Here is a 57,671-nt window from a genome sequence, read left to right on the forward strand (position 1 = left end):
TACCTTCAAATCCATCATTACATTCCTGCACCACAGTAATTCCGGATTGTTGCAGCAAATATTCTTTTACAACCATGCGTGCCAGTGGCTCATCATCTACAATAATAGCTTTTTTCATCTAAGTATGTGTTTTAAATGGGCTGTGGAATTTTTATTACAGTGGTAAACTGGTTTTCGGTGTGTTGGGTGTTCAGGAGATCGTGCCGGGCAAACATCAAATACAAACGGCGTTGTACTGAGCTCAATCCAAATCCCGTTCCCTGTTTAGGTGATGAGGTTTCGGGGTCGAAAGGATTTTGGATGGAAACAACCAGGTAATTGTTTTCCTGAACAACGGTAATGCTTATGGTCACTTCTTCAGTTGTATCGTATAAACCAAATTTGATGGCATTCTCTACCAGGGGCTGTAACAACATGCTGGGCAATTGCAGTTTGCCGGCTGCTTCAGAACTGTTGACTGCCGTGTTCAGGCGATGGCCAAAACGCACTTTTTCTATATCAAGGTATAATTGTAAATGTTGTAATTCATCGTCCAGACTGATCCACAGGTTCTCTTCTTTTTTTAATGTGCCGCGCAGGAAATCACTCAACTGCTGGATCATTTTGCGCGCCTGCGCCGGTTGTATGGTGATCAATGCGCTGATCGAATTCAGGCTGTTGAACAAAAAATGCGGTTGTAATTGCTGACGTAATTTATACAGTTCGGCTTCACGTGCCAGTTTCTCGGCATCTGTTTTCCGGAGGTCGCTGTCTTTCTGTTCTTCGAGTGTAAAATACAGTTCGCAGATAAGGGCCATGCAACAGGTTATCAACAGGGCTATATCAAATCGGATGGGCATGAACTTGTTGAGGAACTGCAGGTATACGGTTTCTCCGGGAAAAATGTTACCCATGGCATACTTTACCAGCGCGCTCCAGATACCACATTTAACCGCGCAAATGATAATGATATAGATGTATTTTCCTTTTTTAGGAATATAATACCGGAGACTATTGGCAATGATTATAGTTATAGCTGCCAGCAATGCATTACTCACGAGACTGTCAATGACTGCAACTTTTGCAGAAAATCCCCAATCCTGCAATATCTTCACCTGCATCAGCGACCAGGTAAGCCAGGCTGCCGCAAATATTGATTTGTTCTTTAATGTACCAAGTGGTGATGATGCCACATTTAAAAATTTAATGAACGCCGGATTAAAATAACTGCAAATATTTATGCGTGTTGTTTGCTTTTATATGGGCGGCTTTTTTATGCACCAGTTCCATATACAATCCTGCATTATCGGTTTCCTGTATCCGCGAATATAATTCTGCGCCGTCGATAAGGGCCGATATTTTATACAGCTCACACACATTCACAAACTGCCAGGTAACTAATTTTTGTTGCTGGTTCAGAAACATTTCCTGCTCCTGTTCACCAATGGCCTTTGCTTTATCAAATGCCTCGTTTTCGTCAGCGGCCTGTATCAGTCGCAATTGCTCATCAAACTGGGCTGTATGGTCACCTTCGCCACAAACGATCCTGTATACTATTTTTGCCAGAAACCAGTTCATACAATAGGTAATTTTAATGGTTGGGAGAAAAGTTTTATTAAAAGCTTTTTATTTCAATGCCGCCGAAGAAAGTGGTTCCGTTCAATATAACTACTTTGTCTTCGTCATAACTGTTTTGCGGAGCGCGTTTGTCTTCAATGCCACCGAACACGGCAACCATTTCAGAACGTATTTGCCAGTGGGGCGGAATGATCAGTTTGGCACCGCCGAATATTTGTACCAGTTCAATGACTATATTTCCTTTGAAATCGGCCTGCGTTAAATTGATCTCGGCGCCGCCGAATATGGTTACAATGTCGCCGCCTTTGAAGTTTTTTGAATACACCAGTTTTTTTACATTGCCGAAGATCGTTACCGTTTCGAGCCAGTTATCACTGTTCCTTCTATCGTCTTCTCTTTGGGGGGGTATTACAGTTGGCTGGGGTTCAGTTAGGTTTTCACCGGTTGACGTTTGTACTGTATGTGGCCATTTTTCCCAGTCCTGGTTATCATATCTTTCCCTGAACCTGTCCCATTTTTCATGCCATTTGCGGTGCCGGCGTGGGGCCAACATGATGATCAGGCCTAATGCAATGATCACCACCGGCCAAATGAAATGATGTATAGGAATGGCAGGCCATATTTTGTCGAGCAGGAAAACCGCACCTACTCCTGTGATGATAATCCAACCCGGATCGCGGAAGGCATTGCCGGCGCCGGCCAGCAAGCCAAACGCAACTAATATCATGGGCCAGGTGAAAAGCCAGTCTGGAAATGGGAAACCAAATTCTTTTAACAGTAAAATGCCGCCAATGCACAGTAACAACAAACCTGCCAGTACACTGCCGCTTTTTCTCCGCCTCTTCATGAATTCTTTACTTTGGGCTTTTATAAAGGCTTTCCGCCGCTGTTCTTTTAAACTCTTGTCGCGCATCGATTAATAATTTTACACAAAGCTATCCCTGCCAGCGTCATAAGACAAGCGCCGGCCGCCAGGCAGAACCTATAAGTCGGTAAAACCGGTTGTTTTACCGGTAAAAGCTCCCTGGCCCCCTAAAGGGGGGAATAATCCCGACTAAAATCGGGACAGGTTGTGTTAGTGTGATAACCAGACGGTCCTGAGTGGAGTCGAAGGACTGTCTCCGGCACGTACCTCGCCTATGGCGGGAAGCCCGGGGATTCCAATTCCAACAGCTATTGACCATTGTTCATTGACCATTGTCCATCCCCCCGTCCGAACGGTTCATCCGGGCGGGTATCCACCTCATTGATGGTCTTTGATAGCTTGCTTCTGATGCGGCTAAGCGTTTCGAGGGTCATACCCAGGTAAGAAGCAATGAATCTAAGCGGAACCCGGTTCAGCAGATTGCTTTTGGTGGCAATAAAATGTTTGTATTTGGAAGTGGCTTCCATGAGACGGGCAATGAAAGCTCTTTCTTCTGCATCGCGGTAATATTTTTCCAATACCTTTCTTCCCACAATATTTGCTTCGGGGAAATTATCGTACAGGTATTGCAGGTCTTCCAGGTTCAGGGCCGTGAGCTCGCAATCTTCCAGCGCCTGGATGTTTTCGCGTGCCGGTTGCTGTAAGCCAAAGCTGGTAATACAGGTAACCAGTTCCTGTTCACTCGATATCCAGGTAGTGATCTCTTTTGACCCTTCTTTTATATAGCTGCGCAAAATACCTTTCCTTATGAGGTAGATGCTGTTGCACATGCCGCCTGCATTTACAAGGTATTCGCCTTTATGCAAATGACCCGAATACGTTTTTTGGTTCATGAACTCCTGAACAGTTGCACTAATAGGATATATATTCTTTACAAAAAGTGTAAAAGCTGATTCGGGAATGGACGTTTTTATTTGCCTTTGCTCCACTGCCTGCGCATTGTTTACGGTTGATGTCGACATCTTCTAAGGTTTTTTGGTTCCTGAATGGGATTTGGTTTAAACCTTTTGGGATTCAGAGGAAAGGCGGAGTTAATAGTAGTAGCAGGTGCTATTACTAAAGATAAAAAGAAAATTTCAGTTTAGTGGTAATTATAATATGATATTGGTAACCTTAACTGGGTATTTCGATCATTATTTTACTGTAAAATTGATGCTGATTATTAAAGTGTTTTCTGAACCAGTTTAAACGCATCACCATCAAAAAGACCGAGGTCGCTTAATTTCAAATGCGGAATAACCAGCAATGCCATAAAGGAAAGGGTCATAAAGGGTGCCGCCAGGGTGCTACCCTGTGATTTGGCCATGGCATCAATGGCTGTATAGGAATTGGCTACTTCGTAACCGTCTTCAGCACTCATTAACCCGGCAACGGGTAAGGGCAATACCAGGGATGCCTGTTCACTTACACAACTTACACCGCCCCGTTCTGCTATAACCAGGTTAACTGCCTTACACAGACTTTCATCGTCAACACCCACCGCCACAATATTATGGCTGTCATGTGCAACGGAAGATGCAATGGCGCCCTGCTTCAATCCCGTATTCTTAATAAACGCCAATGCCACTACCGCATTGGTATAGCGGTTCACCACGGCTATTTTCAGGATATCCCTTTCCGTATCACTCACCATATAGCCATCGCTGGTTGCAGGTGGCAATAACAGTTTATTGGTGATCAGTTGTCCATCGAGCGCCTCAATGACTGGTATAGTGGTTTGGCCATTCCAGGGCAGCAGGAAGTCGGCCACTTTTTTAGGACTGCAATTGAAATTATTGATGAGTCCCGAAGTTTGAGAGGCTATGCGCGAATGACCGTCTTCGGCCACCAGTTCACCGTTGATATAGGTTTGCAGCACGTTGAACTGTTGCAGGTCGCTGGTGACAATAAAATCGGCGTCATCGCCGGTGCGCAGCAGCCCAACCGGTAGTTTGTAATGTAACACCGGGTTCACGCATGCGGCCTGTAATACGCTGAACACATCTATACCTTTGGCCACCGCCCGGGCGCAAAGCTGGTTAATATGACCGGCTACCAGGCTATCGGGGTGTTTATCATCACTGCCAAACATGATCTGTTGCGGATAGTCGTTCAGCAAATCGATCAGGGCTTCAAAATTGCGGGCAGCGCTTCCTTCGCGGATAATGATCTTCATGCCATACTGCAGTTTATCCAGGGCTTCCTCGCGGGTAAAACATTCGTGATCGGTGCTGATGGTCACTTTTCCCGGTTCACCGGCTTCAATGTACTTCCGGGCCTCATCACCCCGCAAGCCCGGGGCATGCCCATCAATGGGTTTGCCTGCCTGCCGGGCTGCCTGTATCTTTTGCATTACCGCCGGGTCTTTGTACAGCACCCCGGGGAAATTCATCATTTCGCTTAAGTAAGGTATTTCTTCTTTTTGTAACAGGGTGGCTACTTCTTCTGCATCGAGGGTGGCGCCTGCGGTCTCATAAACGGTAGCTGGTACACAACTGGGCGCTCCAAAGAAGAATTTGAATGGAACGGTGCGCCCGTTTTCAATCATGTATTCAACCCCCTTCATACCGCAAACATTGGCAATTTCATGCGGATCGCTGATGGTGGCAACGGTGCCATGTACTACTGCCAGCCGGGCAAACTGGCGGGGCACCAGCATGGAGCTCTCAATATGTACGTGACTGTCAATAAAACCGGGGAGAATAAAGCGCTTCGGTTCCAACCCTTCTTCTTCTAAAGGCGTTATGGATGCTATTTTCCCGTTCACAACGGTCACTTCAGCCGGATATATTTTTTTCTGCCATGTGTCTACGAGATTGCCTTTTATAGAATAGTTCATGCATTTTCGTTTGAAGTGGACCTATATCTGATTCCGACAAGCTGAAGTTAGAAGTACGAGGTAATTGCTGATTTTGAGATTTGGCGATTTGGGGATTTGCTTTGGTTTTGACATTTTCCATAAATCTTAAAATCTCTAAATTCCGAAATCTAAAAATCCTGACTTACTTCGGTTTTTCCAGGCACAATATTAATTTAAAAAGATATTGGCTCTTTGTAATATTTTAACAGGACAACCCACTAATTTTATAAATTCTCCCAACCGGGAAGCCGCCCGCCTGCCCGAATACGTTCATTCAGGCGGAAATGACCATTCGGATGGGTTAACTAAAAGGCCGATTTATAAAACCATTTTACCAATCAAAAAAGTTCAAAAAATGAGATCCCTGCGAGTAGTTTTGATGGCAGCCAGTATGCTGTCAGTAGTTTCATTACATGCACAAACCGCCGACGAAATCATCAATAAGCATATTGAGGCATTGGGTGGCAAAGAGAAACTGGCGTCTATTAAAACCGTTTATACAGAATATGAAATGGAAATTCCGGGTATGGGAGCTGCTCCCGGTAAAACCTGGCTGGTAAATGGGAAGGCCTATAAAAATGAAGTAGAATTGGCCGGTCAGAAAATAATTCAGTGTTTTACTGATAAAAGCGCCTGGGGGCTAAATCCGATGATGGGACAGGCTACTCCGACAGAGATGCCCGCTGAGCAGGCAAAAGTTGGGATGGGACAACTTGATCCCGGCGGCCCCCTGTTCAATTACGCTGCCAAAGGCACTACCGTTGACCTGGTGGGAAAGGAAGCGCTTAATGGCAAAGATGCCTTCAAGCTGAAATTAAAAACCAAGGAAGGAGTGGAAAGCCTGATATGGATTGACCCTACCACGTATTACATTCTGCAAAGCTCAGTTAAAGTAAGTGGAGGTGGTATGGATGTGGAAACAAACCTGACCTTTTCTGACTACAAGAAAACAGATTATGGTAATGTAATACCTTCCAAAACCGAAATAAACATGCAGGGTGTTGCTTTAAACCTTACCAACAAGAAAACGGAGATCAATAAAGAAATTGATATGAAGTTGTTCGAAATGCCGAAGCAATAAGTTTTAACATTTCCTGAACACATTCTTTTTGCAGCCACGGATACCATCGTTGCGCCCGCAGCACCGGTATCCGTGGTTTTTTTATGTCAACCCGTGTCGATGCAGCCTGCAAATAAGTTTGCCGGTAACGGTTGTTTTTTTAATTTGATGCCTTAATCAGGCAATATGGCAATCATCCAAAGAAGTATTTGCAGCATAATTTTATTGGTTGTTTTCGCAACGGTGCATGCCCAGCAGGCGATCATCAATACGGTAGGAAAAGATCCCTTCGTTGGCAAAACCACCGAAGTGGTGTTTAAGGCCAAAGAAGGCATCTGGACCTTTCATGGGTTTAACAATGCCGTTATTAAAACCACGTACAAACCGTATGATTACAGCAAAACCGAACAGGTATCTGATGCCGTTATTGCCAAACCGCCGGTGGTGAATACAAAGATCACAAACGCGATTTCGCAAACCGTGGAATGGGAAAACCTTACCAGCGTGGTGGTGCAACGCGATAAACTGTATTATAAAACCGGGAAAGAAGTAAAAGTAAAATCAGCCACTTATTTTACGCAGGGCGATACCCGGGGTTTCCGGTTTCAGTTGTTCGACAATGAACAGATCTTTGGCGGCGGCGAACGGGCATTGCCCATGAACCGGCGTGGTTACCGCCTCAATTTATATAACAGTTCATCTTATGGGTATGGACTGGGCGCTGAGAACCTTAATTTTTCCGTGCCGGTATTTATTTCTTCAGCCGGTTATGCATTGTTTTTTGATAATCCTTCCAAAGGATATGTTGATATTGGCCTAACCGATAAGAATATCCTTGAAGCCGGTTTTACCAGTGGCGAGCTCACTTACTATGTTGTATTCGGAAAAAACCTTGATGAGATCCTGAACAATTATACCGCCATCACAGGCCGCCAGCCATTGCCGCCCCGTTGGGTGTTCGGCAATTTTGTATCGCGTTTTGGCTATCAAAGCGAGGAACAGGTAAAGCAGGTTGTTGGTAAAATGAAACAGGACCGTTTTCCTATGGATGCGCTGGTGTTCGACCTCTTCTGGTTTGGCGATAATATCAAAGGCACCCTGGGAAATCTCGATTGGGTGAATACCCAAAAATGGCCCAATGCCAAACAAATGCTCACTGATCTCAAAACAAACAACAATTTGAAATCGGTACTCATCACCGAGCCTTATATTTTACAGAATACAAAAACATATACCGAGGCTACCCCTTTTATGGCAACCGGCGCCGATGGCAGTCCAATGATGATACCGGACCTTTATTTTGGGACCGGCGGACTGATTGATATTTTCCGCAAACAATCGCAGGACTGGATCTGGAAGTATTATAAAAAGCAGATCGTTACCAATGGGGTAAACGGCTGGTGGCTCGATTTGGCAGAACCGGAAAAACATCCTGCCGGTATGATGCATAACCTGAAAGATTATGGCGTTAACCGTCCCATGGCCGCCGATGAAGTGCATAATGTGTACGCACATTACTTCAGTAAAATGTTCTTTGAAAAATATTTGTATGAACAGGGCGATCAGCGGTTGGTGCTGTTGAACCGGTCGGGATTTGCCGGCAGCCAACGGTACGCGATTCTTCCCTGGACAGGCGATGTGGCCCGCAGCTGGAGCGGTTTGAAATCACAGCCATTGGTTTTACTGGGTATGAGCCTGAGTGGATTGCCTTACATTCATTCTGATGCCGGTGGCTTTGCTGCGGCAGAACAGGCCGACCCCGAGCTGTATACGCGCTGGTTGCAGTTTGCTGCATTCACGCCCGTGTTTCGCCCGCATGGCACTGCCCTGGAAGATTATGATAAAAGTGTAAAAAGCATTCCTTCAGAACCCTGCTTTGTTGAGGAACCTTATAAAAGCATCGTACGCAAGTATATCAATCTTCGTTACCAGTTGTTGCCTTATAATTATTCATTGGTGTACGATCAGGCAGTGTTGGGGAAACCATTGATGCGACCCCTGTATTATTACAATTTTGCAGACAGCGTTGCTTTAAAGGCCGATGAGGAATTTATGTGGGGCGATGGTTTGCTGGTAGCGCCGGTAATCAGCCAGGGTGCAACAGCCCGCATGATGTACCTGCCTGCAGGCAAATGGTACAGCCTGACTAACAATTCGGTTACAGATGGCGGTAAATTCATTAACCAGCCGGCTGATATAAAACAAATACCGGTATTTGTAAAAGAAGGCAGCTTTGTTCCTATGTGGATCACAAAGGATACCATTAAATCAACTGAAACATACAATTCAAAAGACGTTACCATCAGGTATTACCCGTCGGCCAATGCCACTACCTATGTTTGGTACGATGATGATGGCACCACGCCGCGTACTTTGGAAAAAGCCGATTATGAACTGGTGACATTCAAAGGGGTTACTGCGGGTAATAAAGTAGCCATCGATATCACTACCAATAATCCCAATCAATACGGCAAGAAATTCAAACGCAAATTCAATATTGAATTGCCGGTTGGTATTGCTGCCGGTCAGGCACTGGTTAATGGTAAACCTGTAGATGCTGCCAATGGAGGAAAACAAACCGACCCGTTTCAACAACTTTCCAATGATTTTATAACAGTGGAGTTTACTGGTAAACCCTTAAACGTAGTGATCACTACCGGTAAATAAAAAACGGGATAAGAAGAATAAGAAATGAGAAAGAGGCGGTGTGCAAAAAATTAATATTCCTAAAATAATTGATAGTCAGCATCAGAAGCAAACGGGTTAATTACGGTGCGTAAATCTCCTATATAAATAAATTCACTTTGGCACACGGCGTGCTTTTATATAGGCGTAAATCCACCCTTATGAAAAAGACGATCGTCCTTACACTCGTTATGCAGTTGGTAATTTACCTGCTTATTTTTTTGATAGCATAGTTTACTATCCTGTTACTTACAGCGGTTTGGTCTTTTGGCCGGACCGCTTTTTTTTGTCCTTCCCCTAACCCTTCCGACACGTGGGGAGGTTCAGGGAAATTTTGTTTGCGTAGCGATTAATGTTTATCTAATAAATCAGGTCTTCTTTCTTTGGTGCGTTGCAAGGATTGTTCATAGCGCCAATCCTCCACTTTTTTAGGATCGCCGCTCAGCAAAATATCAGGCACCTTCCAGCCCCTGAAATCGGCCGGCCGGGTATAAACGGGTGGCGCCAGCAAATTATCCTGGAAAGAATCGGTGAGGGCCGAGGTTTCATCATTTAATACGCCCGGTAATAAACGGCCCACGGCATCCACTACGATGGCGGCAGCCAGTTCGCCACCACTTAATACAAAATCACCTATTGAAATTTCCCGGGTAACAAAATGTTGCCTGATGCGGTCGTCGATTCCCTTATAATGACCGCAAATGATGATCAAATTTTCTTTCAGCGATAGCTGATTGGCTATCGACTGGTTGAACCGCTCTCCATCGGGGGTCATAAAAATAATTTCATCATATTTCCGTTCTTTCGACAACGTTTCAATGGCATTGGCCAGCGGTTCGCACATCATGACCATGCCGGCGCCGCCACCGTATTGATAGTCATCAACCTGTCCGTATTCGTTCACAGCCCATTGCCGCAAATGGTGCACCTGCACCTGCAGCAGGCCTTTGTCGCGGGCTCTTTTCATAATGGAATGAGAAAGCGGGCTTTCGAGCAATTCGGGTAAAACGGTGATAATGTCAATACGCATGGCACAAAGATAATATGGAACAGAAGAATATCGCCTGTTGAATTTTTCGGGCGTTTGCAGGGCTAAATGCAACATTATCTGTAATTTGTTACCGATTTTGTAAGCATATGTTTAAAGAGAAACCTTTTAATGTTTTGTTGTTTTGTTCGGTGGTCACTTTGAGTACTGCCGTATTGCAATACCTGTATCCCCAGTTCAGTTTTCTGGATGGCGGCCTTATTACCGCAATTCTGCTTACTATTTTTTTACAAAAGGATCTATATACTAAAATATTCGGGTTTGTTTCCCTTGCGCTCATTGTTGTTTCTGCATTTTACCCGCATGAAGGCATGGGCCGGCAACAGGTGATCATGCAGCATTTATTCAGCGGCATTATTGCCCTGCTCACCATGATCTCGGTGCTGTACGTAAAAAAACTGTACGGCTCCAGCGAATCGGATAAACAACAGGTGACGGCTTTGTTTGAACATGCTACCGAGGGCATTATCCTTACCAATCAACGCGGGGAAATTGTTCTCATTAACCCGGCCGCACTCAATATGTTCCAATACAAAAAAGATGAGTTGCTGGGCAAGTCAATTGAGGTGTTGATACCAGGGCGCTTTACCAATCATATAAAGTACCGGGAAGGGTTTTACAAGGCGCCGTCGAACCGGTCGATGGGGCATGGCCGCGACCTGTTTGCCCGCCAGAAAGATGGGGGCGAACTGCCGGTTGAAGTGAGTTTAAGTTTTTACAAACAGAAAGACCAATTCTATGTGATCGCTTTTGTAGTTGATATAACGCAGCGTAAGGAAAGTGAACGCCGGCTTATTGAGCAAAAAGAACAATTGGAAAAAGTATCGGCCGATATCCGCAAGCTGAATGCCGAGCTCGAGAACAAGGTAGAAGAGCGTACGCTGATCCTGAAAGAGGCGTTGCAGGAACTGGAGAAGTCACAGCAGGACCTGAACGAAGCCCTGAATAAAGAAAAGGAGTTGAACGAGATCAAATCGCGGTTTGTGTCAACGGCTTCCCACGAATTCCGTACACCGCTCAGCACGGTATTGTCATCAGCCGCTTTGTTATCGAAGTATGTAAAAACAGAAGAGCAGGATAAACGGGAACGGCACATCAGGCGCATAAAAGATTCGGTAAAACACCTCAACGATCTGTTGGAAGATTTTCTGTCATTAGGGAAACTGGAAGAAGGAAAAGTTCAGGTAAAACCCGAATCGATCGATGTAAAAGATTTCCTCGATGAGGTGGCTGAAGAAATGAAGGCCATTGCCAAAGCGGGCCAGCAAATACAGGTTGAACTGAATGGCGACGGGCAGTTCAATACCGATAAAAAATTATTAAAGAACATTCTCATTAACTTACTCAGTAACGCCGTTAAATTCTCTCCCGATGACGGCTGTATTAATTTAAAGGCCCTCAATGCCAATAACCAGATGGTGATCTCGGTAAAAGACCAGGGCATCGGTATTTCAGAAGAAGATCAGGAGCATTTGTTCAGCAGCTTCTTCAGGGGTAAGAATGCTATAAATATCCAGGGAACCGGTTTGGGATTGCATATTGTTAAAGGCTATGTGGAGCTGTTGCAGGGGCAGGTGAGGCTGCAAAGCGCCCTGGGTGAAGGAACAACCATTACCATTGAATTGCCTGCTATGACAGGTATTGAACCGTAACCATCCGGGAAAATTGGCGTAACTTAAGAGTACAATCTTTTGTTTATGTTACGAAGTCCCGTCTTTGCTACAACCTTTGTTACACTTTATCTGGTAATTTATACAGTATTGTTTCGTACAGGTGCTTCTGCAGCCGTTCTTACGATTATGTTTGCTGCTTCTCCGTTTTTGGTAATATGGATGGCGATAACAATCATGAAATATGGGAAATATCCGGGTCGCGAATTGGGTGATAATGAAGAATGGGGATATCAGGATGTGAATAGCAATGAGCTTTAGTAGCCTTTTCAATGACAGCTAATAACCGGTTGGGGCGCATCGGCCAGTACCGGGCTCACAAATGGAATGCCCAGGTTCAATCCTCTTAAGATAAGTAATACGGCCATTCCGGCAATTATAAATGGCACTGCTTTCCGCATTTGTTGCCGCAGTGATAATTTAATGTGAACGCCAAAGAAAGATAAGATGAGCATGGCCGGCAGGGTGCCGGTTCCAAATGAAGCCATAAACAGGATACTTTCTCCAATACCGGTCGTAGTTAGGGAACCAGCAATGGCCAGGTAAACCAGCCCGCAGGGTAGCAGTCCGTTGGCCATACCTAATAACAAATAATGATGCACCTGTTTTGATTGCAATAACCGCCCCATCAGGTGTTGGATGCTGCCATTAAATTTTCGTAACCAGGCGGGGCTGAACGGGCGGTTCAAAATATAATACCCGAAAGCAAATAACAAGATCACACTACCCATTACAATAGAAAACCATTGCTGAAAACCGGCGATATATATTCCCCTTCCCAACCAGCCAAATAAACCACCTAATAAGGAATAGGTGATCACCCGGCCCAGGTTATACAACAATACGGCAAACCCCTGTTGCATTTTTTGTAAATGATGAACCGGTAAGGCCAGCGCCAACGGGCCGCACATGCCTACGCAGTGAAAACTGCTTACCAGTCCTAATAATATTCCTGCTATTGATGCCTGCCACATGGAGCCGTGAATAATAGTTTTTAATGAATGGTTACCGGCACTTCAGTATAATATTGTACGCCACTGCTTTCCCAACCGATCTTGGCGGTATACCTGCCGGAGATGAATGAGCGGCTGTCAATGGTTTGCGCACCGTTGCCATCTATTTGCAACGGTATTTTTTTATCTTTTTGCGAATTGTCAATGCTGTAGAATAATATATTGCCGGTAATTGTTTTTTGCTGCATCTCATTGGGCAGCTGCACAGTGAGCTTATCATTTTTTTGCGTTATGGTGGTATGGCTGCTGAGCTGGTTAGCCCGGCTGGTACCATCTATCACCTGCTGGTATTGCAGTTCTTCCTTGTAGTATTCTTTCGATACCAGGTCGTAGCGGGTATTCATACTTTGAACAACCAGGTAAACGATCATTGAGGCAAAAGCTACAAAGCCGATGGTTAATTTATGTCCCCAGTTTAATGTCATGATTGTTTGTTTTAATAGTGAACTTACTCTGCTACCGGTCCCAGAAAATTGGTGCTGATCACATCAACCCGTTCATTTCCGTTATACAGGCCAATTTTGATCGGTAATTTTCTTTCATGAATGATATTCGCCGGTAATACCACAAAGAAAGTACCGGCGCCCTGTCCTTCTTCTTTAACGGTAATATAATTATGTTCGCCAATGATCTGTATCTGGCCACTAACGCCTTCCAGCTTCAGTTTTAACGGAATGCTACTGATCGTTTTATTGGCCACTTTAATATTGTACAGGTTGCTTACACTATCTGTTCCTCTTTGCTGATACAACATACCCGGCGTACGCATGATGGTGGCATCAACATCCTTACGGGTAAATAGCAATAAGCCCAGCAGAATAACCAGAATACTTAACAACACCGTATACAATTTCATACGGCCGGTATATTTCAGCGGTTCCCGGTTCTCGATGCCATTTTCAGAAGCATACCTGATCAATCCCAGCGGTTTATTGATCCTTTCCATGATGGTATCACAGGCATCTATACAGGCGGTGCAACCAACACATTCCATTTGCGTGCCATTGCGAATATCAATACCGGTTGGACAAACCTTTACGCATTGCATGCAATCGATGCAATCGCCATGATCTTCCGTTACCTTTTTTGTGTACTTGCCCCGCGGCTCACCGCGTTTATAGTCATAGGCAACGATCATGGAGTTGCGATCTAACAGCACGCCCTGCAGGCGGCCGTAAGGACATACAACCGTACAGGCCTGTTCCCTGAAAAAGGCATACACAGCATAAAATATTCCTGAAAAGATCAGAATAGAAAACAAACCGCCTACATGCTCATGTACCGGTTCGGTAATTATTTTACCCAGTGCTTTTACGCCTATGATATAGGCCAGGAAGGTATTGGCGATGATGAACGAGAACAGATAGAATACCACATGTTTGGTAGTCTTTTTGAATAGTTTTTTCCCGGTCCAGGGGGCTTTTGCCAGTAAACGTTGTTCGGCCGCATTGCCTTCAATGAAGTATTCTATTTTTCGAAAGAACATTTCCATGAAGATGGTTTGCGGACAAACCCAGCCACAGAACAGCCGGCCAAATGCGGCGGTGAACAAAACAATGAATACAATAAAAGTGATCATGGCCAGGCCAAAGATGAAGAAATCCTGCGGCCAGAACACTTTACCAAAGATGATAAAATGAGCTTCAGTTACATCGAACAGGAACAAAGGCCGGCCGTGCACATAAATAAATGGTAAGGAAAAGAAAAGGATAAAGAAGAACCAGCTTATATAGGTTCTTGCAGCATACCATTTCCCCTTTGGTTTTTGCGCAAAGATCCATTTCCGTTTGCCCGATTCATCAACCGTAGCGATGCGGTCGCGGAACGATTCGTTCTTTTCTATTGACACGGGGGCGCTATTTGTTCCTGTTTCCAATGATTGATCTATTTATTCGTGACTACAGCCGCTTTACTGGCAGCCGAATCAGTTTTATTATTGCTATTATCTTCTTTATACAACTCACCCTGCTGTGCTTTGGCATTGGGCGGGTTACTGCCATGTATTGATTTAATATAGCTGGCAACATGGGCTATTTGTACGGGCGACAGATCGTCTTTCCAGCTGCGCATACCTTTTTCGGGCCAGCCATATTTAATGGTTTTGAAAACATCTTTAATACCCCCGCCATGTAACCAGTAATCATCAGTTAAGTTGGGACCTACAATTCCTTCACCGGCTTTGCCATGACAGGCAGCGCAGTTTTGGGTAAATACTTTTTGACCATCGGTAATATCTGCGGCATCGGTTAACAGCTTTACGGTATTTTCATCTACGTTATTGGCACTTTTTTTCAGGTATTCGGCCTTTTGTTCTTCAGCCTGTGTCATGGCTATCTGCAGTTCTTCCCCGCTCAACGGCGCTGAATGTGAAACGTGGTAGCGCCACAGATAGATCACTGCAAAAAGGATAGATGCATAAAACCCATACAACCACCAGGGTGGCAAGCGGTTATCCAGCTCCCTGATGCCATCGTATTCATGCCCCAGGTCCATTTCTGCTTCCTGTTCAACCGGTTTGAATTTGTTTAATTTGGCCCAGATGGTAACACGTGGTTTTTGTACAGTGGCTGCGTTTGAGGCTAATTGTTGTTTAAGTTTTTCTTTTGCCAGGAAAGTGCGCAACTGATACAGGAGGGCAAGCAACACAAGGAGTTCAATGCCAATAACGCCTACTATAGCATAAAAAGCAGTAGCCGATAAACTGCCAAACGAAGTGGCGGTTTGTACTGCTGTGGTAGCTGGTGCATCGGCATTCTGTGCAAAAACAGGCGCCGCAAACAACAACAATGCAATGGTCGTTACTATTACAGTAGTGGAAGCGCCGGCCTTTTGCTGCTCGCGTTCTTTTTCCCTTTGATAATAAAAACTGGCAGCGCCTAACACCACATGGGCCAGTAACCCAATGGCCAGTAACAGAATGAGCATAATGATGACCATGAGTATTACAAACGGATCGTCAATCGATGATGGTTTGCCTGGCTGCCCGTCACCCGCTGCAAAAGCAGCAGGTGTTGCGCATATCAGGGCAGCCCCTATCATCATTGCTTTCCACAATTGATTGCTGATTTTTCTATACCAAAAAATACCGGGCATATAGTAATGTTTTTAGGTTCTTGTTTAGTCTAATGGAATACGGCTGATTTCATGGATCCTGTTCTTATCGGTTTTTATCACCCAGATCAACATGACCAAAAAGAACAAACCGAAAATGGTGAAGGAGATCAACGGATAAATGCTTACACCGGTTATCTTTTCTAAATAATGTATAAACTTCATGGTGTTTATTGTTTAGCGGTTGCTTTAATATCTTTTCCCAGCCGTTGCAGGTACGAGATCAGTGCTACGATCTCTGCATCTTTGGGCGTTTCTATTTTATCCATCTTCAGGCTCAGCCTGATACCATTGGCCTGAGTTAACAGGTCTTTGTTTGCCACCTGGTCGTAACCAGCGGGGTAGGGCACCCCCAGTTTTTGCATAGCCCTTATCTTGGCTGGTGTGGAGGCGGTATCGATCTTGTTATCGAGCAGCCAGCTGTACGATGGCATAATAGAACCGGGCGACATAATGCGGGGGTCCATCATATGGTTATAATGCCAGCTGTCGGGATATTTACCACCTTCACGCGCCAGATCGGGTCCGGTTCTTTTTGAACCCCACTGAAATGGGTGATCGTATACGAATTCACCGGCTTTGGAATATTCGCCATAGCGCGCTACTTCATCGCGGAAGGGGCGTATCATTTGGGAGTGACAGGTATAACAACCTTCGCGCACATAAATATCACGGCCCTGCAGTTCAAGTGGGGTATAAGGTTGTACACTGGCAATGGTGGGTATATTGCTTTTTACCAGGAAAGTGGGAACCATTTCAACAGCACCGCCAATAGCTACTACGATCAGGCTGAACACCAACAGGGTCATAGGCTTTTTCTCTATCCAGCGATGCCAGTGTTCTTTTACAGGAGCAGCATGTTTTTCCAGCGGTGCGGCTTCTGCTGCTTCGTTGGCAATGAATTTACCTTTCTTAATGGTTTTATAAAGATTGAATACCATCAGGAAGGCGCCTATCAGGTATAAGCTACCGCCAATGCTGCGGGTAATGTACATGGGAATAATGTGCGTAACGGTTTCAAGGAACTGGAATTTCAATTGCCCTTCTTCCGTAAACGTCTTCCACATTTGAGCCTGGGTAAATCCGGCCCAGTATAACGGTACTGCATATATTACGATGCCAATGGTGCCCAGCCAGAAGTGATTGGTGGCAAGTTTTTTTGAATGCAATGAAGTGCCCCACATACGTGGTATGAGCCAGTACAGCATACCAAAGGCCATAAAGCCGTTCCAGCCCAGCCCGCCAATGTGTACGTGAGCGATCGTCCAGTCGGTGAAGTGTGAAATGGCATTTACGTTTTTCAGCGACATCATGGGGCCTTCGAACGTAGCCATGCCATAACAGGTAACCGCCACTACAAAGAATTTCAGCACAGGTTCTTCGCGCACTTTATCCCAGGCGCCGCGCAAGGTGAACAACCCGTTCAGCATACCTCCCCAACTGGGTAACAACAGCATGATGCTGAAAACGGTGCCGAGCGATTGCGCCCAATCGGGCAAGGCTGTATATAACAGGTGGTGCGGACCAGCCCAGATATAAATAAAGATCAGCGCCCAGAAGTGAATGATAGAAAGCCTGTACGAATATACCGGTCTGTTAGCCGCTTTGGGCAGAAAATAATACATGAGACCCAGAATAGGTGTGGTAAGGAAAAATGCCACGGCATTGTGGCCATACCACCATTGCACCAGGGCATCCTGCACTCCGGCGTACCAGCTATAACTTTTGAATAATGAAACAGGTATTTCAAATGAGTTTACAATATGCAACAGGGCTACGGTTACCCAGGTAGCTATGTAGAACCAGATGGCTACATACAGGTGGCGTTCCCTTCTTTTTATAATGGTTCCAAACAAATTGATACCAAAAACGACCCATACCAGCGTAATGGCAATATCGATAGGCCATTCCAGTTCGGCATATTCCTTTCCGGTGGTGTAACCCAGTAACAGGGTGATGGCCGCGGCCACAATAATGCTCTGCCAGCCCCAGAAGTGGATCTTGCTTAATTTGTCGCTGAACATGCGTGCTTTACACAGACGTTGCAGCGAGTAATAAACACCGGTGAAAATACAGTTGCCTACAAATGCAAAGATCACTGCATTGGTATGTACGGGACGTAACCGGCCAAAGGTGGTAGGGGCAAAGTTTAGCGCAGCGCCCGGTGCGTAAAATTGGATAGCCACCCATAAACCGGCCACCATACCCACAATACCCCAAAGCGCCGTGGCATAGGCGAATTGTTTTACGATCTTGTTGTCATAATGAAACTGCTCTACTTGCATATTGGTATATTCTGATTTGAAAATATTGATAGGGTGATTGTTTATTGATCGGTGTTGGTTGGCTTTGCCGGAGGATTGTCGAACAGGATACGCTGTGGCGGCGAAAATTCATCATCAAATTGCCCATTGCGTACACTCCAGATAAAAGCGGCCAGAAAAATGGCTGCTACTGATATACTTGCGATCAACAAAATGACTATTGCGCTCATAAAGACGGTTGTTTGATACCTGTACAAAAATATTTGCGTGGGGATAGTAGTTTAATGACATGCCTCAGCGTGAAGACTGATTCTAATCATAAAGCCATCCCGAAAATTATTGGAATGGCTTATGATTATGAAAAAAGCAATATTCTAAGTATGAGGTGGGGCCTTTTTTGAAAAGGCTCACCTTGATTTTAACAGCGCAGCAGCTTCGCGGCTATATTGCTGGAACCGAAGGTCACCAGCAGAATGCTGAGCGAACTGGCAGGCATCAGGATGGCTGCGATCAGGGGCGACAGCACGCCCTGTACGGCAAAGCTGAGCCCAACGATATTATACACGATGGAAAGAACAAAACTGGCAATTACGATCTGTTTATTGGCTTTACAAAGGCGAATGAAGCGGTTCAGGCTACTCAATTCCCGGGCATCCATAATGGCATCGCTGGCGGGGGTGAAGTTGTTGCAATCATCGGTAATGGCAATACCCACATTGCTTTGTTTCAATGCGCCGGCATCATTGAGGCCATCGCCGATCATCATTACCCGTTCACCTCTTTGCTGCAGCTTTTGGATGTATTGCAATTTGTCGGCGGGTTGCTGGTTGAACAGCAGTGCAGCTTCTGGCCCCATTATGCGTTGCAGGGTGCTGTGTTCGGTAGCATGATCGCCCGAAAGCACAGATAATTTATAATGTGCAGCCAGCGACTGCACCAATGGCGCCACCGATTCGCGGTAATGATTTTGCAGGGAGAAATGACCGTATATTTTATCATCGATGGCAATAAATACTTTTGAACCGTTATCGCCTGTACCGGAAATACCTGAAATAAAGCGTTGTGAACCGAGTGAGATCCAGTCTTTCCCCACCATACCTTCAATGCCTTTGCCGGGTATTTCGCGGAATTCTTCAATGGGCAGGCGTTTCAGTTTGCCGAAATGGGCTGTAATGGCGCGGCTGAGCGGGTGATTCGATGCAGCGGCCAGGCTGGCAATGGCCTGTTGCTGCTGTTTGCTCAATTCAACACCTTCGTATACGATCTCTTTTTGATTGGTGGCTGTTAATGTACCTGTTTTATCAAAAACAATATGGGTAATGCCGGCCATGTCTTCAATGGTTTGCGCGCTGCGCAAATAAAATTTATTGCGGCCCAGAATGCGCAGGATATTACCATTGGTAAATGTATTGGAAAGCAGCAAGGCGCATGGACAGGCCACTATGAGCACGGCTGTGATCACATTCCATACTTTGTGGCTGTCGGTAAATGCCCAGTAGGTGGCTGCTATGGCGGCAATGGTAAATAATATCCAGGTGAAGTACCGGCTCAGCAGGTGCACAAAAGAAACGCTTTTGGTTTCATTGTTCTTTTTAAAGGTATCGGCCGACCATAACCGCGTTAAATAGCTTTGCGCCACTTCTTTTATAACCAGTATTTCCATGGCGCCGCCGGTTTGTTTGCCACCGGCGTAAACCATTTCGCCCATTTCTTTATTTACAGGTATTGATTCGCCGGTAACAAAGCTGTAATCGATACAGGCTTTTCCGCGGGTGCAAATGCCATCGGCAGGTATCAGCTCATTGCTGTGAATGAGCAGGGTGTCGCCTGCTTTTATTTCAGGCAATGATATGGGCGTTTCTATTCCATCTTTCACCAGCGTTGCCGCCACGGGAAAATAGGAGGTGAAATCGCGTTCAAAGGATAATTGCTGATAGGTTTTATCCTGCAGTACGCGGCCAATAAGCATAAAGAAAACAATACCGGTCATGGAATCAAAATAACCGGCTCCGGTTCCGCTCAATACTTCATACAGGCTGCGCGAAAAGGTTACGATGATGGCCAGTGCAATGGGCGCATCGATATTCAGGAATTTATGCCGCAGGCCTTTCCAGCCGCTTTCATAAAAAGGGAAGGCGCTGTAAAAGAAAACGGGCAATGCCAGCAAAACATTCAACCAGCGGAAAATGCCCTGCAATTGTATGTCGGCAGCTTCCAGTCCGAAGTATTCGGGGAAGCTCAGCAGCATAATATTGGCAAAACAAAAACCGGCTACGCCCAGCTGGTAGATGAGGCTTTTTTTAGCCCCGGGTTTATGGTGTTGCAGACTTTGTAAACTAATATAGGGTTCGTACCCGATGCTGGTCAGCAGTTCGGCCAGTTTTTGCAGGGAATGGGTATGGTGGTCGAAAACGATGCTCACTTCTTTACGGGTGAAATTCACCGTGGCGCTAATAACGGCCGGCTGCAGGTGGTGCAGGTTCTCGAGCAGGTACAGGCATGAGCTGCAATGGATCTGCGGCAGGTAAAACGTAATGTGGGTTTGTTGTTCGTTGCTGAAAGAGATCAGTTGCCGCTGAATTACGGCATCTTCCAGGAAGGCGAACTTGTCTTTACGAACGGGTATCCGCTGGGTAAGGCCGGGGTTTTCGTTGAGGTCGTAATAATTGCATAACCCGCTTTTATTCAATAATTGATATACCAGTTTGCAGCCTTCGCAGCAAAAATGTTTATCTTCAGCCGTAATGTTGGTGGTTGAGCAAACCTCGCCGCAATGAAAGCATACCAGTTGATTGTGTACTGTGGCTGAAGACATAGGTAAAATTTTTAAGCAACGAAAGTAAAATGGCATTGGGCGGGGGTAAATGATGATCATCAGCGGGGGGTATGATCTTTATCAAGAATTAAAAAATATACCTTTGTATTAATATTGAATCTTAACAATTTGTATAATATGAGCAGGATACTTGTTATAGACGATAATACTGACATCAGGGAAAATACGGCTGAAATTTTGTCGCTGGCCGGGTACGATACCCATACGGCAGAAAATGGCAAAAAAGGGGTGGAAGCGGCTATTAAAGAAAAGCCCGACCTGATCGTTTGCGATATCATGATGCCCGAGCTCGACGGGTACGGCGTGTTGCACATGCTGAAAAAGAATCCTGAAACCGAACATATTCCTTTTATATTCCTTACTGCCAAGGCCGAGCGCAGCGATTTTCGCAAGGGAATGGAAATGGGTGCCGATGATTATATCACCAAACCCTTTGATGATCTTGAATTACTGAAGGCGGTGGAGATCAGGTTGCAGAAACTGAATATTCTGCAAGCCCAGTACGAAGCAGGGGAGAAGGGCGCCGGCAAATTAATGAAGGACCTCAGCGGCAGCGGGTTAATATTTCCCGATCCTGAAAAATATGGCAGCGAAACCTATATGAAAAAACAGGTGCTGTACAGCGAGGGCAAACATGCCCGTTTCCTGTATTTTCTGAAAAGTGGTAAGATCAAAACCTTCAAGATACACGAAGACGGCAAGGAATATATTACCAATTTGTACGGAGCCGATGAATACATTGGTCATGTGGCACTGCTCGAAAACCAGCCTTATTCCGATACGGCGGAAGTGCTCGAAAATGCGGAAGTGATCGCCATTCCCAAAGACACGTTTACACAGGCTGTGTATAACGATATCTCGATCGCCTCCAAGTTCATCAAGCTTATTACCAATGATGTAAAGGAGAAGGAAGAACGCTTGTTGCGGCTGGCTTATGATTCGCTGCGCAAACGGGTTGCCAAAGCCCTCATAGATGTGCACCAGAAGTTCAATAAAGAGAAAAAAGATCCTGCGCTGATCGAGATCTCGCGGGAAGATTTTGCCCAATATATCGGCACCGCTACCGAGTCGGTGATCCGCACCCTGAGCGATTTCAAATCAGAAAAACTGATCGAGATCAAAGAAGGAAAAATAAAGATCTTAAACCTTGAAAAGTTGAATAACCTCCTGTTTTAAGTTCAGGAACCTATGGCCGGTTTACGGATTCGGGTCCCTGTTCAATTCATAATCAGGGTTATTATTGTTCTCTGTGTGGTGCCTGCCAACGGTTATTTCGCGGCCGTGTTCGTTCTGTTGTTTCAGCGTCCAGTAATCGGTAATGGTGGTTTCGAGCCACAGGTTGCCTGAACGGCGGAATACCTGGGCGGCCAAACCAAAATGCTCCATCAGGGCAGTCTCAAATTCTGTGACCGTCATAGCATCGTTAAAGTCCAGCTGGCCATTGTCTTTTTTCGAGTACCAGGCATTTTTTACCGGTTGTGTGGCGGGTATCAGTTTATTTAATGGATACCTGTCACGGCGAACCTGCCCGTTTTTGAAAAACTCTATTTTTAAAAAGGGATAAACAGCGCAAAAGTCCTTCTGTATATCGCTAATCAATCGGTCTCCGTTTATTTCCAAATACATACAGAATAGTTTTAAATGTAAAGAATCTCTGACACAAAACTATACTGTACGGGAGCGAAAGAAAATGATCAAAAGGCCCCGGGGTGCTGATTTTGGTCAGGTGGGAGCGGGGCCGGTTACCGGTTTCAGGTTACCGGTTATTAAATTGAGTCTTTACTGGTTTTAAGTATCCGTTGCAGGTTTCAGGATTCAGGTTGCAGGGCCGAATGCGTTGTATTCCCCTGTAACCCCGCCGTGCGGGGCAAGCTCTGCAACTTGTAACATGTAACTGGTACCTTACATCCGGTAAGCAATTACTAATCCATAAATTCATCTAAATCACGCCGTTCTTTCTTCGTGGGCCGGCCAACTTTGCTCAGGCGTTTACCGGTATGGAAGCTCGAGGCCTGACGCTGCAGTTGAAGGCGTTCCAGCTCTTCTGCAGGGGTAATATCAACATAAAATTTGATGGCTTCGCTATAAGCTACGCGGCTGTGCAAAAGACCGGTAACTTTTATGCGCCAGAGGCGGCCTTCCGTTCTCACATCATATTCATCGCCCACATGCACCTGTTTGGCTGCTTTTATCTGGCTGCCCTCCTGTTTAACTTTTCCGCTATCGCACGCTGCTGCAGCCAGTGAGCGTGTTTTAAATAAACGAATTGACCACAGGTATTTATCCAGTCGAAGTTTTTCTGATTTTTCAGTATTGCTGCTCATTGTTCCTCGTTTTTCTATTGTTTCAAAGTTAAAAAAATCCCGGCTGTTTTTGCAGCCGGGATCCCACATAAAACTTATATGATAACGGCTACGAGGCAAAATATTTATGGAAGTATGGAATGGTCTCGATGCCTTTATAGAAATTCACCAGGTCGAATTTTTCATTGGGCGAATGCAGGTTATCGCTATCGAGCCCAAAACCCATAAACACTATTTTTACACCCAGTTCTTTTTCGAGAATAGAACAAATGGGAATACTGCCGCCACCACGTACAGGGATAGGTTTTTTGTTAAAGGTGGTTTCTATAGCCTTTGCCGCCGACTGATAGGCTTTTGAATCAATAGGTGTCATGTAGGGCTCGCCACCATGCAGGTTATACGCATTTACTTCAACACCGGCTGGGGCTATTTTCCTGAAATATTGCAACAGCATTTCGGTGATCTTTTCAGATGACTGGTTGGGCACCAACCGGGCCGAGATCTTTGCATAGGCCTTTGATGGCAATACGGTTTTGGCGCCTTCGCCGGTATAACCGCCCCAAATGCCGTTTATTTCGAGGGTAGGCCGTATACCGGTGCGTTCATTGGTGGTATATCCTTTTTCGCCCCACAGTTCTTTTACGCCGAGGTCGTTTTTGTATTCGGTTTCACTATATGGCGCTTCGGCCATTAATTTTCTTTCTTCGGCTGTTGATTCTACCACATCATCATAAAAATTGGGAATGGTGATGTGATTATTGGCATCGTGACAGCTGGCGATCATTTGGGCAAGTATGGTAATGGGGTTGGCCACTGCACCGCCATATACCCCGCTGTGCAGGTCGCGGTTGGCGCCTGTTACTTCAACCTGTATATAAGCCAGTCCGCGCACGCCAATATCGATGGAGGGTGTATCCATGCTGATCATAGAACTGTCGCTGATGAGGATCACATCGCATTTCAGCAGGTCTTTATGAGCGGCTACGAAATTGGCCAGGTTGGGCGAACCCACTTCTTCTTCGCCTTCGATCAGGAACTTGATATTGTTCTGCAGCGAATTGGTCTTTGATAATATTTCAAGGGCTTTTACATGCATATAGAATTGCCCTTTGTCATCGGCGGAACCGCGGGCGTAAATTCGGCCGTCTTTGATCACCGGCTCAAACGGACCGCTGTGCCAGAGGTTCAATGGGTCGGGCGGCTGCACATCATAATGCCCATATACCAGTACGGTTGGTTTGGAGGGATCAACGATCTTTTCGGCATACACTGCAGGGTGACCGGCAGTGTCATATACTTTGGCTGTATCGGCGCCGGCTTCCAGCAAACGTTGTTGTACTTTTTCAGCACATTTTCTCATATCATTCTTGTGGTCGCTGTTGGCGCTCACAGAAGGGATGCGTAACAATTCCAGTAATTCATCCAGGAAGCGATCTTTGTTCTTCTCCTGGTATTCTTTCCAGGCTTGCATAATCATGAGTTTATTTGTTAATAAGAGGGAGTAAGATTTAGCGAATATATGTTTTTATTGATTGCAGGGTTCGCTACAAACTGTGTTTCTTGTCTTTCAACACATTCTCCAAAGTCCACTCAACCCGTTTTTCAAAGGGGCGTTTGCGAACGGTGCAATCGGTCTTATTGCAAATACTACACGAAAAATCGAGACAGGGATCGGTATGTACGAACATTTCGAATGCGGTTCCGAATTCATTTTTGATGAGCTTGCCCAGTTCTTCCACTTCTTTATGCGCTTCCACAACATTCAGGTACCAGGGCACGGTGAGGTGGCAGTCAATATGGAACTGGCCGCCATACTTTATTACGCGCAGGTTGTGCAGATCGATCCAGTTGGTGCGGCGGTTGGCATTGAGCACGGCCAGCATTTTCAGCAGCAGTTCTTTATCGGCTTCATCCATTATGCCGGCCAGGGAGTGGCGCAGAATATGGTAACCGGTATACATGATGATAAACGCAAAAATGATGGCGGTAACACTATCGAGCCAGGCGAGGTTGGTAAATTTTATCAGTGCCAGGCCCAGTATAATACCGAGCGTGCTGTAGGTGTCTGACTGCAGGTGTTTGCCGCTGGCCACCAGGGCAAGGGAATTGTTCTTCTTTCCCTTTTGAATGCTGATAAACCCTACAGCAAAATTGATCACGGCTGTAATGGCTACCAGTATAATACCTTTGTCGAGCTGTTGCAGAGGTTGCGGGTAAATAAAATGCAGAACAGATTGATAAACGATTACGAGCCCCGCTACAATGATGAGGGTGCCTTCAACGGCGGCCGATAAAAATTCAGCTTTACCATGACCGTAAGGGTGGTTTTCATCACGGGGTTTGGCAGCTACATACAAACTGTACAAACCAATAAAACCAGCGATCACGTTTACGGTACTTTCGAGCGCATCGGTTAAGATGGCCACTGAGCGGGTTACCCAGAATGCCGCTATTTTGATGATGAACAGCAGTACGGCTACTGTTACCACCAACTTCTGTATTCGAAGATTTTCCCTGCCTGAGTTCAATGCCAGTTATTTGGGGCGAAGGTAGGTTTTCAACCCGCAATGAGCAAAGCCAATGCGTATTAAAGCATGATTAAGATTGCCGGGAAATTTTAACCCGCCCTAACTCGCTGGCGCCGCCTGCTTTTCGGGCGCTTTATTCTTCCCCATCATCTTGCGCACAGCCCTGAATATGCGATAGTAAAATTCTTTATTAAATAGTTGTGAATCGTGTAAGGCTTTGTAGATAAGGAAAAGACCTATGGGAAACAGCACGGCTGTGGCCAGCCACATACCGGCTACCGGTTGTAGTACATCTTCCTTCACGAACTTCTTACCAAAATTGTTCAGCAAAAAGAAGATCACAAAGAACACCACGGCAAAAACCACCGGGGTACCAATACCCCCTTTACGTACAATGGAACCCAATGGCGCGCCTATCAGGAACAATACCAGCACGGCGATCGACATCGTGATTTTTTCGTGGTAGGTCATCAGGGTTACGCGATATTCTTTTCTTTTGCCGTCATAATCCCAGGAGGGGCCTTCGATGGTTGCTTTTATGGAATTGGCATAAGAAATACTTTGATCGATCACTTGTGTTCGTACAGCAGCAGGTATTTTATCTGTCTTCAAAATTTTCAAACTGTCGGGCAGCAGGTCAAGAAACTTAGCGCCTTTTTTTACTGGTGCAACTTTTACATCTATCCAACCGGTATCGAGGTATTTTGAAAACAGCAGATACCCCTGTAATTCGCGCTGGTCGCGTTCTTTGAATTTACCAAGGCTTTTTGCCAGCGAATCGGCGTTTTTGCTAAGCTGCCAGTTGTTTAACATTTCAGAACGGTCGCGGTAGGTACTATCGGCTGTTGGGTCAAGGATCAGCGTGCTGAGGTCGAGCACTTTTTTGTATTCTTTAAAACCCAGTCGGATGAAATCGGTGTTGCCGCCATAACGGTTACCGCGTTCTTCATAACGCCAGCCGTTGTACAGGGTGAACTCAAGGGCCCGTTTATCGGACGAAAGGCGCATGATGCCTTTTTCGGCGGCTACAATATTGTCCTGCGGGCCGCCGGGGTTGTTTTCATAAATGATCACATTATGTAAAATGGAATCCTTTTCTTTTTTCGACACCTTAATGGCATATTCGGGAATAGTGGTATAGAATACGCCTTCCTTGAGATCGAAAGCCGGTTTTTTATTTACCAGATCGTAGTGCAGGGTTTTCATTTTCAGGTTGGCTACCGGAATTACATAGTTGTTGAACAGGAAAGCCAGGCCTGAGAGAAATATGGCCACTACGGTGAGCGGAAGCATGAAGCGTAATAACCCAATACCGGCCGATTTAATGGCCACCAGTTCAAAGGTTTCGCCCAGGTTACCAAAGGTCATGATGGAAGATAACAGAATGGCCAGCGGAAGGGCCAGCGGCACCAGGGTAGCGCTGAGGTATACGATCAGGCGCAGCATGGTAAATGTATCGATACCCTTACCAACAAAATCATCGATCCACAGCCAGAAGAACTGTAATATCAATACGAACAGGGTAAGGAAAAAGGTTGCGATGAACGGGCCGATGAACGATCGCAAAACCAGTATGTCGAGTTTCTTTATCACGGATTTAAGTTATTTAGTTCGTCAATGGTCCGCAATCCATAATTTAACAACAAGCTTCTACTGTATCTTTATTCTATGGACGTCGCAAAAATACAGCTTTCAGCAGAGGAATTATCGCTGGTACAAAATGCCGGCTGGCTTTTAACAAAGAATACAATTATAGAAAAAGTTTTTGCTTTGTTTGGCGATATTGCCCATGAAATGCGCGCCGGTTTTACGGCCAGGCAATCGCTTCCGGAGGAAGTGCTGGTGCCATCGCCAAAGATCTCGAAAGGGGAGAATTACCGGGGATTGCCCTGGGTAATGCTCGATTACCCCCGATTGTTTAACCGGCAGGATACTTTTGCCATCCGCACACTATTCTGGTGGGGAAATTTTTTCAGTGTGACGCTGCATTTGAAAGGCCAGTATAAACAACAATACCAGCAAACCCTGCTTAACAACTTACCATTACTGGCAAAGCATACCTTTTACCTGTGTGTAAGTGGAGATGAATGGCGTCATGAATTTAATGAAGACAATTATACGCCGCTTACCCAGTTGAATGCTTCCGATGTAGAAAGAATTCTGCTGGCTAATGATTTTTGTAAGCTATCCGCCAAAATTTCACTTCCTCAATGGAATCACTCAAAGGAATTATTGATTGATCTGTACGAAACAATTATAACCGCTACAGGTCATTAATTACCGAGCCGGTGAAACAGGTCTTTTACCTGATATGCCCACAACTGACTCTGGTCTTTAACTTCTCCTTTTTCTGCAAAGTCTTTGATCACAAGGATGGTCTGATTCGTAACTTCTGATTTCTCAATTCTGAATTCGAAATATTCATCCTTGGGTGCATGCAACCAATGAAACCTAATAAATTTTTCTTCTTCACTCTCCATTACCTCTGCCTTGTCTGTAGTTCCGTTCCAGGAAAAACTAAAAACGCTGTCCCTTTCGTCTACTTTATCGGCAAACCACTCCTGCAAACCTGCAGGCGTACTTAAGAATTCGTATAAAATGGAAGGAGAACATCTTACCGGATACTCTAACGTAAATATGTGTTTCTTACTCATCTAACCCTTGTATTGATCTTTTTTGAAAATACCAATGGTGCAATTATAGAAAAATAATGCTACCCTCAAAATTTTTTTTTGGCTAAATCGCGTAAAAAGAGCTAAAAATGAATAAATAAGCAAAAAAAATTCATATATCTGACTGTCAGTAGATTACGAATATTTTTGAGGAAAATAGGATAATTGGCTATATTAGGTGGATAAAGTTTTTACGGTTTTTTAAGAACAAAATGCTTGTTCATATAACAAATAGGACAGGTATTTCGTTTTTTCTAAACCATTGACCGTTAAAAACCTAAAAAACCCTTTAAAATGACCTACCTATGAGTATGCGGCAACTCAAGATCACGAAATCAATTACGAATCGTGAGTCTCAGAGCCTTGAAAAATACTTGCAGGAGATCGGAAAAGTTGAATTGATCAGTCCCGAAGAAGAAGTGAAACTCGCGGGTTTGATCAAGCAAGGAAACCAGGCAGCCCTTGACAAACTAACGAAAGCGAATTTAAGGTTCGTCGTATCCGTAGCCAAGCAGTATCAGAATCAAGGCCTCTCTTTACCAGACCTCATCAATGAGGGTAATTTGGGTCTCATTAAAGCAGCGCAGCGTTTTGATGAAACCCGTGGTTTTAAGTTCATTTCTTACGCCGTATGGTGGATCCGCCAAAGCATTCTTCAGGCATTAGCCGAACAATCGCGTATTGTAAGGCTCCCATTGAACAAAGTAGGGTTAACAAACAAGATCCAGAAAGCATTTTCGCAACTGGAACAGGAGTTTGAACGGGAACCCTCGCCCGAAGAACTGGCCGAATTGCTGGAGCTGGAGACCGATGAGGTATCAGCTACCCTGGGCATTGCAGCCCGGCATGTAAGCATGGATACGCCACTGTCTGAAGGGGAAGACAATACCCTGATAGACGTGTTGGAAAATCACAATGCCGAGCGGGCAGAAACCAACATTGAGCACAAAGAGTCGCTCAAACAGGAGATCGAGCGCTCGATGAAAATGCTTACCGAACGTCAAAAAGAAGTGATCTGCTATTTCTTTGGTCTTGGAGTCGATCATCCCATGAGTCTGGAAGATATCGGCGAGAAATTCAATCTCACCCGCGAGCGGGTTCGCCAGATCAAGGACAAAGCAATTACGAAACTGCGCACCAATTCACGTTCCAAGGCCCTGCGGGGATTTTTGGGCGTTTAACCTTAAAAAATTATAGCCGGCAAAAGAAACTTTACACAACAAAATTTACTTACTGTAAATTTGCAGTCCTTAAGTGAATATAACTTACCTTATATTCACTTTTTTGTTTTTGTATGAGGTAGGCGTGCCACGGTTTATTCCCCTGGCGGGGGTAACCGTGGCACGCCTGTCAACAGACTTTGAACTGCGAAAAAACAGGAAATTATGTTTGAAAATCTTACCGACCGGTTGGAGTCGGCCTTTAAACAGATAAAAGGTGAAGGCCGAATTACCGACCTCAATATTGCTGCTACCGTAAAAGACATCCGCCGCGCCCTGGTGGATGCCGACGTAAACTATAAAATTGCCAAGGAATTTACCGACCGGGTAAAAGATAAGGCTATGGGTGAGAAGGTGTTAACTGCTGTTAGCCCCGGCCAGTTGATGGTGAAGATCGTGAAAGACGAACTGGTTGACCTTATGGGCGGCAGCGAAAGCGAATTCAACGCCAAAGGCAATCCCGCCGTTATTCTCATCGCCGGTTTACAGGGTTCGGGTAAAACCACCTTCAGCGCCAAACTGGCCAACTTCCTCAAAACCAGGAGCCGGCTTTCGCCTATGCTCGTAGCGGCCGATATTTATCGCCCTGCGGCCATTGACCAGTTAAAAGTGCTGGGCGAACAAATTCAGGTTGACGTTTACAGCGAACCCGAGAATAAAAATGCGGTGCAGATAGCTACCAATGCCATCAAGGAAGCCCGCAGTAAAAATAAGAACGTGGTCATCATCGATACCGCCGGCCGTTTGGCCATCGATGAGGCCATGATGACTGAAGTGGCCAATGTAAAATCGGCTGTAAATCCGCAGGAGATCCTGTTTGTGGTTGACTCCATGACCGGTCAGGATGCGGTGAATACGGCAAAGGCGTTTAACGACAGGCTTAACTTCACCGGTGTGGTGCTCACCAAGCTCGATGGTGATACCCGTGGTGGTGCGGCGCTTTCAATCAAATACACAGTAGAAAAGCCCATCAAGTTTGTAAGCAGTGGCGAAAAGCTCGATACGCTCGATGTGTTCTACCCCGAACGTATGGCCCAGCGTATTTTGGGTATGGGTGATATCACTACCCTGGTTGAAAAGGCGCAACAGCAATTTGATGAAGAGCAGGCCCGCAAGCTGGAGAAAAAGATCCGCAAGAACCAGTTCAACTTCGAAGACTTCAAGCAACAGCTGGAACAGATAAAAAAGATGGGTAATATCAAAGACCTGCTGGGCATGATACCCGGTGTGGGCAAAGCCATCAAGGATATTGATATCAGCGACGATGCGTTCAAGGGAATTGAGGCCATGATCAATTCAATGACCAGGCAGGAGCGCGAAGACCCCGATTTGATCAATATGAGCCGTAAGCAACGCATTGCCAAAGGTTCAGGCAAGGATCTCAACGAGGTGAATGCATTTTTGAAGCAGTTCGAGCAAATGAAACAGATGATGAAAATGATGAATAAAATGCCAATGGGAAGAATGGGAATGAAGCGATAATTTAATCCCGAAACATGGGTAATTAACGGAAATTATCCACATGAATTATTAAATTTGGAAAAATCATCCCGATTGCTATTTTTGCAATCGTTATAAATGGAAAGTAACCCTATTTGTTCACGCATTTAAATTTCTATTTAAGATGCCAGTTAAAATCAGACTGCAACGCCATGGGTCTAAAAAGAGACCTTTTTATTTCATCGTAGTGGCCGATGCACGCTCTCCGCGTGATGGTAAGTTTATCCAGAAGTTAGGTACTTACAACCCTCTTACAGTTCCTGCAACAATTCAGTTAGATCGCCAGAAAGCCCTCGATTGGCTGCACAAAGGCGCTCAACCTACTGATACTGTGCGCAGAATTCTGTCGTACAAAGGTGTACTGTACCTGAAACATTTGTTGCGTGGTGTGAAACTGGGTCTATTCGACGAAGCTACCGCTATGGAGAAATTCCAGAAGTGGCATGCTGAGCACGAGGTCCAGGTTAAAAAGCGCCAGGAAATAAATGCAAAGGATAGAAGACCCCGCAGACCTGCAGGTGGACCACCAGTGAGACCGCGTAGAGGAGAATAATCCTATGCAGTATAGCTAGCTGTCAACTTGTTAAATCCCGTTTTGCTTTTGCAGCGGGATTTTTTCGTTTTAAGGGTTTGTTAAAGTCGCCAGGGCGGCCATTCTTCACGGGATGGCCGCCTTTTTAGTGCATGGTTGGTGCAAGGTTGAGGTGTATTTTAAAAAAGAGATATAAAAGACTTAAATAAGACCAGATAAAGACCTAATAAAGGAAATATCCTTATCAAGTCTTTGTTTGGTCTTTGTCAGGTCTTTGGTTGGTCTTTGTTTGAGTACCTGGCAACCTTGCGCAAAAGCAACCCCTGGATAGGTAAGATTCAGGGACTGGGGTTGGAACGGGCAGAGATAAGTTGGGGATGAAAGTCAATAGTTTGCTGTAGATGAAGCGGCAAACTTCGGGTCATAGAGGCCTGATTGTCAAAAAACAGCCTTAAAAAATGAGTAGATTTGAGCCTATTCTTTCATTCATGAAAAACTTCTAATGACGCAAGAACTTAAAGAAAATCAAACCTGCGAAGCGGTTTTAACGGTTCAAACCAATGATTTGGCGAGCGCATTGTCATTAACTGGTGAAGACGCTTTTCCTGAAGTGTTTGCTACGTCGCGGATGATCGCTTTAATGGAACTGGCAGCAGCCCGGATGATGAAACAACTTTTACAGCAAGGGGAATTATCAGTTGGCGTAGGGGTTAATATTGTACATACCGCCGCAACACCTATTGGCGTGGATGTAAAAGCCATTGCTACGTTTATTAAACAGGAAGGTAAATTATACCATTTCAAAGTAGAAGTATTTGATGGGGGTGGTTTGGTTGGAAAAGGGGAACATACAAGGGCCGTTGTGAGCACCGAAAGGCTGGTAAACAGTGCTAAAAAAAGGCTGGGCAGGGGGCTTTAAAAAATTAGAAGCATTCCCTTGTATTTCGCCTCTTTAAGCTGTGGAGTATTGCTTTTTTATTTCTCCCCTTTAGAGCCCGGGGGTATCTTTGCCGCGCATATGACGAATTATCACAGCATTGGAAAAATAGTGGCCACTTTCGGGGTGAAGGGGGAAGTAGTGTTGCAGCATCAGCTGGGAAAGAAAACGACACTGCAAGGCCTGGAAACCATTTTCATTGAAGAAAAGAAAGAGGAAATGCTGCCCTATTTCCTGGAAGGCACCCGCGCAAAGAACGAGGAAGAGGTGTTCCTGAAATTCGAAGGCATCAATTCAAAAGAAGCGGCCCACCGCCTCATGCAAAAACGCGTTTGGCTGCCGCAGGAAGAATTTGAGAAATATGTTTCCAAATCGGCCCCCATTATGATGCTGGGGTATCACATCATCAACGAAGGCGTCGACCTCGGCGAAATATTAGAGATCATTGAACAGCCGCATCAACTCCTTTGCCGTATCGATCTCAAGGGCAAGGAGGCCCTGATCCCCGTTCACGAAGATTTCCTCATCAAGATCGACAAAAAGAAAAAACAGGTGCATGTAGAGTTGCCAGAAGGGTTGTTAGATATCTATTCCTAAGGTGATAATGGCTCACCACCTGAATTAACTTCACACCTCCTCCTTACAGCTCAACCTAACAAGGATGGTCATATTATTATCATCAATTAGCCAATTATATTTTCTATCTGCACAAAATGCCGTTGATGATGGGCAATGATAAAGCTGAACACATCACCCATTTTTAATTTTATAAAGGGCGCAATGGAGATAGGAATGCGGATGCGGTTGATATTAACTTCCCCGGCTTTATCGAGCAATTGCAGCAATAATATTTCCTGCTGTTCAAACTCGTGCAGGGCCTTACCGGCATCAATATCCGGTGCGGGGTTATGACCCTTTAATGTTTTCATTTTGTTGCCAATAGTTCCATCGGGTTTGGGCATCATACTGTTGGTAAAATAACCGCCCAGCCAGCCGGGCACAAACCATTCTGTAGGGGTGTGGCCGGCGTTGTTTATGGCCGCCTGTAGTTTGGGTAAATAATACCGGCCATAGGTGTTCAGGTGCTCTATAACCTGGGCAACACTCCAGCGGCCGGGGCCGGGTTGTTGTACCAGGCGGTTGGCGGGCAATTGCTGCAGCCGGGCCAGTTTAAGCAATAGGTGGCGGGTGTCGGTTTGTAATGTTTCAAGAAGCGATGATGCCTGTACTTTTTTCATTGAATTACTTTTAACGTGCACCACAAAGCTACCGGCGGCATTTTTTAAAAATCTTGGTGTGCACCAACATTTAATTGCAGTTACCAGTTACCGGGGTTAACGGCAGTACCTGTTATGAGTTGCGAATTGGGATTCCGGAAACCGGCGCCTGGGAACCGGTAACTTAAATACGCACCGTTGCCATCAGTTTGCTGAAAGTAGTGGCATCCATGCCCAGGTACGAGGCCAGGTATTTATGGGGTATCAGCTGCAATACATGCGGACTGCGTTTGAGCAGCGTCCTGAATTTTTCTTCGGCGCTGAAGGTTAATAATTCAACCTGCCTTTCCAGCACGCCCATAAGGGCAAAGGAAGTAAACGTACTGATCAGCTTTTCAATATTCCGGTATTTATCCATCAGTTGCTGTATCTGCGTATGCGTGGTGCGCAACAGGGTGCTGCTGGTGAGGGTTTCCAGAAAATAACGCGAAGGCAATTGGGTAAGAAAGGAATCGGCAATGCCCGAAAAAGAATACGGGTACGTGAATACCAGTGTGGCTTCATGATGGGCATCAATATAAAAAATGCGTTGCACGCCGTTGAGTACAAAATATACATGGCGCTCGGTTTCGCCGGCGGCGGTGAGAATGGTCTTTCTTTTATAATGATGCAATTGCCAAATGCCCGCCATTTCGTTCCATTCTTCCTCAGCAAGCGGGCGCATGGCGAACAGGTGTTTTTTGAGTTGGTTGAGTCCTTCTTCCATTAAAGTAAAATTAAAATATTATTAATCATGCAGGAAGGATTTGCTCTCCCATCGCAAGCTGATAATATTGTAAATTCGCAAACAAGCCATCATTCCCGCCGAATGATCTTCCAATGAGCAATTCCCAACGCATCATAGCACACTTTGACCTGGATGCATTCTTCGTTTCGGTTGAATGCCTGAACGATCCTTCGTTGAAGGGAAAGCCATTGATCGTGGGTGGGCGCGAGCGGGGTGTGGTGGCTGCTTGCAGTTATGAAGCCCGCAAATACGGTATTCATTCTGCCATGCCCATGAAAACGGCCCTGCGATTATGTCCGCATGTAACTGTTGTCAAGGGCAGTCGGGGCGAGTACAGCCGCTATTCCCGCTGGGTCACCGAAATAATTGCCGCCAAAGCACCGCTGTTCGAAAAAGCTTCCATTGATGAATTCTACCTCGACCTCACCGGTATGGAAAAATATTTCAATCCTTATCAATGGACCATCGATCTGCGGCAGGAGATCATTGATAAAACCGGTTTGCCTATTTCATTTGGATTGGCCGGTAATAAAATGGTGGCCAAGATCGCTACCGACGAGGCCAAACCGAATGGTTATTTATACATTGCTTTCGGACGCGAAAAAGATTTTCTGGCCCCTTTAAAAGTGAATAAGATCCCCGGCGTGGGCGAGCATATGTACCAGGCCCTGCGCGACCTGGGCATCGACACCATTGAGCACCTGGCAGCCCAGCCTGTAGAATTGCTCGAGAACCGTTTTGGAAAATATGGTGGCGATCTCTGGAACAAAGCCCACGGCATTCATAACGGGGAGGTAGTGCCTTATCATGAGGCCAAATCCATTTCTACAGAAAATACATTCGAAGAAAACATCCTCGATACCGATCGCCTGCTGACCGAACTGGTGGGCATGACGGAACGGGTGGCTTATGAGCTGCGTCAGGATAATAAAATGGCTGGTTGTATTGCGGTAAAAATACGCTATCCCGATTTTGAAACTACTTCCCGCCAAACCACAATTGCCTATACTTTTTACGACGATGAGCTTATTCCCAAGGCTAAAGACCTGTTTCACAAGCTGTACCGTAAGGGGCAGGGTGTCAGGCTGTTGGGCGTGCGGCTGAGCGAGCTCACCGATGAAGCGGTGCAAACGAATTTGTTCAGTAATGTTGAAAAAAAGAACGAGCTTTATAAGGCTATCGATGACGTAAAAAACCGGTTCGGCAGTAATTCCCTGACAAAAGCTACCCGGAGAAGAAAAAATTAGCCAACAGGCTAGTCTACTTTATGAGTAGGGAGTTGTATCTTCGTACCCCTTTTGAGGATAATAATCATTTTATCAACCTTAAAATACTTAGTATATGAGTTTAAGATTAGGCGACATCGCCCCTAACTTCCAGGCTAAAACAACCGCCGGTGATATTGATTTCTATGAATACCTCGGTAATGGCTGGGGAATCCTGTTTTCCCATCCTGCTGATTATACACCTGTTTGTACTACCGAATTAGGCAAAACTGCTTTATTGCAGGAAGAGTTTGCCAAACGCAATGTTAAGGTACTGGCTGTTAGTGTTGATCCGCTTGATAAACACCTGGGTTGGATAAATGATATCAACGAAACACAAAATTGCACTGTTGGTTTCCCCATCATTGCCGATGAGAACAAGAATGTTGCTACTTTGTACGACATGATCCATCCCAATGCTTCTGAAACTTTCACTGTTCGCTCCCTGTTCGTGATAGGACCCGATAAGAAGGTTAAACTGATGATCACCTATCCCGCTTCTACAGGAAGAAACTTCTACGAAGTATTGCGCGTGGTTGATTCACTGCAACTGACCGCTAACTACAGCGTGGCTACGCCAGCCGATTGGAAACATGGTGAAGATGTGATCGTGGTTCCTGCTGTATCAACTGAAGATGCAATCAAGAAGTTTCCCAAAGGCGTTAAAGTGGTAAAACCTTACCTGCGTTATACCCCTCAGCCGAACCAATAGGCTTGATAAAAGATATATTTTAATATATAGGGAAATCCCCTTCTGGCATGGCCGGGAGGGGATTTTGCTTTTTAAGCGGCAACTCTGAAATGTTTAAAAGTTTTATCTTCATAGAAACGCCGTCACATGAAGAAACTACTGCTCGCTCTATTGATCTGTAACCCTTTATTACTGCTTGCACAACGCACCATTTTGCATTGTGGTAAACTTATCGATGTTACCAAAGGGCAGGTACTTAATGAATATTCCATTATTGTAGAAGGAAACAGGATCACAGATATACAGGCCGGTTATGCGAAAGCATCGGGGGCCGATAAAGTGATCGATCTTAAGAATAAGACCGTGATGCCGGGCCTTATAGACTGCCACGTGCATCTGGAGCATGAAACCAGCCCTACCCGCTACCAGGAGCCATTTACTTTTAACCCGGCTGATTATGCTTTTCAATCGGTGGTATTTGCCGAGCGTACGCTGCGGGCCGGTTTTACTACCGTGCGCGATCTTGGCGGTACGGGAGTGAATATTTCGCTCAGGAATGCCATTAATAAAAGGCTTATCAAAGGGCCGCGCATATTCACCGCCGGTAAAACCATTGCAACCACGGGCGGGCATGCCGACCCTACCAACGGGTTCCGCGACGATTTGATGGGTGATCCCGGGCCGGCAGCAGGGGTGGCCAATGGGCCCGATGAGTGCCGCAAGGCGGTGCGGCAACGATATAAGGAGGGAAGCGATGTGATCAAGATCACCGCATCGGGTGGGGTGCTGAGCGTGGCCAAAAGCGGGGAGAACCCCCAGTTCACAGAAGAGGAAATAAAAGCGATTGTTGAAACCGCACATGATTATGGATATAAAGTGGCGGCGCATTGCCATGGCGCCGAAGCCATGAAAAGAGCGGTGAGGGCGGGCGTGAACAGTATTGAGCATGGCACTTTTATGGATGAAGAAGTGATGCAGCTGATGAAAGAGCATGGCACTTATTTCGTGCCTACCATTACGGCCGGGAAGTCGGTAGCCGACAGTGCAAAGAAACCCGGCTATTATCCGCCGTTAGTAACGCCCAAGGCGCTGGCGATAGGCCCAAAGATACAGGCCACCTTTGCTAAAGCATACAAGGCCGGGGTAAAGATCGCGTTTGGAACCGATGCCGGCGTATATGCACATGGTAAGAACTGGATGGAATTTATATATATGACCGAAGCAGGTATGCCGCCCATGGAAGCCATTCAGTCGGCCACCCTATCAGCCGCCGACCTCATTGGTATTTATGATAAAACCGGTAGTATTGAAAAGGGCAAGTGGGCCGATATTATAGCGGTTGATGGCGACCCTATTAAAGATATACAGGTAATGGGAAGAGTGACCTTTGTGATGAAGGATGGGGTCGTGTATGTAGATTAATTTATTAGTTTGTAAGTTATTAAGTTCGTTAGTTCTGAATTAACTAACGAACTTAATAAACCAATAACTTGCTAACTGTTTTTCCTTAACTGCGTCAACAGCGCCCGCATATCTTTCGGCATTTCAGCCTCAAAATCGTATGACTTGCCTTCCATATCGGTGAAATGTAACCGTTGGGCGTGCAGGCCGGTGCGGGCCAGAATAGGTTTTTCTTCTTCTTCGTTTTTAGAAAGCTTATAATTGCGTTTGAACGAAGAGATCTTTACCGGAATACCATCGCCGTATAATTCATCGCAAACCAGCGGGTGGCCAATGTATTGCATGTGCACCCTTATCTGGTGGGTGCGGCCGGTATGTATACGGAACTGCACCAGCGAGAATTTACCAAACTCTTCCTGCACTTCATAATCGGTAATGGCGGGTTTTCCTCTTTTATGAATGATCATGACGCCCCTTTTAACCATGTTCTCTGTAATAGGGGCTTCAATGGTCTTTTGTTTATCGGGTAAGGTGCCGGTAACAATACCGAGATAATATTTCTCCACGGCCCGTTCTTCAAATGCCTGTGACAGGAATTTATGTGTTTCGGGGTCTTTGGCAAATACAATGATGCCGCTGGTTTCGCGGTCGAGGCGGTGAACGGTAAATATTTCTCCGTATTTCTGCTGCAGCAACAGCTTCAGGGATACTTCTTTTCCTTCGCGGTCGGGAATGCTTAGCAGCCCCGGCGGTTTATTGATAACAATGAAATGATCGTTCTCGAAAATGATCTCGGGTGCTACTTTAACCACGTGTAACGGTTTTGTTTTTTGTATAAGAGGCGTTCAGGTATTTCAGCAGGCGCACTTCCTTTTCAGTGAGAAAACGCCATTTGCCTCTGTCTACATTTTTCTTGGTGAGGTTTGCATACATTACCCGGTCGAGGTTGCGCACATCGTACCCCATATGTTCGAATATGCGGCGAACGATGCGGTTACGGCCACTGTGTATTTCGATGCCGATAACGCTTTTATCTTTTGGATCGGCATAGGCCATGGAGTCGGGTGCAACAAAACCATCTTCGAGGGTAACACCGTTGAATATGGTATCGAAATCTTTTTTTATAAGGGGCTTATCGAGCTTTACTTCGTAGATCTTTTTTATTTCGTAGCTGGGGTGCGAAAGCTTTTGCGCCAGTTCGCCATCGTTAGTGAGTAACAGAACACCGGTAGTGTTTCTGTCTAACCGGCCAATGGGGTATACCCGTTCTTCGGTGGCGTTGCGTATGATGTCCAGTACCGTTTTACGGCCTTGCGGGTCTTCGGTAGTGGTGATATAATCTTTGGGTTTGTTAATGAGAATGTAAACGAGGTTGCGGCGAATGAACAGCTTTTTGCCGTTCACTTTAATGTCGTCTTTATCGGTTACTTTATGACCGGGTTCCAATATCTTATCGCCGTTCACGATCACTTTACCGGCCTTTACCATTTCGGCTGCATCACGGCGTGAACAAATGCCGGCATGGGCGATGAATTTGTTTAAAGGCATGGCAGTTCCCGGTTTTGGGTTGTCGGTAGCCGGTTTGGTCTCCGCTTTTTGAGCCTTATCAACCTTGCCCGTTGAAGTTTTGACGAAAGCTGGTTTTGCAGCTTCGTTGCCTTTGTTTGTCCCGCTCTGGAGGGATGGCTTAAAGCCTGCTCCTTTCTTCTCAATGGGTGGCTTAAAGCCGGCAGATTTTTTCTCGCCTTGTGGTTTGAACCGGTTGTCTTGTTGCTTGAAGTTGGCTCCTTTTCCGGCAGCCTTCTTTCCGGCCTGTTCATCTCTGCCTCTTTGCGACTGATAACCACCAGCCTGGCCCTGTGCCCTGGCTTCGCGGGCTTCCTGTTTTTTCTTTTCGAAGAATTCTTTGGTTTCCTGGCGAATCGCTTTCTTCTCCTGACGGATGCGTTCTTTCTTTTTGGCGCCGCTATCGCCTTTATCCATAAATTTCTTAAATCCTTTTGCCATGTGTAGTAGTTTGCTGTTTTTCAACAGTAGTGAGCGGCAAAGGTACAAAATAAAAAACTCTCCCGGTTTTTGGCCGGGAGAGGGGGTAAAATATAGAGATGCAGCATTTATGATTGAACAGGCGGTTGTTGCCCGTGATGTTTATGCTGTTGTTTTTGTTGTTCCAGCTTTTGCAACTGTTCGGGGGTAAGAATTGATTTCAGGTTGTCGTGTTGTTCCTGTTTGAACTTTTTCACTTCTGCTTTTTTCTGATCTTCGGTGAGGCTTTTATCGTCACGGATCGCTTTGAATTTTTGTTCCATGGCTTCATGGTTCTTCTTTAAAGCGTTCACCTGATCATCGGTAAGGTTCAGGTCTTTTTTCATTTGCTCCATGCGGTGGCGTCCCTGATGTCTCATCTCACCTCTGTGTTCGCGCATCATCTTTTTCAGGCTGGCCTTTTGATCATCGGTAAGCACCTTATCTACTTTTTCGTGATGGTCTTTGCGTATGGTGGCCATCTTGCTCTTCCATTCGGTAACGGTTATCTTGTCTTCACTTTTTTTAAGATCGGTCATTTGTTGTTTGAAGTCATCATTGATGGTCTTCATTTCTGTTTTTTGTTCATCGGTTAAGTTAAGCTGTTGCATAACGTCACCGCGGGGGTGGTGTCCTTTAGGACGATCGGCCAGGCTGTTCGACTGATCCTGCGCACAGGCGCCGGTTACTATAAATGCGGCCAGCGCCATTCCAATTATTGCTTTTTTCATAATTTCTTATTTTACTGTTTAGAAGCCGGGTGTGGGGTTTTTCCTCCGGCCGGTTTTGTTAAATAAATCGTGTAAACAGTAACATAGACGGTGGTGGAAGGGGGAAGTTTAATTGAAGTAAGAAGATATTCGTAGATGGAGGATTTTACGGATGAATGGCAATGAAAGTTAACCCGTTAACAGTTGAGCAGCGAACCGGATGTACAAGTCCCGACCGCGGTCGGGATGCCGATAAAATCGGCAGGGTGCGACGCAACGAATGCCTGATAGAAAATAAAAAGCCGGGACAAATGACCGGCCTTACTGTATTCAAAATCAATTAGTTCTTATAGCTGATCTTTATTGGCTAACTGTCCGCACGCGGCATCAATGTCCTTACCGCGGCTGCGGCGCAGGCGGGCGTTTACTTTGTGGCGTTCGAGGTAGGTCATAAATTGTTGAACCGTAGCCTCCTCGGGCTTTTCAAAGCGGGCAGCGTCGATGGGGTTGTATTCAATAATATTAACGAGGTCAGCGGGCACCTGCCGGTAGATCTTGATGAGTTCATCGGCATCCTTTAAAGAGTCGTTAAAGTCCTTGAAAAGAATATATTCAAAAGTGATCTCGTTCTCGGTTTTCTGGTAAAAATAGTTCAGGGCCTCAATAAGCGCTTTGAGGTTATTGGTTTCGTTAATGGGCATGATCTCATTGCGCTTTATATCATTGGCGGCATGCAGCGATAAAGCCAGCTTGAACCGCACTTTATCGTCGCCCAGCTGTTTGATCATTTTGGCCACACCGGCGGTAGAAACGGTGATGCGGCGGGGGCTCATGCCCAGTCCGTCGGGTGAGGTAATGCGTTCGATAGCGTGCAGTACGTTCTTGTAATTGAGCAGGGGTTCGCCCATACCCATGAACACAATATTGCTGAGCTTTTTATTGTATACGCGTTCGCATTGCTGGTTAATGAGCACCACTTCGTCGTAGATCTCATCGAACTCCAAATTACGTTTGCGGTCCATATAACCCGTTGCGCAGAATTTGCAGCTCAGCGAACAACCGATCTGGGAGGAAACGCAGGCGGTTTTGCGTTCGTCGGTAGGAATGAGCACGCCTTCGACCAGGTGGCCATCCTGCGTACGGAAACGCGATTTAATAGTGCCATCGGCAGAGTATTGCGTGGCGTCAACGCCTAAAGCCGGTAGGGAAAAGTTTTCAGCGAGTTTGGCCCGCAGGTCTTTGCTGAGGTTGGTCATGGCCTCAAAAGACTGGGCCTGTTTGAGCCAAAGCCATTCATACACCTGTTTGGCGCGGAATTTCTTTTCGCCCAGGGTTTCAAAATATTGTTCCAGCTCACTGAGGCTCAACTGCCTGATGTTCTTTTTCGCCGTCTTTAACATGCCGCAAAGGTACAAAGGGCCGGGCGGATTAGCTAATGGGGGCTGATTGATTTAACAGTTGCCGAATAAACGGTTTACCGTCAGGATGTTAAATAGTTACCAGAAATTTCGTCATTTATGTGCCGGTGGTGTGAATTTTTTGTTTGGACAGAGCGGTGGGAGAGGAGGAGGTGGCACAGGAACCCTATGCGTCATCTGTATTAAATTCGATCCTATCGGGTTGATTTCAGTCACCGACGAATCAGGCTGCTTGTTCATTTCCTTATATACATTCATCAACTTTCCAAACAAAAGGTGTAATTCAATCGGTTCCTTGTGATGGCCATAGGCAGCTGACATCGTGGCCGTATTTCCATGAGCAAAAGCAACTCCCAATGTTTGATCGTTTGACCACTCCGCTTCGTAGCCTTGTTGTAGAGAATCAACTTGAATATTCCTTATTTTACTGATAATCGAATTGTATTCGTTTTCACTGATCCTTCCGCTGAACCCTCCCTTTGAAATATACATTACTCCTAAAGTATCCATTTCCAGTTCGCCATAAATTCGAACATTCCGGGAAGAGTCGATCTCAAAGCTAATATTGGGACTGGTAAAATAGATTGTAGTTGGGGTGATGATGTTTTTAGGGTGGATTTTTGAAAAGTGAAAAGTGTCCTGCCAGCTCATAGTTGGCAGTAAAACGAGTGAATCTGTTGTAAGTTTTGCAATTGTATATTTTGCCATATTGCTTATTGGGTCACCATCCGGGCTTTCAATATAAAATGTATCTTTTTCAATCTCATATTTTAAAGCACCTCCCCCAAATGAGATCCGGCATGTGGAATCATCAAAAGATATAAACTTTGTTTCATTATGACTGTTTTCCTTGCTTTCATCGGGGCCCACCCAGTCGCCCTTAATAAGATCAGCAAAATTATTTTGATCTTTTTGTGGGTGACACGCAAAGAGAAAGCAGCTGAATGATAATAACGCGAATAGTTTCTTCATGTACGGCGGTGGGTTTATAATGAGATGCGGAAAAATAGATAATTCATAAATAACAATTACTTTGCGGCCCTGATAAATGCTCCAGGTTAAACAAAAAACTATATGAAGAAAGTATATGTCATTGATGCCGTGCGTACACCTATTGGAAAATATGGTGGCGCATTGAGTACCATCCGGCCCGACGATCTGCTGGCCCATGTGATCAAATCATTATTACAACGCAACGCCTCCATAGACGTTAATGCCATTGAAGATGTAATTGCCGGCGATGCCAACCAGGCCGGGGAAAGTAACCGCAATGTGGCCCGTATGGCCGCCCTGCTGGCCGGCCTGCCCGTAACGGTGCCGGGTAATACCGTTAACCGGTTATGCGCCTCAGGTTTACAGGCCATTATGGATGCTGCCCGCGCCATTATGTGTGGCGATGGCGACCTGCTGATTGCGGGTGGGGTCGAAAGCATGACGCGTGCCCCCTTTGTAATGTTGAAATCATCCGGCGCCTGGAACCGTACACCCGAAGTGGTTGATTCAACCATCGGCTGGCGTTTCCCGAATAAAAAACTTACTGAAAAATATTATCCTTATTCCATGGGCGAAACGGCTGAAAATGTGGCCAAACAATGGAACATAGGCCGCCAGGCACAGGATGAGTTTGCCCTGCAAAGCCAGGAGAAATATTTTGCGGCACTGGCAAAAGACAGATTTAAAGAAGAGATCAGCGGCGTAGAGATCTTTGGCGGCAAGGAAGAAAAAATATTCTTCGAAAAAGATGAACCGCCGCGCCAGACTTCAATGGAAAAGCTGAGCACCCTGCGTCCGGCATTTGTAAAAGATGGAAGCGTTACGGCTGGTAATTCTTCGGGTATTAATGATGGCGCAGCTGCCATGCTGCTGGCCAGTGAAGATGCGGTTCAAAAATATAACCTGCAACCCATGGCCCGCATTGTATCAATGGCCGTGGCAGGGGTTGACCCGGCCATTATGGGCATTGGCCCCATACCCGCCACGCAGAAAGCATTGCAACGCGCGGGTATTACTGTTCGCGACCTTGATCTTATAGAACTGAATGAAGCGTTTGCGGCTCAAAGCATTGCCTGTATCCAGGACCTGAAACTGGATATTACCAAAATAAATGTGAATGGCGGCTCTATTGCCATTGGGCACCCATTGGGTTGCAGCGGCGTACGTATTTCGGCTACATTGGTGCATGAGATGAAGAAGCGCGGTTCAAAATACGGGCTGGCCACCATGTGTGTGGGCGTAGGGCAGGGGGGCGCCATTGTTTATGAAGGTGTTTAGGAACTGAAGTTTATTTTATTATTTTTACTGCCATACCCCGGGGAATAACTTATGCAGGAAACTGTACTCACCACGCTTATTTATAAATACAATCCGTATGCGCGCTTCTGGATTGTGTTATATATTTTGAGCATCTTTTTGATGTGTGTGCTTCTCTGCGATCAAATACCGATGTACATTATCTGGCTTGTTTTGTGTATATGGGCTATTCCCCTGGTGTATGCCGGCATTTCAAAAATGACAGTCTTCAACTTCCGGGCGCTCGACAGGCGATTGCTGACTTTAACTTCCACCTATATAAGGGTAGGAAGGGAGAAGTATTCCATTAAGGATCTCACAATTGAAGTGCATATTAATGCGTATGATGATTTTATCTATCGCATCAGGCGCGAAGGATTGTTGAAACCCCAGGCCGCCTATGGCAACAATAATGAACTACTCTTTCTCTGTAACGGAGTTTCCTACGATTATGAATTCCATTTGCGCGGTTATAATGATTATGTTACGTTATGCCAGTTAGCCGATCAGTGGAAGGCGGCCGGTGTTAAAGTGATCACGAAAGAATCGTTTACAAGGGAGTTTGTTGATAAGCAGCATGCGAAAATGATGCGCCCGAAGAAAAGATAAATTCCCTAGTTTGCAGGTTCAATATTTACCATTATGAACCTGCAAACAGCCTTGATCCAGTTAAAAAAACATATTCAGGAAGTCCCTGAACGGTTTAGGCAAATGCCACTTGACACAATTTTACAAAAGCCTGCGCCCGGCAAATGGTCGAAACAGGAAATACTCGGCCACCTCACTGATTCGGCTATCAATAACCTGAAACGCTTTACCGATACTCAATACTTTCCGCAACCTTACCAGGTGATACGGTATAACCAGGATGAACTGGTGGTTATTAACGGGTATCAACAATTGCCGTTAGATCATTTGCTGAAATTGTGGAGTGCACTGAATGAACAGGTGCATTACGTCGTAAGCCATATTGCTGCAGAAAAATTAGCCTATATCATTATTACCCCGGCTGGTGATACACATACCCTCGAATGGCTGGCCATTGACTATGTTGAGCACATGGAGCACCATTTGAAACAGATATTCGGGTCCTGAACGAACCGGCTCTGAACAGAGCCGAAGAAGCTATACCAGCTTATACAATAACTTTTTCACCATGCGGTAATTGGTGATCAGTGACAGCGCTATCAATAAGATGGCGGTGATTATTACTGTCCAGTGCAGCAGGGACGACAGCTCTGGCCGGTCGAACATCGCAAAATGATGAAAGGCCCATTGCGTAACTTCAGTAAGCCCCAGTGCTATCAACACCACCAGTATGTATACGGGAATAAATTGTTTTGACACATTTTTACTGAGCCAGTTGGGCGAATAACCCATTTGCAGCAACAACTGCAAATTGTCTTTACTGCGGGCGATCATCAGCTGCAGGTAAAAAGAGAACAGCATCAGCGCCAGTATAACTACCAACAGTCCAAAAATGCCCAGTCCGCTAAAGATGCCCTGCAGCACCTGTTTTACGCGGCCGAATTTTGTTTTATCCTTATTGACCTTATAATTCTTTTGTTGCAAATAATTGAGGAAGGTGGGGTTGTTAGCGTCTTTGGTTCTAACATACAACCGCGAAGCCCTTACGTCGTTTGTGTTGCCGAATTTGTTATTGGCCCAGTCGAGGAAATTCTTGGGAACAATAATGCTGTTTACCCGGTCGCTGAGTGCTACAATGGAGCCGCGAAAGGTTTGCTTAACCCCATTCTCCCCATTACACGTAATATACACTACCACCTGCGATACCGTTGCTTCGGACAATTGCGGTAATCCATAACCGGGCGCAAACACGTTGTATATTTCCAAAAAATCGGAAGAGAAAATAATGGGGATATAATCCTGCCCTTCGTGCCAGGTAAAATTGGGCGGAACCGTATCGAGAAAATTATTATCAAGCGATTCAAGGAACAAATTGGTGCTGAAGGGAATTATATCGCCGGCGCTTAACAGTACCTGAAAGCGGGTAGCTACCAGCGGCGACACTCCCTGAATAAAAGGCTGGGCCGCCATTTCTTTAATATCATTTTCATTGAACAGGTTCTTATCCAGCTGCCCCATGGTTTCATTGGTAATGGTCTTGGAAATGGAAATGTAGTCGTAGCCCTGCTTGCGTGGGCTTTCACCACTCAGCAGTTGTTGAATATTGATGAACATTTGAATAGAACACAACAACAGCAAAACGCCAATGCCTAAACCAATATAGGAGAACCAGCGGGAACCGCTATTGGTGCCTGTTTGCAATAAAGAGCGAATGGGTTTAAATGATACTGCCACGACTAATGATTACAAATGAAACAATCGGGTGTACGGAAAATAATCGATGCGTTCCAGATCGGCAAAAATGATGGCGGCATTGCGCAATTTGGCTTCCTCCAGCATCAGTTGCATGGCATTCTGGGAGTTGACTTCATCGAGGTGACTGAATGGCTCATCGAGCAAAAGAAAATCGAAAGGTTGCATTAATGCGCGAATAATGGCCACCCGTTGTTGTTCGCCATAGGAACAAATGCGGCTTTTTGATGATAGTTTATTCCCAATGCCCAGGCGTTGGGCCATTTCAGCGATCTTTTCAACAGGATGAAAAGGGTTCAGCTGCCGCTTCAGTTCAAGATTTTCAAAAACAGTTTGTTCAGGGAACAGCCGCATATTCTGAAAAACAATGCTCACATGATCTTTGCGATAGCCGGCAATATCTTCTGCTGAATAATTCCGCAGGTTCTGGTTGTTGTAAACAATGTTGCCGCTGTACTCATTGCGCAGCCCATACAAAAAATGCATGAGCGAGGTTTTGCCGCTGCCTGAGGGCGCCACGATCTTTACATACTCTCCTTTCGAAAAGCTCAGGTCCCTTCGCCACACCTCCGAGGTGTGGCGGGGCGCTTCATCGAAATAAACCGGTAAGAGTTGTTGTAACTGAAGTTGCATATTGGCAATATAATTACTAATCATGAAACAAGCCTGCCCTGGGGTGTTGATCCGGTGAGCAGGCTTGTTCTTTATTAAAAAAGTTATTGTTTATGGATGCAGAACAGTTTCAAGCGCTGCCAGGTTCGCTGTTACCGGGTCGCTGAACGGTACCCGCACATTGTACTGGTTGTTTATGGGATGCACTATTTTTTGAATGGCATCAAGGTATTTGTTCAGTTGTTTCAGGCTGTTGGTGTTTTTATCGACCAGGTTTATTTCTGCTTCACCGGTATACGAATCATCTTTTTCGCCGGTGCTGGTCATGAAAATATCCTGCCACATATTGATGGAAGCGTCCAGCGCAGCTTTGGTGTTACTGTCAGAAAACGCAGGCCCCACCCGCTTCAGCACTTCCTGTAAATTGATATAGCCGCCAAAGGCATGGCCGCTGATACGGCTGGCGAAGGGAAACTGGTTAGTACCGCCGCCTTTTAAAAAGGCATTTACCTGCTCTGGCGAATTGCTTGCGGCAAACCAGTCGTTGCTCAGCTGAAAATGCACATTGCTGGCAAGGGGGCCAAAATCCTGCACCCTCGATTGCAAGATGTTGATCAGTTTATCAAAGGCCGGTTTATCATTGACCGAAGTTGCAAACAACACATTTGCGCTGGGCATATCGTCCTGCTTAATGGTTTGCTGATTGCCATCTTCGTCGGTAATGGTTAATTCCTGCGGCTTTATCTCAAAATCGCTTACCGATAACAGTACATCGCCTTTATTGGCTTTTACAAATTCATCGATGCTGGACCCCTCGCGGCCTAAAAAGCCATTAACAAAACCATCTACGCCAGCCAGTTTGATCAGGTCTTTCAGGGCCGCGGGCGGATATTTCATGGCAAAAACAGCCACTACATTTTTGGAAGGAATGCGGTTGATGGTAGTTTCGCTTACTTTGCCCTCCGCATATTGCTTCAACATCTCTTTCAACTTCGTATTGTAGAAAGCCCTTGATTTAAAAGCGATCTTCCCATTCTCGAAATTGATGGCAGTGCCATAAGCATTGCCTTCGAACAATACACTGAGCCCGCTGATGAGTGATAAGTAGCCGCTGAGGCTGCCATAATATTGCTCGGCATTTACCCAGTAATGGATATCACCGGTTTCTTTCATCAGGGATACAAAGCGGTCATCGTTCAGCAGGTTGTTTTTGCGAGGCAGGTCGAACAATTCCACTGCGAATTTTTGTAAGCTGTCTGTTGTAAAGGAAGATCCCTCAATAGGATCAGTAGGCCGTATAGGAGGGGAGGGAACATCCATGATGTATATAAAGCGGTTGTTGGTCCAGGCCACCAGGCTTCTGTGGCTGGTGTTCAAGATGTTTACATCGCCATCTTTAGATACCCTGCCGCCCTTATTAATTTTGGTAGCAAATGCTTCAAAGGCAGTTGCATTTTGCACGCCACCTTCAAACGCCATATACCCACCGCGCCCTTCTTTTTTTATAAAAAAAGCCAGGTCGCCTGTTATGTCGATGCCTGAATTAGCAGGGTCATCCAGTATTTGTTTGCCCAATGAATCGTTTTGCCGGGAGTACAGGTTTCTGAACCATTCGTTTTGTTGAATTTCCTGCCAGCTCACTTTTGAAGTAAGCGTTTTGGTATTAATGAGCACGGCTACTGATGCATCATTGGGTACGGCCATGCCTTTGTTGTCATGGCTGCAGGATACAATGCCGGTAATTATTACTGATAGCAATAATAGGATTATAAGGTTACGTTGCATATCATCTGTTTGATTATGATCGAACTCAAATAAATAACTTACTGGTAAGGTTGGCAACCGGAATAGTTTCCTGAATACCGGTCTTTAAGTTTTTAACAACACAGGTACCATTTTGTAATTCCTGGCTGCCAATAATTATTACAAAACCAATATTTTTCTTTTCGGCATATTTGAACTGTTTATCCATTTTCGTGGGTTCGTGAAATAATTCGCAACGCACGCCCTGCTTGCGCAGCGATTGCATATGCGAAAAGGCCATGGTGCTCTCATCAGCGCCCAGGTTAAAGAACAGCACCTGGGTGCCAATAGCCACGTTTTCGGGGAATAGCTGCAGTTCTTCCATTACATCATAAATGCGATCGACCCCGAAACTGATACCCACGCCCGGGATATTGGGCACACCAAACAGGCCGGTAAGATCATTGTAACGGCCGCCGCCGCCAATGCTGCCAATCTTAACGGTAGCCGGGGCCTTTGCTTCGAAAATTATGCCGGTATAATAATTAAGGCCGCGGGCCAGGGTGAAATCAAGAACAAGTGGAGAGTGCCGGTTGTCGATCTGGGAATTGTTATCCAGGTATTCCAGCTCTTCAATCCCTTTCTTCCCCGTTTCCAGGTGGCCGATCAGCGCGGTGATCTGCTGTAGTTTCTCCCTGTTGTTCCCGGTAATGTTCAGGTATTTTTCAATAGTGGAGATCTGTTCTTCGTTCAACCCCCGTTGTTCCAGTTCTGCTTTTACTTTGTCAAGGCCTATTTTATCGAGTTTGTCGATGGCGATGGTTATATCGATCATTTTATCGGCGCCGCCGCACAGCTCGGCCAGGGCGGCCAGTATCTTGCGGCTATTAATGCGCAGTTCATATTGATCAATACCCAGTTGGGTGAATACATCATTATAGATGTTTGCGAGTTCCACTTCATTCAGCAGGGAATTGCTACCCACCATGTCTGCATCGCATTGGTAGAATTCGCGATAGCGGCCTCGTTGGGGTCTATCTGCCCGCCATACCGGTTGTATCTGGTAACGTTTGAACGGAAAGGTGAGCTGCCCATGGTTCATGGCCACATAGCGGGCAAACGGAATGGTAAGGTCATATTTGAGGGCGCGTTCTGTAATACCTTTTACATTTTTTCCTTCCAGCACTTTTTCAAAATCGGCGCGGGCCTGTTGCTGTTTATCGGGATTATCGAGCCCATTATTAAGTATTCTGAAGATGAGTTTATCGCCTTCTTCCCCGTATTTGCCCATAAGCGTTTCGAGGTTCTCCATAGCCGGTGTTTCGAGCGGCTGAAATCCATACAATTCAAAAACGGTGCGAATGGTATTGAAAATATATTGACGTTTGCGAACCACTTCTGGCCCAAAATCTCTTGTACCCTGTGGTAGTGATGGTTTAGACATTATGCTGTTTTGCTAAGTTTAGTTGAATTAAGTTGTTTACTGCCGGCCGTTACTTCTACGGATTCAGCACCCGGTATTTATTGATGATTGTATCGCAAGCCTGGTCAATCATGGCAAACACTTCGTGATAACCGGGTTCGGTCCCGTACCAGGGATCGGGGACATCCATATTTTTACCGGGGTGCAGTTCATTCATCAGCAGATCAACTTTGCTGGCGTCAAAATCCTTTCGGGCAATACGCTGCATTTCATCGATCACATCTTCGGCCATGGCATAGATCTTATCGTATTGTTTAAAATCGGCCGCTGTAAAGCGGCGGGCGCGTTGATGGCTTATATCAATGCCGTTCAGGAGTGCCACCTTCTGCGACAACCGGTGTGGCGCTTCTCCCACATGATAGCCATTGGTGCCGGCGCTTTCGATGGTCCATAATAACCCTTCCTGTTCTGCCTTGTACTGCAAAATGCCTTCGGCGAGCGGACTTCTGCAAATATTGCCGAGGCAAACCATTAAAATCTTCATAGCCGGCAAAGATAATTGATAGTTTCTGGTTTGTTTCGATAGCTACCGGGAAGGGATTTTTATGGAAATCATTGCCTTTTGCATCTTATTTTTTGAATAAAGTCATGAAAACCGGGATTTTCGTAACGTGTTTATTTCTTATCTTGCCCGGACCCTAAATATGTACAAATGGCATCGGAGTTTGATGACAAAAAGCAGAAGGCATATGTTAACAGAAGGGCGATCATGGACCTTGGAATGGGGATCATATATACCGGTATGGCGGTGTTGATGCTCTTTGCCCGCAAGTTTGGGTTAGATGCTGTGTTTTCTGCCCCTTTTAACTACATTTTCGGTGGCATTTGTTTGTTGTATGGCGGGTTCAGGATCTACCGCGGGATAAGGAAAAACTACTACCGGTAAAGCAGCATGTGAACGCCGTCAATAAAAGACCGGCCCTAACATTAATTGAAACAGGAAAACAAACTGGCTTAAACCGGTATTAAAATCTGGTTAAACCAACAGGTTTAAACGCGGCCTTGCCAGGCTTTGATAATTAAAGAAGATACAAGATGAAATGGACAGGTTTAGCCCGACCGGTGTTCCGGATATTATTAGTAGCAGCAGGCATTAATTTATTCGCAACTGCATGTAGTTCGAACCGCCGCTCAGGGGGGGCCCAGGAAACTACAACCACTGGTACAATTCACATTAGTGTGGATGAAACCTTTAAGCCGGTGATCGACTCTCAGATCAAAGTATTCGAATCTTTATATCCCGACGCGCATATTGTGGTACAATACAAACCGGAGGCCGAATGCCTGCGCGATCTGAATGTTGACAGTGTTCGCATGGTTATTGTTACCAGAGGCCTGAGTGAAACTGAGGAAACTACGCTTACCAATAAATTGCAATTCAAGCCGGCATTTGGCCCCATTGCTTATGATGCCATCGCGGTGATCGTGAACAACCAGGTAAAAGATACCCTGTTTTCGATGGAAGATATTCGCTCAATGGTAAAAGGCACCAGTGGTTATAAATACAAAGTGCTGCTCGATGGAAAAACGGCTACCAGTACCGTAAGATATGTGGTAGATTCGCTGTTGAAGGGCCAGCCTTTGAGCGCTAACGTGGTGGCCGCAGCCAATTCGGAAGGGGTGATCGACTATGTATCAAAAAACCAGGATGCGATTGGTTTACTGGGTGTTAGCTGGATCGGTAATAAAGATGATACCACCCAGCGTAGTTTCTTAAAAAAAGTTAAAATTGCACAAATAGAGTGTAAGTCATGCGGGCAGTATGTTACTCCGGTTCAATATAATATAGCGTATAACAGGTATCCGATGATAAGGCCGCTGTATTATATTTTAAAGGAAAATTATGACGGGCTTGGCAACGGATTTGCTAATTTTCTTATCTACGAAAAAGGGCAGAAAATATTTAACCGGGCATATTTATTGCCTGCGAGAATGCGACTGTATTCGAGAAATGTGCAGATCAGTAATTAAAATTAAATCACGGATTCCTAATACATTATAAAACTTTAAAAAAATAGCGACTTACAATGAGCAAGCGATTCATCAGTTTTGTAACCATGGTTGTACTGGGTAGCAATGTGCTATTTGCCCAGAGTGTGGAGCAGGGACGCAAGTTTCTCTATTACGAACGGTACAAAAGTGCCAGGGAGAATTTTGAAAAGGTCCTGGCTGCGAATCCGAATAATATCGATGCAACATACTGGCTGGGACAAACCATGCTTGAGCAAAAAGATACAGTAGCCGCCAAGGCCCTGTATAAGAAAGCCCTGGAACAAAATGGCAATGCCCCCCTCATACTGGTTGGTATGGGCGAATTAGAGTTGCGCGAAGGGAAGACCAACGACGCCCGCCAGCGTTTTGAAACCGCCATCTCTTTAACCAAAGGGAAAGAAGTGGAAGTGTTCAATGCCATTGGCCGCGCCAACGTGGATACAAAAGCAGGCGATGCCATGTATGCCATTGAAAAGCTGAACCTGGCTACCCAGATCAAAGGATTTAAAGATCCCGAGACCTACCTGATTATGGGCGATGCTTACCGTAAATTAATTGATGGAGGTAATGCCATCATTTCTTACAATAAAGCCCTCACGCTTGATCCCAAAATGGCTGCGGTAAAATATAAGATCGGTAAAATTTATCTTACCCAGCGCAACACCGAGCTGTTCCTGACAAATTTCGATGAAGCCATCAAGCTCGATCCGGCTTATAAACCAGCTTATTTTGAACTGTTCTACTATTGGTATTACAGAGATGTAAACAAAGCCGCTCCTTACCTGGAAAGCTTTGCTTCCAATTCAGACCAGGGTCCTGAAACAGAATACCTGAAAACCGACTTCCTGTATGCTTCGGGCAAATTTGCAGAAGCAAAGGACAAGGCGAATGGTTTGATCACCCAGTATGGCGCAAAAGTGGAGCCCAGGATGTATAAAATGGTGGCCTATGTTTGCGATACCCTGAAGGATATGAGCTGCGCCAATAAATACATGGCCGATTATTTCGCCAAACAGAATCCGGATGATGTGGTGTCTGCCGACTATGAAGAGATGGCCAACATTAACCTGAAAACGCCAGGTCAGGAAGCCCAGGCTTTTGTAAACCTGCAAAAAGCAATTGAAAAAGATACGGTTGTAGAAAATAAAGTAAAATACATCACCAAGGCTGCGGCCCTGGCCAAGAAAATGGGCGACCGCAAACAGGAAGCCAACTGGCTGGGTGAAGCTTACAAGCTGAAGAAAGAGCCTTCACAAACCGATCTGTACAACTGGGGTTATGCTAACTACCAGGCTGCCAATTATGCTACTGCCGACAGCCTTTTCTGTGGTATTTATCAATCTAAATATCCCGACCAGATCTTTGGTTACCTGTGGTGCGCCCGTGCCAAACAGGCTATGGACACTGCCATGACCACAGGAATTGCCGTTGCACCGTATGAAAAACTGGCTGAAATGGCTACCAAGCTCGATTCAGTAAAATTCAAATCGCAGATTATAAATTCGTACATGTATTTGGCCCAATATTATAATGACGCTAAAAAAGATGCTAAAACAGCATTGTCATATGTGGAAAAGATTTTGGCCATCGATCCTTCGAATCAATTTGCCAATGCGGCCAAACCTGCATTGCAGAAACAGCTTAGCAGACCGGCTCAACCGGCGCCTAAAAAACCGGCTGGTAGCGGCAGCACAACCTCAAAATCGGGTGGTGCGGCTAAAAAGTAACGGTTAACAAACGGTAAACAAACAATTAATTGTATCATATTCAGCCCCCCAGGCGGATTTTTTTTAAAATCTGCCGGGGGGATTTTTATTTTAATTCGTTAAGAAGTTGAAAATATAAAACCCTGTCTTATTTTTGCGACTAAACCAAAACGGGTTATGATTATGTACCTGTTACAAGTCCAAGTTTCCACCGTTGCCCATGATTCCGATAGTTCCTACTGGTATCTCCCTATTGCTATTCAATTAATTTTCGCAGTACTCTTTGTGGCGGTTATGATGGGTGTTACCCACTGGCTGGGGCCCAAACGCAATACCGCCGATAAGCTGGAAACATTTACCAGTGGTATTAAAAGCCACGGTGATGCCCGGCAGCCTATGGCCATCAAGTACTTCCTGGTAGCGATCTTATTCGTATTATTCGATGTGGAGGTGATCTTTTTCTACCCCTACGCAGTAAATTTTAAAGAACTGGGTTGGAGCGGCTTTGGAGCTGTATTAATGTTCATTGCATTTTTTCTGTGCGGCTTTATATACATTATCAAGAAAGGAGCGTTAAAGTGGGAAGATTAATATGATAATGTGATAATTAGCTAATGTGCTAATGCTTTTTAATACCGGGTGCAGAAACATATGATTATGCCGGTTGTTATAGTAATATAGCATGTTATTCATTATCAAATTATCAAATTAACGCTTTATCAAATTAAAATTATGGCACGTCCTGTTCAATATAATATCTACGGTCAAACCGATGTGAAACTGGTTAAGGAAGGTCCTGAAGGTTACATGGGCGAAGGTTTTTTTGGAACCACCCTCGATAAAGTGGTTGGGCTGGCCCGGAAAAACTCCATATGGCCACTGCCTTTTGCCACTTCCTGTTGCGGAATTGAATTTATGGCCACCATGGCATCGCATTACGATCTGGCCCGGTTCGGATCTGAGCGTGTGGGCTTTTCGCCCCGCCAATGCGACCTGTTGATGGTAATGGGTACCATTGCCAAAAAAATGGCGCCCGTTGTAAAACAGGTATATTTGCAGATGGCAGAACCCCGTTGGGTGCTGGCCATGGGTGCCTGCGCCAGTAGCGGCGGCATTTTTGATACCTACAGCGTTTTACAGGGTATTGACCAAATCATTCCTGTAGATGTATATGTACCTGGTTGTCCTCCCCGGCCTGAAGCTGTTATCGATGGCATCATCAAAATTCAGGAGTTGGTAGGAAACGAAAGCTTGCGCAGAAGGAACAGCGATAAGTATAAACAATTAATGGAGAGCTACGGTATTCAATAACCCCCGGTTTTCGCCTGTTGGCGAAGCAGGGCAGAAGCCGTAATTGTCATTTTAACTATAAAAAACAAATTCCTCTTACAGGGGATGGGGTATGGCTTTAACGAACGATACTATCAAACAGCGGTTAACTGAAAAGTTTGGCGAACAGGTTCAGCAGTTTCAGGAACCTTATGGCATGCTCACTTTTGAAGCACCAAAAGAGCTTAACCTGAAAGTGCTTCAGTTCTTATTTGATGAGGATGACCTGGCTTTCCGTTTTATGACCGATCTGCAGGCCGTTCACTATCCTGATAATAAAGGACGTGAGCTGGCGGTTGTATATCACCTGCACAGCCTCACTGCCAACGTTCGCATCCGGTTCAAAGTGTTCACCGACATTCAAACCCCGGATGTATTCAGCGCCACTGCTTTATTTTCAGCGGCCAACTGGATGGAAAGAGAGACCTATGATTTTTATGGAATTAACTTTATAGGTCATCCGAACCTGAAGCGGATCCTGAATGTGGATGAAATGGATTATTTCCCCATGCGCAAGGAGTATCCGCTCGAAGAACAAACCCGTGTTGATAAGGATGATGAAATGTTTGGACGCTAATTTTCGAATTTATGAGTGATCATCATATAAAATTACCCGAAGGCTCCATTGAGAAGCAGACCACAACCCTGAATTTAGGGCCTACGCACCCGGCTACCCATGGTGTATTTCAGAATATCCTGGAACTGGATGGTGAACGCATCATCTCGGCCGAACAAACCATAGGTTACATTCACCGTGCGTTTGAAAAAATAGCCGAGCACAGACCCCTGTACCAGATTACCCCTTTAACCGACCGGTTGAATTATTGCTCAGCCCCCATCAATAACATGGGCTGGCATATCACCTGCGAGAAATTGCTGGGTGTAAAAATTCCCAAGCGGGTCGACTATCTGCGGGTGATTGTGATGGAACTGGCGCGCATAGCCGATCACCTCATTTGCAACTCCATTGTAGGGGTTGATACCGGCGCATTCACCGGGTTCCTGTATGTAATGCAATACCGCGAGCTGATCTACGAAATATATGAAGAAATATGTGGCTCCCGTCTTACTACCAACATTGGGCGTATTGGCGGTTTTGAAAGGAATTTCACACCCGTAGCATTTGAGAAGCTCGATAAATTCCTGCGGGAATACCCCAAAGTGCTGAAGGAGTTCGAGAACCTGTTCACCCGTAACCGCATCTTCATGGAACGTACCATTGGCTGCGGACCCATCAGTGCCGAAAGAGCGCTGAATTACGGTTTCACGGGGCCGAACCTGCGGGCAGCCGGAGTAGATTACGACGTACGGGTACATACGCCGTACAGCAGTTACGAAGAATTTGATTTTGAAATACCGGTGGGCAGCACCGGCGACTGTTACGATCGATACCTGGTGCGCAACCAGGAAATGTGGCAATCGCTGCGCATTATTGAACAGGCTTTACGTAAGGTGCGGGAGTTTAAAGGAAAAGAAGCTGAGATCTTCCATGCCGATGTACCTGAGTATTACCTGCCCGAGAAAAAGGATGTATATACGAAGATGGAAGCGCTGATCTGGCACTTCAAGATCATCATGGGTGAAATTGATATGCCGGCAGGGGAAGTATACCAGTCGGTAGAAGGCGCCAATGGTGAGTTAGGCTTTTACCTGATCTCAGATGGCGGCCGTACACCGTACCGGTTGCACTTCCGCCGTCCATGCTTTGTTTATTACCAGGCATACGAAGAAATATCGAAAGGCGCCATGTTAAGTGATGCCATCATTACCCTGAGTAGCCTGAATTTGATCGCAGGCGAAATGGACGCGTAAGCAACGTGATAAAGAATTAGTAAACATAAATATCAATAGTAAAGTGGCTCAATTTTCTGCAGAGAAATTAAATAAGGTGAACGAGATCATTGCACGCTATCCAACAGGAAAGCAAAAAAGTGCCCTGATTCCGGTATTGCATATTGCCCAG

At 45.5% G+C, this 57,671-nt stretch carries 58 protein-coding genes (2 of these 58 running past the window's edge); 25 read left to right on the forward strand and 33 right to left on the reverse strand.

All coding sequences use genetic code 11. From position 1 onward, the window contains the following. The 6 genes from A3860_RS24825 to ade all read right to left on the reverse strand — a co-directional run. A protein-coding gene (locus A3860_RS24825; RefSeq protein ID WP_081151106.1) for a LytR/AlgR family response regulator transcription factor crosses the window boundary here: on the reverse strand, window positions 1–118 show its beginning. 623 nt of this gene lie to the left of the window's left edge; 118 of the gene's 741 nt are visible here — the first part of the coding sequence; the start codon lies at window positions 116–118; its stop codon lies beyond the left edge, outside the window. Window positions 119–131: 13 nt separating this feature from the next. Next, complete coding sequence (locus A3860_RS24830; RefSeq protein ID WP_081151109.1) at window positions 132–1,172, reverse strand: sensor histidine kinase; 1,041 nt, start codon at window positions 1,170–1,172, stop codon at window positions 132–134. 25 nt (window positions 1,173–1,197) lie between these two features. Continuing rightward, a complete protein-coding gene (locus tag A3860_RS24835; RefSeq protein ID WP_081151112.1) occupies window positions 1,198–1,557 on the reverse strand; it encodes a DUF4288 domain-containing protein in 360 nt (119 codons plus the stop codon). A gap of 37 nt (window positions 1,558–1,594) precedes the next feature. Then, complete coding sequence (locus A3860_RS24840; RefSeq protein WP_081151114.1) at window positions 1,595–2,470, reverse strand: LiaF transmembrane domain-containing protein; 876 nt, start codon at window positions 2,468–2,470, stop codon at window positions 1,595–1,597. A gap of 260 nt (window positions 2,471–2,730) precedes the next feature. Further along, window positions 2,731–3,444, reverse strand: coding sequence for a Crp/Fnr family transcriptional regulator (locus A3860_RS24845; protein ID WP_081151117.1), 714 nt, complete (start codon window positions 3,442–3,444; stop codon window positions 2,731–2,733). Between the two features lie 200 nt (window positions 3,445–3,644). Next, complete coding sequence (gene ade / locus A3860_RS24850) at window positions 3,645–5,300, reverse strand: adenine deaminase (protein WP_081151119.1); 1,656 nt, start codon at window positions 5,298–5,300, stop codon at window positions 3,645–3,647. Window positions 5,301–5,676: 376 nt separating this feature from the next. Between ade and A3860_RS24855 the strand changes: the two genes are divergently transcribed. Together A3860_RS24855 and A3860_RS24860 are read left to right on the forward strand one after the other, a co-directional pair. Beyond that, a complete protein-coding gene (locus tag A3860_RS24855) occupies window positions 5,677–6,402 on the forward strand; it encodes a LolA family protein (RefSeq protein ID WP_143774248.1) in 726 nt (241 codons plus the stop codon). Window positions 6,403–6,567: 165 nt separating this feature from the next. Then, window positions 6,568–9,048, forward strand: a complete 2,481-nt coding sequence (locus tag A3860_RS24860; protein ID WP_081151124.1) for a TIM-barrel domain-containing protein — start codon at window positions 6,568–6,570, stop codon at window positions 9,046–9,048. A gap of 367 nt (window positions 9,049–9,415) precedes the next feature. Here A3860_RS24860 and trmD read toward each other — a convergent pair whose 3' ends face one another. Beyond that, window positions 9,416–10,171 (reverse strand): tRNA (guanosine(37)-N1)-methyltransferase TrmD, encoded by a 756-nt coding sequence (gene trmD, locus A3860_RS24865; RefSeq protein WP_245843619.1) that lies wholly within the window; start codon window positions 10,169–10,171, stop codon window positions 9,416–9,418. Window positions 10,172–10,203: 32 nt separating this feature from the next. Here trmD and A3860_RS24870 point away from each other — a divergent pair, with 32 nt between their 5' ends. Both A3860_RS24870 and A3860_RS24875 read left to right on the forward strand, forming a co-directional pair. Then, complete coding sequence (locus A3860_RS24870) at window positions 10,204–11,766, forward strand: sensor histidine kinase (RefSeq protein WP_245843620.1); 1,563 nt, start codon at window positions 10,204–10,206, stop codon at window positions 11,764–11,766. A 45-nt stretch (window positions 11,767–11,811) separates the two neighbouring features. Continuing rightward, the gene (locus tag A3860_RS24875; RefSeq protein WP_081151127.1) at window positions 11,812–12,045 is read left to right on the forward strand and encodes a hypothetical protein; all 234 of its coding nucleotides are present in this window, start codon (window positions 11,812–11,814) and stop codon (window positions 12,043–12,045) included. An 8-nt stretch (window positions 12,046–12,053) separates the two neighbouring features. On the opposite strand, the gene A3860_RS24880 is transcribed toward A3860_RS24875, so the two are convergent. From A3860_RS24880 to A3860_RS24915, 8 genes are all read right to left on the reverse strand, one after another. Continuing rightward, entirely contained in the window at window positions 12,054–12,758 is a 705-nt protein-coding gene (locus tag A3860_RS24880; protein ID WP_081151129.1) for a sulfite exporter TauE/SafE family protein, read from the reverse strand. Between the two features lie 20 nt (window positions 12,759–12,778). Beyond that, window positions 12,779–13,222, reverse strand: coding sequence for a FixH family protein (locus A3860_RS24885; RefSeq protein WP_081151132.1), 444 nt, complete (start codon window positions 13,220–13,222; stop codon window positions 12,779–12,781). A 23-nt stretch (window positions 13,223–13,245) separates the two neighbouring features. Continuing rightward, on the reverse strand, window positions 13,246–14,673 hold the full coding sequence (gene ccoG / locus A3860_RS24890) for a cytochrome c oxidase accessory protein CcoG (RefSeq protein WP_143774249.1): 1,428 nt from the start codon (window positions 14,671–14,673) through the stop codon (window positions 13,246–13,248). Between the two features lie 8 nt (window positions 14,674–14,681). Beyond that, window positions 14,682–15,890, reverse strand: coding sequence for a cbb3-type cytochrome c oxidase N-terminal domain-containing protein (locus A3860_RS24895; protein WP_143774250.1), 1,209 nt, complete (start codon window positions 15,888–15,890; stop codon window positions 14,682–14,684). A 24-nt stretch (window positions 15,891–15,914) separates the two neighbouring features. Continuing rightward, window positions 15,915–16,073 carry a cytochrome C oxidase Cbb3 gene (locus tag A3860_RS24900; RefSeq protein ID WP_081151134.1) on the reverse strand — a complete coding sequence of 53 codons (159 nt, stop codon included), beginning with the start codon at window positions 16,071–16,073 and terminating at the stop codon, window positions 15,915–15,917. 5 nt (window positions 16,074–16,078) lie between these two features. Then, a complete protein-coding gene (ccoN, locus tag A3860_RS24905; RefSeq protein WP_081151137.1) occupies window positions 16,079–18,193 on the reverse strand; it encodes a cytochrome-c oxidase, cbb3-type subunit I in 2,115 nt (704 codons plus the stop codon). A 41-nt stretch (window positions 18,194–18,234) separates the two neighbouring features. Further along, window positions 18,235–18,402, reverse strand: a complete 168-nt coding sequence (gene ccoS / locus A3860_RS24910; protein ID WP_081151139.1) for a cbb3-type cytochrome oxidase assembly protein CcoS — start codon at window positions 18,400–18,402, stop codon at window positions 18,235–18,237. A gap of 188 nt (window positions 18,403–18,590) precedes the next feature. Next, the gene (locus A3860_RS24915; protein ID WP_081151142.1) at window positions 18,591–20,987 is read right to left on the reverse strand and encodes a heavy metal translocating P-type ATPase; all 2,397 of its coding nucleotides are present in this window, start codon (window positions 20,985–20,987) and stop codon (window positions 18,591–18,593) included. A gap of 138 nt (window positions 20,988–21,125) precedes the next feature. Here A3860_RS24915 and A3860_RS24920 point away from each other — a divergent pair, with 138 nt between their 5' ends. Further along, entirely contained in the window at window positions 21,126–22,184 is a 1,059-nt protein-coding gene (locus A3860_RS24920; protein WP_081151145.1) for a response regulator, read from the forward strand. 21 nt (window positions 22,185–22,205) lie between these two features. Here A3860_RS24920 and A3860_RS24925 read toward each other — a convergent pair whose 3' ends face one another. From A3860_RS24925 to A3860_RS24945, 5 genes are all read right to left on the reverse strand, one after another. Next, window positions 22,206–22,634 carry a hypothetical protein gene (locus tag A3860_RS24925; protein WP_081151147.1) on the reverse strand — a complete coding sequence of 143 codons (429 nt, stop codon included), beginning with the start codon at window positions 22,632–22,634 and terminating at the stop codon, window positions 22,206–22,208. Between the two features lie 296 nt (window positions 22,635–22,930). Further along, window positions 22,931–23,332 carry an RNA-binding S4 domain-containing protein gene (locus tag A3860_RS24930; RefSeq protein ID WP_081152271.1) on the reverse strand — a complete coding sequence of 134 codons (402 nt, stop codon included), beginning with the start codon at window positions 23,330–23,332 and terminating at the stop codon, window positions 22,931–22,933. Window positions 23,333–23,420: 88 nt separating this feature from the next. Beyond that, a complete protein-coding gene (locus A3860_RS24935; protein ID WP_081152273.1) occupies window positions 23,421–24,782 on the reverse strand; it encodes a dipeptidase in 1,362 nt (453 codons plus the stop codon). 73 nt (window positions 24,783–24,855) lie between these two features. Continuing rightward, a complete protein-coding gene (locus A3860_RS24940) occupies window positions 24,856–25,839 on the reverse strand; it encodes a cation diffusion facilitator family transporter (protein ID WP_081151149.1) in 984 nt (327 codons plus the stop codon). Window positions 25,840–25,938: 99 nt separating this feature from the next. Continuing rightward, window positions 25,939–27,432 (reverse strand): LptF/LptG family permease, encoded by a 1,494-nt coding sequence (locus A3860_RS24945; protein ID WP_081151152.1) that lies wholly within the window; start codon window positions 27,430–27,432, stop codon window positions 25,939–25,941. A 75-nt stretch (window positions 27,433–27,507) separates the two neighbouring features. Between A3860_RS24945 and A3860_RS24950 the strand changes: the two genes are divergently transcribed. Further along, the gene (locus A3860_RS24950; protein WP_081151154.1) at window positions 27,508–28,116 is read left to right on the forward strand and encodes a hypothetical protein; all 609 of its coding nucleotides are present in this window, start codon (window positions 27,508–27,510) and stop codon (window positions 28,114–28,116) included. On the opposite strand, the gene A3860_RS24955 is transcribed toward A3860_RS24950, so the two are convergent. After that, window positions 28,113–28,493 (reverse strand): START-like domain-containing protein, encoded by a 381-nt coding sequence (locus tag A3860_RS24955; RefSeq protein ID WP_081151157.1) that lies wholly within the window; start codon window positions 28,491–28,493, stop codon window positions 28,113–28,115. The genes A3860_RS24950 and A3860_RS24955 overlap by 4 nt on opposite strands. Before the next feature lie 329 nt (window positions 28,494–28,822). On the opposite strand from A3860_RS24955, the gene A3860_RS24960 reads away from it, so the two are divergent. The 5 genes from A3860_RS24960 to rimM all read left to right on the forward strand — a co-directional run bounded on the left by A3860_RS24960 (window position 28,823) and on the right by rimM (window position 33,297). Further along, window positions 28,823–29,692 carry a sigma-70 family RNA polymerase sigma factor gene (locus A3860_RS24960; RefSeq protein ID WP_081152274.1) on the forward strand — a complete coding sequence of 290 codons (870 nt, stop codon included), beginning with the start codon at window positions 28,823–28,825 and terminating at the stop codon, window positions 29,690–29,692. A 204-nt stretch (window positions 29,693–29,896) separates the two neighbouring features. Next, window positions 29,897–31,213, forward strand: coding sequence for a signal recognition particle protein (ffh, locus tag A3860_RS24965; RefSeq protein ID WP_081151159.1), 1,317 nt, complete (start codon window positions 29,897–29,899; stop codon window positions 31,211–31,213). A 142-nt stretch (window positions 31,214–31,355) separates the two neighbouring features. Then, window positions 31,356–31,784 carry a 30S ribosomal protein S16 gene (gene rpsP, locus A3860_RS42215; RefSeq protein WP_081151161.1) on the forward strand — a complete coding sequence of 143 codons (429 nt, stop codon included), beginning with the start codon at window positions 31,356–31,358 and terminating at the stop codon, window positions 31,782–31,784. A gap of 481 nt (window positions 31,785–32,265) precedes the next feature. After that, window positions 32,266–32,682 (forward strand): thioesterase family protein, encoded by a 417-nt coding sequence (locus A3860_RS24975; RefSeq protein ID WP_081151166.1) that lies wholly within the window; start codon window positions 32,266–32,268, stop codon window positions 32,680–32,682. Between the two features lie 99 nt (window positions 32,683–32,781). Then, window positions 32,782–33,297: a ribosome maturation factor RimM gene (rimM, locus tag A3860_RS24980; RefSeq protein WP_143774251.1), complete on the forward strand. Its 516-nt coding sequence runs from the start codon at window positions 32,782–32,784 to the stop codon at window positions 33,295–33,297. An 86-nt stretch (window positions 33,298–33,383) separates the two neighbouring features. Here rimM and A3860_RS24985 read toward each other — a convergent pair whose 3' ends face one another. Together A3860_RS24985 and A3860_RS24990 are read right to left on the reverse strand one after the other, a co-directional pair. Beyond that, window positions 33,384–33,938, reverse strand: coding sequence for a DinB family protein (locus tag A3860_RS24985; RefSeq protein ID WP_081151170.1), 555 nt, complete (start codon window positions 33,936–33,938; stop codon window positions 33,384–33,386). A 163-nt stretch (window positions 33,939–34,101) separates the two neighbouring features. Next, a complete protein-coding gene (locus A3860_RS24990; protein ID WP_081151173.1) occupies window positions 34,102–34,683 on the reverse strand; it encodes a Crp/Fnr family transcriptional regulator in 582 nt (193 codons plus the stop codon). Between the two features lie 113 nt (window positions 34,684–34,796). Between A3860_RS24990 and dinB the strand changes: the two genes are divergently transcribed. The 3 genes from dinB to A3860_RS25005 all read left to right on the forward strand — a co-directional run bounded on the left by dinB (window position 34,797) and on the right by A3860_RS25005 (window position 38,082). Continuing rightward, window positions 34,797–35,951, forward strand: coding sequence for a DNA polymerase IV (gene dinB, locus A3860_RS24995; RefSeq protein ID WP_081151175.1), 1,155 nt, complete (start codon window positions 34,797–34,799; stop codon window positions 35,949–35,951). Between the two features lie 94 nt (window positions 35,952–36,045). Further along, window positions 36,046–36,681: a peroxiredoxin gene (locus tag A3860_RS25000; protein ID WP_081151177.1), complete on the forward strand. Its 636-nt coding sequence runs from the start codon at window positions 36,046–36,048 to the stop codon at window positions 36,679–36,681. 126 nt (window positions 36,682–36,807) lie between these two features. Next, window positions 36,808–38,082: a metal-dependent hydrolase family protein gene (locus A3860_RS25005; RefSeq protein WP_081151179.1), complete on the forward strand. Its 1,275-nt coding sequence runs from the start codon at window positions 36,808–36,810 to the stop codon at window positions 38,080–38,082. 71 nt (window positions 38,083–38,153) lie between these two features. Here A3860_RS25005 and A3860_RS25010 read toward each other — a convergent pair whose 3' ends face one another. The 5 genes from A3860_RS25010 to A3860_RS25030 form a co-directional block, all read right to left on the reverse strand. Beyond that, window positions 38,154–38,873 (reverse strand): RluA family pseudouridine synthase, encoded by a 720-nt coding sequence (locus A3860_RS25010; RefSeq protein WP_081151181.1) that lies wholly within the window; start codon window positions 38,871–38,873, stop codon window positions 38,154–38,156. Then, on the reverse strand, window positions 38,866–40,068 hold the full coding sequence (locus tag A3860_RS41940) for a pseudouridine synthase (RefSeq protein WP_245843622.1): 1,203 nt from the start codon (window positions 40,066–40,068) through the stop codon (window positions 38,866–38,868). The genes A3860_RS25010 and A3860_RS41940 overlap by 8 nt, the downstream gene beginning before the upstream one ends. 107 nt (window positions 40,069–40,175) lie before the next feature. Then, window positions 40,176–40,817: a Spy/CpxP family protein refolding chaperone gene (locus tag A3860_RS25020; protein ID WP_081151183.1), complete on the reverse strand. Its 642-nt coding sequence runs from the start codon at window positions 40,815–40,817 to the stop codon at window positions 40,176–40,178. A 326-nt stretch (window positions 40,818–41,143) separates the two neighbouring features. Next, a complete protein-coding gene (rlmN, locus tag A3860_RS25025) occupies window positions 41,144–42,196 on the reverse strand; it encodes a 23S rRNA (adenine(2503)-C(2))-methyltransferase RlmN (RefSeq protein WP_081151185.1) in 1,053 nt (350 codons plus the stop codon). A 111-nt stretch (window positions 42,197–42,307) separates the two neighbouring features. Then, on the reverse strand, window positions 42,308–43,186 hold the full coding sequence (locus tag A3860_RS25030; RefSeq protein WP_081151187.1) for a DUF6438 domain-containing protein: 879 nt from the start codon (window positions 43,184–43,186) through the stop codon (window positions 42,308–42,310). A gap of 102 nt (window positions 43,187–43,288) precedes the next feature. On the opposite strand from A3860_RS25030, the gene A3860_RS25035 reads away from it, so the two are divergent. From A3860_RS25035 to A3860_RS25045, 3 genes are read left to right on the forward strand one after another with little or no spacing between them, the layout of a single operon-like run. Then, window positions 43,289–44,485: a thiolase family protein gene (locus A3860_RS25035; RefSeq protein WP_081151189.1), complete on the forward strand. Its 1,197-nt coding sequence runs from the start codon at window positions 43,289–43,291 to the stop codon at window positions 44,483–44,485. 51 nt (window positions 44,486–44,536) lie between these two features. Continuing rightward, a complete protein-coding gene (locus tag A3860_RS25040) occupies window positions 44,537–45,112 on the forward strand; it encodes a hypothetical protein (protein ID WP_081151191.1) in 576 nt (191 codons plus the stop codon). Window positions 45,113–45,145: 33 nt separating this feature from the next. After that, on the forward strand, window positions 45,146–45,598 hold the full coding sequence (locus A3860_RS25045; protein WP_081151193.1) for a DinB family protein: 453 nt from the start codon (window positions 45,146–45,148) through the stop codon (window positions 45,596–45,598). 30 nt (window positions 45,599–45,628) lie between these two features. On the opposite strand, the gene A3860_RS25050 is transcribed toward A3860_RS25045, so the two are convergent. The 5 genes from A3860_RS25050 to A3860_RS25070 all read right to left on the reverse strand — a co-directional run bounded on the left by A3860_RS25050 (window position 45,629) and on the right by A3860_RS25070 (window position 51,165). Next, a complete protein-coding gene (locus A3860_RS25050; RefSeq protein WP_081151195.1) occupies window positions 45,629–46,825 on the reverse strand; it encodes an FtsX-like permease family protein in 1,197 nt (398 codons plus the stop codon). Between the two features lie 9 nt (window positions 46,826–46,834). After that, window positions 46,835–47,476: an ATP-binding cassette domain-containing protein gene (locus tag A3860_RS25055; protein WP_081152280.1), complete on the reverse strand. Its 642-nt coding sequence runs from the start codon at window positions 47,474–47,476 to the stop codon at window positions 46,835–46,837. 90 nt (window positions 47,477–47,566) lie between these two features. Next, window positions 47,567–49,240, reverse strand: a complete 1,674-nt coding sequence (locus A3860_RS25060; RefSeq protein ID WP_081151197.1) for a DUF4836 family protein — start codon at window positions 49,238–49,240, stop codon at window positions 47,567–47,569. A 25-nt stretch (window positions 49,241–49,265) separates the two neighbouring features. Beyond that, window positions 49,266–50,642: a histidine--tRNA ligase gene (gene hisS, locus A3860_RS25065; protein WP_081151199.1), complete on the reverse strand. Its 1,377-nt coding sequence runs from the start codon at window positions 50,640–50,642 to the stop codon at window positions 49,266–49,268. A 55-nt stretch (window positions 50,643–50,697) separates the two neighbouring features. Beyond that, a complete protein-coding gene (locus A3860_RS25070; RefSeq protein ID WP_245843623.1) occupies window positions 50,698–51,165 on the reverse strand; it encodes a low molecular weight protein-tyrosine-phosphatase in 468 nt (155 codons plus the stop codon). A gap of 168 nt (window positions 51,166–51,333) precedes the next feature. On the opposite strand from A3860_RS25070, the gene A3860_RS25075 reads away from it, so the two are divergent. The 8 genes from A3860_RS25075 to nuoE form a co-directional block, all read left to right on the forward strand. After that, a complete protein-coding gene (locus tag A3860_RS25075; RefSeq protein ID WP_081151202.1) occupies window positions 51,334–51,567 on the forward strand; it encodes a hypothetical protein in 234 nt (77 codons plus the stop codon). Window positions 51,568–51,716: 149 nt separating this feature from the next. Continuing rightward, window positions 51,717–52,652, forward strand: coding sequence for a PstS family phosphate ABC transporter substrate-binding protein (locus A3860_RS25080; RefSeq protein WP_081151204.1), 936 nt, complete (start codon window positions 51,717–51,719; stop codon window positions 52,650–52,652). A 56-nt stretch (window positions 52,653–52,708) separates the two neighbouring features. After that, on the forward strand, window positions 52,709–54,400 hold the full coding sequence (locus tag A3860_RS25085; RefSeq protein WP_081151206.1) for a tetratricopeptide repeat protein: 1,692 nt from the start codon (window positions 52,709–52,711) through the stop codon (window positions 54,398–54,400). Between the two features lie 162 nt (window positions 54,401–54,562). Then, window positions 54,563–54,970, forward strand: a complete 408-nt coding sequence (locus A3860_RS25090) for an NADH-quinone oxidoreductase subunit A (RefSeq protein WP_081151208.1) — start codon at window positions 54,563–54,565, stop codon at window positions 54,968–54,970. Window positions 54,971–55,111: 141 nt separating this feature from the next. Then, the gene (locus A3860_RS25095) at window positions 55,112–55,690 is read left to right on the forward strand and encodes an NADH-quinone oxidoreductase subunit B (protein ID WP_081151210.1); all 579 of its coding nucleotides are present in this window, start codon (window positions 55,112–55,114) and stop codon (window positions 55,688–55,690) included. 91 nt (window positions 55,691–55,781) lie between these two features. Next, entirely contained in the window at window positions 55,782–56,285 is a 504-nt protein-coding gene (locus tag A3860_RS25100; RefSeq protein ID WP_081151212.1) for an NADH-quinone oxidoreductase subunit C, read from the forward strand. 11 nt (window positions 56,286–56,296) lie between these two features. Next, window positions 56,297–57,520, forward strand: coding sequence for an NADH-quinone oxidoreductase subunit D (locus A3860_RS25105; protein ID WP_081151214.1), 1,224 nt, complete (start codon window positions 56,297–56,299; stop codon window positions 57,518–57,520). 43 nt (window positions 57,521–57,563) lie between these two features. Next, a protein-coding gene (gene nuoE / locus A3860_RS25110; protein ID WP_143774252.1) for an NADH-quinone oxidoreductase subunit NuoE crosses the window boundary here: on the forward strand, window positions 57,564–57,671 show its start. The gene runs 393 nt beyond the window's last position; the window shows 108 of its 501 coding nt (coding positions 1–108); it begins with the start codon at window positions 57,564–57,566; its stop codon lies beyond the right edge, outside the window.

It is taken from the genome of Niastella vici (assembly GCF_002077945.1).
Classification (GTDB): Bacteria; Bacteroidota; Bacteroidia; order Chitinophagales; family Chitinophagaceae; genus Niastella; species Niastella vici.

Excerpts from the sequence above, each read along its gene's own strand:
- A3860_RS24835 (WP_081151112.1), bottom strand. The coding sequence starts at position 1,557 with ATGAACTGGTTTCTGGCAAAAATAGTATACAGGATCGTTTGTGGCGAA.
- A3860_RS24840 (WP_081151114.1), bottom strand. The coding sequence starts at position 2,470 with ATGCGCGACAAGAGTTTAAAAGAACAGCGGCGGAAAGCCTTTATAAAA.
- A3860_RS24845 (WP_081151117.1), bottom strand. The coding sequence starts at position 3,444 with ATGTCGACATCAACCGTAAACAATGCGCAGGCAGTGGAGCAAAGGCAA.
- ade (WP_081151119.1), bottom strand. The coding sequence starts at position 5,300 with ATGAACTATTCTATAAAAGGCAATCTCGTAGACACATGGCAGAAAAAA.
- A3860_RS24855 (WP_143774248.1), top strand. The coding sequence starts at position 5,677 with ATGAGATCCCTGCGAGTAGTTTTGATGGCAGCCAGTATGCTGTCAGTA.
- A3860_RS24860 (WP_081151124.1), top strand. The coding sequence starts at position 6,568 with ATGGCAATCATCCAAAGAAGTATTTGCAGCATAATTTTATTGGTTGTT.
- trmD (WP_245843619.1), bottom strand. The coding sequence starts at position 10,171 with ATGTTGCATTTAGCCCTGCAAACGCCCGAAAAATTCAACAGGCGATAT.
- A3860_RS24870 (WP_245843620.1), top strand. The coding sequence starts at position 10,204 with ATGTTTAAAGAGAAACCTTTTAATGTTTTGTTGTTTTGTTCGGTGGTC.
- A3860_RS24875 (WP_081151127.1), top strand. The coding sequence starts at position 11,812 with ATGTTACGAAGTCCCGTCTTTGCTACAACCTTTGTTACACTTTATCTG.
- A3860_RS24880 (WP_081151129.1), bottom strand. The coding sequence starts at position 12,758 with ATGTGGCAGGCATCAATAGCAGGAATATTATTAGGACTGGTAAGCAGT.
- A3860_RS24885 (WP_081151132.1), bottom strand. The coding sequence starts at position 13,222 with ATGACATTAAACTGGGGACATAAATTAACCATCGGCTTTGTAGCTTTT.
- A3860_RS24895 (WP_143774250.1), bottom strand. The coding sequence starts at position 15,890 with ATGCCCGGTATTTTTTGGTATAGAAAAATCAGCAATCAATTGTGGAAA.
- A3860_RS24900 (WP_081151134.1), bottom strand. The coding sequence starts at position 16,073 with ATGAAGTTTATACATTATTTAGAAAAGATAACCGGTGTAAGCATTTAT.
- ccoN (WP_081151137.1), bottom strand. The coding sequence starts at position 18,193 with ATGCAAGTAGAGCAGTTTCATTATGACAACAAGATCGTAAAACAATTC.
- ccoS (WP_081151139.1), bottom strand. The coding sequence starts at position 18,402 with ATGAGCGCAATAGTCATTTTGTTGATCGCAAGTATATCAGTAGCAGCC.
- A3860_RS24915 (WP_081151142.1), bottom strand. The coding sequence starts at position 20,987 with ATGTCTTCAGCCACAGTACACAATCAACTGGTATGCTTTCATTGCGGC.
- A3860_RS24920 (WP_081151145.1), top strand. The coding sequence starts at position 21,126 with ATGAGCAGGATACTTGTTATAGACGATAATACTGACATCAGGGAAAAT.
- A3860_RS24925 (WP_081151147.1), bottom strand. The coding sequence starts at position 22,634 with ATGTATTTGGAAATAAACGGAGACCGATTGATTAGCGATATACAGAAG.
- A3860_RS24930 (WP_081152271.1), bottom strand. The coding sequence starts at position 23,332 with ATGAGCAGCAATACTGAAAAATCAGAAAAACTTCGACTGGATAAATAC.
- A3860_RS24935 (WP_081152273.1), bottom strand. The coding sequence starts at position 24,782 with ATGCAAGCCTGGAAAGAATACCAGGAGAAGAACAAAGATCGCTTCCTG.
- A3860_RS24950 (WP_081151154.1), top strand. The coding sequence starts at position 27,508 with ATGGACGTCGCAAAAATACAGCTTTCAGCAGAGGAATTATCGCTGGTA.
- A3860_RS24955 (WP_081151157.1), bottom strand. The coding sequence starts at position 28,493 with ATGAGTAAGAAACACATATTTACGTTAGAGTATCCGGTAAGATGTTCT.
- A3860_RS24960 (WP_081152274.1), top strand. The coding sequence starts at position 28,823 with ATGCGGCAACTCAAGATCACGAAATCAATTACGAATCGTGAGTCTCAG.
- ffh (WP_081151159.1), top strand. The coding sequence starts at position 29,897 with ATGTTTGAAAATCTTACCGACCGGTTGGAGTCGGCCTTTAAACAGATA.
- rpsP (WP_081151161.1), top strand. The coding sequence starts at position 31,356 with ATGCCAGTTAAAATCAGACTGCAACGCCATGGGTCTAAAAAGAGACCT.
- A3860_RS24975 (WP_081151166.1), top strand. The coding sequence starts at position 32,266 with ATGACGCAAGAACTTAAAGAAAATCAAACCTGCGAAGCGGTTTTAACG.
- rimM (WP_143774251.1), top strand. The coding sequence starts at position 32,782 with ATGACGAATTATCACAGCATTGGAAAAATAGTGGCCACTTTCGGGGTG.
- A3860_RS24985 (WP_081151170.1), bottom strand. The coding sequence starts at position 33,938 with ATGAAAAAAGTACAGGCATCATCGCTTCTTGAAACATTACAAACCGAC.
- A3860_RS24990 (WP_081151173.1), bottom strand. The coding sequence starts at position 34,683 with ATGGAAGAAGGACTCAACCAACTCAAAAAACACCTGTTCGCCATGCGC.
- dinB (WP_081151175.1), top strand. The coding sequence starts at position 34,797 with ATGAGCAATTCCCAACGCATCATAGCACACTTTGACCTGGATGCATTC.
- A3860_RS25000 (WP_081151177.1), top strand. The coding sequence starts at position 36,046 with ATGAGTTTAAGATTAGGCGACATCGCCCCTAACTTCCAGGCTAAAACA.
- A3860_RS25005 (WP_081151179.1), top strand. The coding sequence starts at position 36,808 with ATGAAGAAACTACTGCTCGCTCTATTGATCTGTAACCCTTTATTACTG.
- A3860_RS41940 (WP_245843622.1), bottom strand. The coding sequence starts at position 40,068 with ATGGCAAAAGGATTTAAGAAATTTATGGATAAAGGCGATAGCGGCGCC.
- A3860_RS25020 (WP_081151183.1), bottom strand. The coding sequence starts at position 40,817 with ATGAAAAAAGCAATAATTGGAATGGCGCTGGCCGCATTTATAGTAACC.
- rlmN (WP_081151185.1), bottom strand. The coding sequence starts at position 42,196 with ATGTTAAAGACGGCGAAAAAGAACATCAGGCAGTTGAGCCTCAGTGAG.
- A3860_RS25030 (WP_081151187.1), bottom strand. The coding sequence starts at position 43,186 with ATGAAGAAACTATTCGCGTTATTATCATTCAGCTGCTTTCTCTTTGCG.
- A3860_RS25035 (WP_081151189.1), top strand. The coding sequence starts at position 43,289 with ATGAAGAAAGTATATGTCATTGATGCCGTGCGTACACCTATTGGAAAA.
- A3860_RS25040 (WP_081151191.1), top strand. The coding sequence starts at position 44,537 with ATGCAGGAAACTGTACTCACCACGCTTATTTATAAATACAATCCGTAT.
- A3860_RS25045 (WP_081151193.1), top strand. The coding sequence starts at position 45,146 with ATGAACCTGCAAACAGCCTTGATCCAGTTAAAAAAACATATTCAGGAA.
- A3860_RS25055 (WP_081152280.1), bottom strand. The coding sequence starts at position 47,476 with ATGCAACTTCAGTTACAACAACTCTTACCGGTTTATTTCGATGAAGCG.
- A3860_RS25060 (WP_081151197.1), bottom strand. The coding sequence starts at position 49,240 with ATGCAACGTAACCTTATAATCCTATTATTGCTATCAGTAATAATTACC.
- hisS (WP_081151199.1), bottom strand. The coding sequence starts at position 50,642 with ATGTCTAAACCATCACTACCACAGGGTACAAGAGATTTTGGGCCAGAA.
- A3860_RS25070 (WP_245843623.1), bottom strand. The coding sequence starts at position 51,165 with ATGAAGATTTTAATGGTTTGCCTCGGCAATATTTGCAGAAGTCCGCTC.
- A3860_RS25075 (WP_081151202.1), top strand. The coding sequence starts at position 51,334 with ATGGCATCGGAGTTTGATGACAAAAAGCAGAAGGCATATGTTAACAGA.
- A3860_RS25080 (WP_081151204.1), top strand. The coding sequence starts at position 51,717 with ATGAAATGGACAGGTTTAGCCCGACCGGTGTTCCGGATATTATTAGTA.
- A3860_RS25085 (WP_081151206.1), top strand. The coding sequence starts at position 52,709 with ATGAGCAAGCGATTCATCAGTTTTGTAACCATGGTTGTACTGGGTAGC.
- A3860_RS25090 (WP_081151208.1), top strand. The coding sequence starts at position 54,563 with ATGTACCTGTTACAAGTCCAAGTTTCCACCGTTGCCCATGATTCCGAT.
- A3860_RS25095 (WP_081151210.1), top strand. The coding sequence starts at position 55,112 with ATGGCACGTCCTGTTCAATATAATATCTACGGTCAAACCGATGTGAAA.
- A3860_RS25100 (WP_081151212.1), top strand. The coding sequence starts at position 55,782 with ATGGCTTTAACGAACGATACTATCAAACAGCGGTTAACTGAAAAGTTT.
- A3860_RS25105 (WP_081151214.1), top strand. The coding sequence starts at position 56,297 with ATGAGTGATCATCATATAAAATTACCCGAAGGCTCCATTGAGAAGCAG.